General features: G+C 71.6%; 55 protein-coding genes (1 of these 55 running past the window's edge). 28 read left to right on the top strand and 27 right to left on the bottom strand.

Annotated features, from left to right (window positions below):
• Both ACTWLT_RS29310 and arc read right to left on the bottom strand, forming a co-directional pair.
• Nucleotides 1–1957 carry the 5' portion of a hypothetical protein gene (locus ACTWLT_RS29310; protein ID WP_445321153.1) on the bottom strand. 68 nt of this gene lie to the left of the window's left edge, so 1957 of the gene's 2025 nt are visible here — the first part of the coding sequence; it begins with the start codon at nt 1955–1957; its stop codon lies off the left edge, out of view.
• A 151-nt stretch (nt 1958–2108) separates the two neighbouring features.
• The gene (gene arc, locus ACTWLT_RS29305; protein WP_252414690.1) at nt 2109–3890 is read right to left on the bottom strand and encodes a proteasome ATPase; all 1782 of its coding nucleotides are present in this window, start codon (nt 3888–3890) and stop codon (nt 2109–2111) included.
• Nucleotides 3891–4068: 178 nt separating this feature from the next.
• On the opposite strand from arc, the gene ACTWLT_RS29300 reads away from it, so the two are divergent.
• Nucleotides 4069–4359: a ferredoxin gene (locus ACTWLT_RS29300; RefSeq protein ID WP_074309704.1), complete on the top strand. Its 291-nt coding sequence runs from the start codon at nt 4069–4071 to the stop codon at nt 4357–4359.
• A 48-nt stretch (nt 4360–4407) separates the two neighbouring features.
• Here ACTWLT_RS29300 and ACTWLT_RS29295 read toward each other — a convergent pair whose 3' ends face one another.
• Genes ACTWLT_RS29295 through ACTWLT_RS29285 form a run of 3 tightly spaced genes read right to left on the bottom strand, consistent with a single transcriptional unit; the run spans nt 4408 to nt 7182 of the window.
• Nucleotides 4408–4980, bottom strand: a complete 573-nt coding sequence (locus tag ACTWLT_RS29295) for a hypothetical protein (RefSeq protein WP_252414692.1) — start codon at nt 4978–4980, stop codon at nt 4408–4410.
• Between the two features lie 49 nt (nt 4981–5029).
• On the bottom strand, nt 5030–6031 hold the full coding sequence (locus ACTWLT_RS29290; protein WP_445321152.1) for a tRNA (adenine-N1)-methyltransferase: 1002 nt from the start codon (nt 6029–6031) through the stop codon (nt 5030–5032).
• On the bottom strand, nt 6028–7182 hold the full coding sequence (locus tag ACTWLT_RS29285) for a M50 family metallopeptidase (protein ID WP_445321151.1): 1155 nt from the start codon (nt 7180–7182) through the stop codon (nt 6028–6030). Before ACTWLT_RS29285 ends, ACTWLT_RS29290 begins: the two co-directional genes overlap by 4 nt.
• 66 nt (nt 7183–7248) lie before the next feature.
• On the opposite strand from ACTWLT_RS29285, the gene ACTWLT_RS29280 reads away from it, so the two are divergent.
• The 5 genes from ACTWLT_RS29280 to ACTWLT_RS29260 all read left to right on the top strand — a co-directional run bounded on the left by ACTWLT_RS29280 (nt 7249) and on the right by ACTWLT_RS29260 (nt 13233).
• Complete coding sequence (locus tag ACTWLT_RS29280; RefSeq protein ID WP_445321150.1) at nt 7249–8163, top strand: RecB family exonuclease; 915 nt, start codon at nt 7249–7251, stop codon at nt 8161–8163.
• A gap of 173 nt (nt 8164–8336) precedes the next feature.
• The gene (locus ACTWLT_RS29275) at nt 8337–9023 is read left to right on the top strand and encodes a response regulator (RefSeq protein WP_252414698.1); all 687 of its coding nucleotides are present in this window, start codon (nt 8337–8339) and stop codon (nt 9021–9023) included.
• Nucleotides 9024–9372: 349 nt separating this feature from the next.
• Entirely contained in the window at nt 9373–10140 is a 768-nt protein-coding gene (locus tag ACTWLT_RS29270; RefSeq protein WP_445321149.1) for an ABC transporter ATP-binding protein, read from the top strand.
• On the top strand, nt 10140–12695 hold the full coding sequence (locus ACTWLT_RS29265) for an ABC transporter permease (protein WP_445321148.1): 2556 nt from the start codon (nt 10140–10142) through the stop codon (nt 12693–12695). The genes ACTWLT_RS29270 and ACTWLT_RS29265 overlap by 1 nt, the downstream gene beginning before the upstream one ends.
• A 160-nt stretch (nt 12696–12855) precedes the next feature.
• The gene (locus ACTWLT_RS29260; RefSeq protein ID WP_445321147.1) at nt 12856–13233 is read left to right on the top strand and encodes a carboxymuconolactone decarboxylase family protein; all 378 of its coding nucleotides are present in this window, start codon (nt 12856–12858) and stop codon (nt 13231–13233) included.
• A gap of 16 nt (nt 13234–13249) precedes the next feature.
• Here ACTWLT_RS29260 and ACTWLT_RS29255 read toward each other — a convergent pair whose 3' ends face one another.
• Together ACTWLT_RS29255 and ACTWLT_RS29250 are read right to left on the bottom strand one after the other, a co-directional pair.
• Nucleotides 13250–13906, bottom strand: a complete 657-nt coding sequence (locus tag ACTWLT_RS29255) for an HAD family hydrolase (protein WP_445321160.1) — start codon at nt 13904–13906, stop codon at nt 13250–13252.
• Nucleotides 13907–14027: 121 nt separating this feature from the next.
• Complete coding sequence (locus ACTWLT_RS29250; protein ID WP_445321146.1) at nt 14028–14771, bottom strand: neutral zinc metallopeptidase; 744 nt, start codon at nt 14769–14771, stop codon at nt 14028–14030.
• A 159-nt stretch (nt 14772–14930) separates the two neighbouring features.
• Between ACTWLT_RS29250 and ACTWLT_RS29245 the strand changes: the two genes are divergently transcribed.
• Entirely contained in the window at nt 14931–15296 is a 366-nt protein-coding gene (locus ACTWLT_RS29245; RefSeq protein WP_445321145.1) for a hypothetical protein, read from the top strand.
• Nucleotides 15297–15300: 4 nt separating this feature from the next.
• Here ACTWLT_RS29245 and ACTWLT_RS29240 read toward each other — a convergent pair whose 3' ends face one another.
• Complete coding sequence (locus ACTWLT_RS29240) at nt 15301–15513, bottom strand: hypothetical protein (RefSeq protein WP_445321144.1); 213 nt, start codon at nt 15511–15513, stop codon at nt 15301–15303.
• Nucleotides 15514–15735: 222 nt separating this feature from the next.
• Here ACTWLT_RS29240 and ACTWLT_RS29235 point away from each other — a divergent pair, with 222 nt between their 5' ends.
• Both ACTWLT_RS29235 and ACTWLT_RS29230 read left to right on the top strand, forming a co-directional pair.
• Nucleotides 15736–16128, top strand: a complete 393-nt coding sequence (locus tag ACTWLT_RS29235; RefSeq protein WP_445321159.1) for a YciI family protein — start codon at nt 15736–15738, stop codon at nt 16126–16128.
• Complete coding sequence (locus ACTWLT_RS29230) at nt 16125–17366, top strand: RNA polymerase sigma factor (RefSeq protein WP_445321158.1); 1242 nt, start codon at nt 16125–16127, stop codon at nt 17364–17366. The genes ACTWLT_RS29235 and ACTWLT_RS29230 overlap by 4 nt, the downstream gene beginning before the upstream one ends.
• Nucleotides 17367–17393: 27 nt before the next feature.
• On the opposite strand, the gene ACTWLT_RS29225 is transcribed toward ACTWLT_RS29230, so the two are convergent.
• Nucleotides 17394–18494 (bottom strand): calcium:cation antiporter, encoded by a 1101-nt coding sequence (locus ACTWLT_RS29225; protein WP_252414711.1) that lies wholly within the window; start codon nt 18492–18494, stop codon nt 17394–17396.
• 88 nt (nt 18495–18582) lie between these two features.
• Here ACTWLT_RS29225 and ACTWLT_RS29220 point away from each other — a divergent pair, with 88 nt between their 5' ends.
• From ACTWLT_RS29220 to ACTWLT_RS29210, 3 genes are read left to right on the top strand one after another with little or no spacing between them, the layout of a single operon-like run.
• Nucleotides 18583–19212 carry a class I SAM-dependent methyltransferase gene (locus ACTWLT_RS29220; protein WP_445321143.1) on the top strand — a complete coding sequence of 210 codons (630 nt, stop codon included), beginning with the start codon at nt 18583–18585 and terminating at the stop codon, nt 19210–19212.
• A 21-nt stretch (nt 19213–19233) separates the two neighbouring features.
• Nucleotides 19234–19596, top strand: coding sequence for a metalloregulator ArsR/SmtB family transcription factor (locus ACTWLT_RS29215; protein WP_445321142.1), 363 nt, complete (start codon nt 19234–19236; stop codon nt 19594–19596).
• On the top strand, nt 19593–20117 hold the full coding sequence (locus ACTWLT_RS29210; RefSeq protein ID WP_445321141.1) for an SRPBCC family protein: 525 nt from the start codon (nt 19593–19595) through the stop codon (nt 20115–20117). Before ACTWLT_RS29215 ends, ACTWLT_RS29210 begins: the two co-directional genes overlap by 4 nt.
• Nucleotide 20118: 1 nt before the next feature.
• Here ACTWLT_RS29210 and ACTWLT_RS29205 read toward each other — a convergent pair whose 3' ends face one another.
• From ACTWLT_RS29205 to ACTWLT_RS29195, 3 genes are read right to left on the bottom strand one after another with little or no spacing between them, the layout of a single operon-like run.
• Nucleotides 20119–20760, bottom strand: a complete 642-nt coding sequence (locus ACTWLT_RS29205) for a hypothetical protein (RefSeq protein ID WP_445321140.1) — start codon at nt 20758–20760, stop codon at nt 20119–20121.
• A complete protein-coding gene (locus ACTWLT_RS29200) occupies nt 20757–21506 on the bottom strand; it encodes a hypothetical protein (RefSeq protein WP_445321139.1) in 750 nt (249 codons plus the stop codon). The genes ACTWLT_RS29205 and ACTWLT_RS29200 overlap by 4 nt, the downstream gene beginning before the upstream one ends.
• Nucleotides 21503–22216 (bottom strand): ABC transporter ATP-binding protein, encoded by a 714-nt coding sequence (locus ACTWLT_RS29195; protein WP_445321138.1) that lies wholly within the window; start codon nt 22214–22216, stop codon nt 21503–21505. The genes ACTWLT_RS29200 and ACTWLT_RS29195 overlap by 4 nt, the downstream gene beginning before the upstream one ends.
• 169 nt (nt 22217–22385) lie before the next feature.
• On the opposite strand from ACTWLT_RS29195, the gene ACTWLT_RS29190 reads away from it, so the two are divergent.
• Both ACTWLT_RS29190 and ACTWLT_RS29185 read left to right on the top strand, forming a co-directional pair.
• Nucleotides 22386–23174: a sensor histidine kinase gene (locus ACTWLT_RS29190; RefSeq protein ID WP_445321137.1), complete on the top strand. Its 789-nt coding sequence runs from the start codon at nt 22386–22388 to the stop codon at nt 23172–23174.
• Nucleotides 23171–23836, top strand: coding sequence for a response regulator (locus tag ACTWLT_RS29185; RefSeq protein WP_445321136.1), 666 nt, complete (start codon nt 23171–23173; stop codon nt 23834–23836). Before ACTWLT_RS29190 ends, ACTWLT_RS29185 begins: the two co-directional genes overlap by 4 nt.
• Nucleotides 23837–23938: 102 nt before the next feature.
• Here ACTWLT_RS29185 and mug read toward each other — a convergent pair whose 3' ends face one another.
• Entirely contained in the window at nt 23939–24508 is a 570-nt protein-coding gene (gene mug / locus ACTWLT_RS29180; protein ID WP_445321135.1) for a G/U mismatch-specific DNA glycosylase, read from the bottom strand.
• 101 nt (nt 24509–24609) lie between these two features.
• Between mug and ACTWLT_RS29175 the strand changes: the two genes are divergently transcribed.
• From ACTWLT_RS29175 to ACTWLT_RS29160, 4 genes are all read left to right on the top strand, one after another.
• On the top strand, nt 24610–25353 hold the full coding sequence (locus ACTWLT_RS29175; protein ID WP_445321134.1) for an SAM-dependent methyltransferase: 744 nt from the start codon (nt 24610–24612) through the stop codon (nt 25351–25353).
• Between the two features lie 36 nt (nt 25354–25389).
• Nucleotides 25390–26205, top strand: coding sequence for a CPBP family intramembrane glutamic endopeptidase (locus ACTWLT_RS29170; protein WP_445321133.1), 816 nt, complete (start codon nt 25390–25392; stop codon nt 26203–26205).
• Nucleotides 26206–26442: 237 nt separating this feature from the next.
• Complete coding sequence (locus ACTWLT_RS29165; RefSeq protein ID WP_252414722.1) at nt 26443–27612, top strand: ThuA domain-containing protein; 1170 nt, start codon at nt 26443–26445, stop codon at nt 27610–27612.
• Between the two features lie 88 nt (nt 27613–27700).
• Nucleotides 27701–30529: a PQQ-dependent sugar dehydrogenase gene (locus tag ACTWLT_RS29160; protein ID WP_445321132.1), complete on the top strand. Its 2829-nt coding sequence runs from the start codon at nt 27701–27703 to the stop codon at nt 30527–30529.
• A gap of 56 nt (nt 30530–30585) precedes the next feature.
• Here the strand turns inward: ACTWLT_RS29160 and ACTWLT_RS29155 are convergent, their stop codons facing one another.
• Both ACTWLT_RS29155 and ACTWLT_RS29150 read right to left on the bottom strand, forming a co-directional pair.
• Nucleotides 30586–31293, bottom strand: a complete 708-nt coding sequence (locus tag ACTWLT_RS29155; protein ID WP_445321131.1) for a hypothetical protein — start codon at nt 31291–31293, stop codon at nt 30586–30588.
• Nucleotides 31286–31786: a SigE family RNA polymerase sigma factor gene (locus ACTWLT_RS29150; protein WP_445321130.1), complete on the bottom strand. Its 501-nt coding sequence runs from the start codon at nt 31784–31786 to the stop codon at nt 31286–31288. Before ACTWLT_RS29150 ends, ACTWLT_RS29155 begins: the two co-directional genes overlap by 8 nt.
• A gap of 182 nt (nt 31787–31968) precedes the next feature.
• Between ACTWLT_RS29150 and ACTWLT_RS29145 the strand changes: the two genes are divergently transcribed.
• Nucleotides 31969–35199, top strand: a complete 3231-nt coding sequence (locus tag ACTWLT_RS29145; protein ID WP_445321129.1) for a S8 family peptidase — start codon at nt 31969–31971, stop codon at nt 35197–35199.
• Between the two features lie 57 nt (nt 35200–35256).
• Here the strand turns inward: ACTWLT_RS29145 and ACTWLT_RS29140 are convergent, their stop codons facing one another.
• The 4 genes from ACTWLT_RS29140 to ACTWLT_RS29125 form a co-directional block, all read right to left on the bottom strand.
• The gene (locus tag ACTWLT_RS29140; protein ID WP_445321128.1) at nt 35257–35841 is read right to left on the bottom strand and encodes a hypothetical protein; all 585 of its coding nucleotides are present in this window, start codon (nt 35839–35841) and stop codon (nt 35257–35259) included.
• A gap of 2 nt (nt 35842–35843) precedes the next feature.
• Entirely contained in the window at nt 35844–36704 is an 861-nt protein-coding gene (locus ACTWLT_RS29135) for a phosphatase PAP2 family protein (RefSeq protein WP_445321127.1), read from the bottom strand.
• A 105-nt stretch (nt 36705–36809) separates the two neighbouring features.
• Nucleotides 36810–38450: an MDR family MFS transporter gene (locus ACTWLT_RS29130; RefSeq protein WP_445321126.1), complete on the bottom strand. Its 1641-nt coding sequence runs from the start codon at nt 38448–38450 to the stop codon at nt 36810–36812.
• On the bottom strand, nt 38447–38914 hold the full coding sequence (locus ACTWLT_RS29125; RefSeq protein WP_445321125.1) for a MarR family winged helix-turn-helix transcriptional regulator: 468 nt from the start codon (nt 38912–38914) through the stop codon (nt 38447–38449). The genes ACTWLT_RS29130 and ACTWLT_RS29125 overlap by 4 nt, the downstream gene beginning before the upstream one ends.
• A 109-nt stretch (nt 38915–39023) precedes the next feature.
• On the opposite strand from ACTWLT_RS29125, the gene ACTWLT_RS29120 reads away from it, so the two are divergent.
• From ACTWLT_RS29120 to ACTWLT_RS29090, 7 genes are all read left to right on the top strand, one after another.
• Nucleotides 39024–39647: a TetR/AcrR family transcriptional regulator gene (locus ACTWLT_RS29120; RefSeq protein WP_445321124.1), complete on the top strand. Its 624-nt coding sequence runs from the start codon at nt 39024–39026 to the stop codon at nt 39645–39647.
• 360 nt (nt 39648–40007) lie between these two features.
• On the top strand, nt 40008–40412 hold the full coding sequence (locus tag ACTWLT_RS29115) for a hypothetical protein (protein ID WP_445321123.1): 405 nt from the start codon (nt 40008–40010) through the stop codon (nt 40410–40412).
• 84 nt (nt 40413–40496) lie between these two features.
• Nucleotides 40497–41417, top strand: a complete 921-nt coding sequence (locus tag ACTWLT_RS29110) for an NAD-dependent epimerase/dehydratase family protein (protein WP_445321122.1) — start codon at nt 40497–40499, stop codon at nt 41415–41417.
• Between the two features lie 38 nt (nt 41418–41455).
• Nucleotides 41456–42046 (top strand): DinB family protein, encoded by a 591-nt coding sequence (locus tag ACTWLT_RS29105; protein ID WP_445321121.1) that lies wholly within the window; start codon nt 41456–41458, stop codon nt 42044–42046.
• 235 nt (nt 42047–42281) lie between these two features.
• Nucleotides 42282–42839: a dihydrofolate reductase family protein gene (locus ACTWLT_RS29100; protein ID WP_445321120.1), complete on the top strand. Its 558-nt coding sequence runs from the start codon at nt 42282–42284 to the stop codon at nt 42837–42839.
• A 259-nt stretch (nt 42840–43098) separates the two neighbouring features.
• Nucleotides 43099–43305, top strand: coding sequence for a hypothetical protein (locus tag ACTWLT_RS29095; RefSeq protein WP_445321119.1), 207 nt, complete (start codon nt 43099–43101; stop codon nt 43303–43305).
• 250 nt (nt 43306–43555) lie between these two features.
• Entirely contained in the window at nt 43556–44737 is a 1182-nt protein-coding gene (locus ACTWLT_RS29090) for an SMI1/KNR4 family protein (protein ID WP_445321118.1), read from the top strand.
• 129 nt (nt 44738–44866) lie between these two features.
• On the opposite strand, the gene coaD is transcribed toward ACTWLT_RS29090, so the two are convergent.
• The 4 genes from coaD to metH all read right to left on the bottom strand — a co-directional run bounded on the left by coaD (nt 44867) and on the right by metH (nt 50688).
• Entirely contained in the window at nt 44867–45325 is a 459-nt protein-coding gene (gene coaD / locus ACTWLT_RS29085; protein ID WP_445321117.1) for a pantetheine-phosphate adenylyltransferase, read from the bottom strand.
• 283 nt (nt 45326–45608) lie between these two features.
• The gene (locus ACTWLT_RS29080; RefSeq protein ID WP_445321116.1) at nt 45609–46190 is read right to left on the bottom strand and encodes a GNAT family N-acetyltransferase; all 582 of its coding nucleotides are present in this window, start codon (nt 46188–46190) and stop codon (nt 45609–45611) included.
• 37 nt (nt 46191–46227) lie between these two features.
• Nucleotides 46228–47001, bottom strand: coding sequence for a phosphotransferase family protein (locus ACTWLT_RS29075; protein ID WP_445321115.1), 774 nt, complete (start codon nt 46999–47001; stop codon nt 46228–46230).
• A 186-nt stretch (nt 47002–47187) separates the two neighbouring features.
• Nucleotides 47188–50688: a methionine synthase gene (metH, locus tag ACTWLT_RS29070; protein ID WP_445321157.1), complete on the bottom strand. Its 3501-nt coding sequence runs from the start codon at nt 50686–50688 to the stop codon at nt 47188–47190.
• Nucleotides 50689–50966: 278 nt separating this feature from the next.
• On the opposite strand from metH, the gene ACTWLT_RS29065 reads away from it, so the two are divergent.
• Nucleotides 50967–51836, top strand: a complete 870-nt coding sequence (locus tag ACTWLT_RS29065; RefSeq protein ID WP_252414760.1) for a PAC2 family protein — start codon at nt 50967–50969, stop codon at nt 51834–51836.
• 148 nt (nt 51837–51984) lie between these two features.
• Nucleotides 51985–52776, top strand: a complete 792-nt coding sequence (locus ACTWLT_RS29060; RefSeq protein ID WP_252414762.1) for a GntR family transcriptional regulator — start codon at nt 51985–51987, stop codon at nt 52774–52776.
• 93 nt (nt 52777–52869) lie between these two features.
• Here the strand turns inward: ACTWLT_RS29060 and mshC are convergent, their stop codons facing one another.
• The 4 genes from mshC to ACTWLT_RS29040 form a co-directional block, all read right to left on the bottom strand.
• Nucleotides 52870–54108 (bottom strand): cysteine--1-D-myo-inosityl 2-amino-2-deoxy-alpha-D-glucopyranoside ligase, encoded by a 1239-nt coding sequence (mshC, locus tag ACTWLT_RS29055; protein ID WP_445321114.1) that lies wholly within the window; start codon nt 54106–54108, stop codon nt 52870–52872.
• 66 nt (nt 54109–54174) lie between these two features.
• The gene (locus ACTWLT_RS29050) at nt 54175–54993 is read right to left on the bottom strand and encodes an Rv2133c family protein (protein WP_445321113.1); all 819 of its coding nucleotides are present in this window, start codon (nt 54991–54993) and stop codon (nt 54175–54177) included.
• A complete protein-coding gene (locus ACTWLT_RS29045) occupies nt 54990–55574 on the bottom strand; it encodes an Rv2134c family protein (protein WP_252414768.1) in 585 nt (194 codons plus the stop codon). Before ACTWLT_RS29045 ends, ACTWLT_RS29050 begins: the two co-directional genes overlap by 4 nt.
• A 118-nt stretch (nt 55575–55692) precedes the next feature.
• Nucleotides 55693–56415: a histidine phosphatase family protein gene (locus tag ACTWLT_RS29040; RefSeq protein WP_445321112.1), complete on the bottom strand. Its 723-nt coding sequence runs from the start codon at nt 56413–56415 to the stop codon at nt 55693–55695.
• Nucleotides 56416–56573: the final 158 nt, after the last annotated feature.

Below are 56573 nucleotides of genomic sequence, written 5' to 3'. Positions count from 1 at the left end.
GCGCTCCATCGATGGCCTTCTGGGCGTCCGGGTGGGCCACGATGAGCCGCAGCGGGCGGGGAACGCGACGCAGGATCTCCGCGGTCCGGGCGGGCTCGTCGTAAATCCGGAAGTAGATGCCGGGCTCGGTCTGGCCGCTGGTGCCCTGCATGGCCGAAAGGAAGATCGACTCCCGGTAGCCCTGGAGGCCCTGCTTGTCCACCACCAGGGTGACGGTGCCGGGGATCGCCGGGTAGTTCCGGTAGGCGATGTTGGTGACCGACGCGGAGCGGGTGATGTCCCGCACCTCGCGGTCGGCCCAGTCCTTCGCCCAGGTGCCGTTGCTGCCGGTGCGGTGGAAGAAGCCGCCGGTCCAGCCGATCACACCGGTGCCGGCGAGCAGCGCGACCGTCACCAGCGCGGCGGTGGCGACGGACGGCAGGGCGCCGCTGATCGGGCGGCGGCTCGGCTCGGAATCGGTGCTCTCCGCGGGCACGGGCAGCAGTCGGGCGAGCGCGGCGGCGCCGATGATGAGCACAGCGATGACCAGGTGTGCGGTCTTGCCGAAGTAGTACGCGGGCTGGGTGCCGTTGACGAGGTTCACGGCCGCCATGCTGGCGGAGAAGAGCACGGCGACGGCCAGCGCGACGAGGTAGCGCCGCCAGGTGGACTCGCTCCGGTTGGTGGCCACGGAGACGGCGGCGAGGACGACCGCGCCGAGGCCGAGCATGGCGTTGTAGGTCTCCACCGGGGGCGTACCGCCGGGGGCGGCGAGCGCCTCGCTCTGGCCGGCGACGAACAGGCCGAGCAGCGCGGTCAGCGGGGCCAGGGCGGCCGTGACCACCGCGATGACGGCGACCGTGCCGAGGCGGGCACGCAGCCGACGCCGGTCGGCGATCAGCCAGCAGAGCACCATGGCGCCGGTCGGGAAGAGGAAGAGGTAGTAGCAGAAGCCGATGCCGATCAGCAGCGCCCCGACCAGGATGAGTTGCTCGCGGAGTCGGCTCAGGGGGCGGACGACGAGGGCGACCAGGAACACCGCGAGGCTCAACCCGAACGTCTCGCTGGGGTAGCCGGCGACCAGCAGTCGCGGCAGTTCGGTGCCGAGGACCAGCGCGGTGACGCCGATGATGAGGACCAGCCGGCGCAGCGGGTGCAGCGGGCCGGCGACGTGCTGGGCGGCCCAGACCAGCGCGAGCACCAGCACCCCGAAGGTGGCGAGACACCAGAGCACGTAGTGGTCCATGAGGGCCGGCCCGGCGGGCGCGGGGCCGGAGCTGCGCAGGAAGCCGTCGAGCAGCGCGGAGGTGAGGTGCCAGCCCTGCGGGTAGTGGACCAGGCCGGAGAAGATCTGCTCGCGGGCCGTGTCGGGGTCGACGAAGAGGTAGCCGCCGAGACGGCCGATCACGTCGAAGAGGGCCGGGTGGCGGCCGTTGTCCTCGCCGACCATGGCGAGGTTGAGCCGCTGACCGAAGCTGGTGGCGCGCAGGTAGGGGGTGGCGAGGTAGCCGGCGGCGACGGCGGCGGCGGCCACCGAGGCCAGGTCGGACCAGCCGGGGCGGGGCAGCCGGGGGGCGCGCCGGGAGAGCACGGCGGCCAGGGTGAGGACGGTGAGCGCCAGCCCGGAGACCGGCACCGGGTGCAGGCCCCAGGGCCAGACGCTGAAGAGCAGGCCGGCGGCGCAGGTGAGACCGGCCAGCAGGGCGAGGGCGAGCACCATCCGGTCGAGGAGGGTACGCCCGGAGCGCAGCAGGCTGGCCGTGCCGAACAGCACCAGTGGGGGCAGCAGCCAGGCGGCGTGTACGGCGTTCGCGGCGAGCGGCAGAAGCCAGCACGCGACCAGCACGGCCAGGAGCAGGCCGATGCCGGGGCGCCGGGCGGCCGGCGTGGTGGGCGTGGTGGGCGGGCTTGCTACGGGTTCCCGGTTGTCCGTGCCACCCGGCACTGCTGGCATTTCCTTGGTGGCGTCGGCGCGCACGGAGTCCTCGTTCGGTCGGTCGGTGGAGTCGCCGCAGTCTAGCCGGATCGGGCGGGAGCGTTGGCCCACCGGTGGCGCGCCGGAGTGTGTGGCCAGCCGACGCAGCCAGCGGCGGCACCGGACAGAGCCGGTGCCGCCGCTGGGTGGTCGATCAGAGGTACTGGCCGGTGTTGCTGGCGGTCTCGATGGACCGGCCGGCCTCGGCCCCCTTGCCTCCGGAGACGAGCGTGCGGATGTAGACGATCCGCTCGCCCTTCTTGCCGGAGATGCGGGCCCAGTCGTCGGGGTTGGTGGTGTTGGGCAGGTCCTCGTTCTCCCGGAACTCGTCGACGCAGGCGTCGAGCAGGTGCTGCAGGCGCAGCCCCTTGCGACCGGAGGTGAGGAACTCCTTGATGGCCATCTTCTTGCTGCGGTCGACGATGTTCTGGATCATCGCGCCGGAGTTGAAGTCCTTGAAGTAGAGGACTTCCTTGTCGCCGTTGGCGTAGGTCACCTCGAGGAAGCGGTTCTCCTCGGTCTCCGAGTACATCCGCAGCACGACGGCGTCGATCATCGCCGCGACGGTGGCCTGGGGGTCGGCTCCGTGCTCGGCGAGGTCGTCCGGGTGCAACGGCAGCCCGGAGAGGATGTACTTGGAGAAGATGTCCTTGGCCGCTTCGGCGTCGGGCCGCTCGATCTTGATCTTCACGTCGAGCCGACCGGGACGCAGGATCGCCGGGTCGATCATGTCTTCCCGGTTGGAGGCGCCGATGACGATGACGTTCTCCAGCCCCTCCACGCCGTCGATCTCGCTGAGCAGCTGGGGGACGATCGTGTTCTCCACGTCCGAGGAGACACCGGAGCCGCGGGTCCGGAAGATCGAGTCCATCTCGTCGAAGAACACGATCACCGGGGTGCCCTCGCCGGCCTTCTCCCGGGCTCGCTGGAAGATCAGCCGGATGTGCCGCTCGGTCTCACCGACGTACTTGTTGAGCAGCTCCGGGCCCTTGATGTTGAGGAAGAAGCTGGTGTGCTTCTCCTTACCCTGGCGCTCGGCGATCTTCTTGGCGAGCGAGTTGGCCACCGCCTTGGCGATCAGCGTCTTGCCGCAGCCGGGCGGGCCGTAGAGCAGGATGCCCTTCGGCGGGCGGAGCTGGTGCTCACGGAACAGGTCCGCGTGCAGGAACGGCAGCTCCACCGCGTCGCGGATCTGCTCGATCTGCGACTGGAGGCCACCGATGTCGGAGTAGTCGACGTCGGGCACCTCCTCCAGGACCAGCTCCTCGACCTCGCTCTTCGGGATCCGCTCGTACGCGTACGCCGAGCGGGGCTCGATCATGAGCGAGTCGCCGGCCCTGATCGCCGAGCCGATGAGCGTCTCGGCGAGGTGCACGATGCGCTCCTCGTCGGAGTGGGAGACCACCAGCGCCCGGTCACCCGGCCCGCCGTTCGGTCCCTCCAGGATCTCCTTGAGCATCACGACCTCGCCGACCCGCTCATAGCCGAACGCGTCGACGATGTTGAGCGCGTCGTTGAGCAGGACCTCCTGGCCGCGGCGCAGCTCGGCCACGTCCAGCGAGGGCGAGACCGCGACCCGCAACTTGCGGCCGCCGGTGAAGACGTCCACCGTGCCGTCGTCGTGCTTGGCCAGGAAGACGCCGTAACCACTCGGCGGTTGTGCGAGGCGGTCGATCTCCTCCTTGAGAGTGACGATCTGCGTGCGAGCCTCCTTGAGGGTGCTCACCAGCCGGTCGTTGTTCTCGGTCAGCCGCGCCAACTGTGCCTGGGTGGCCGCCAGCCGCTCTTCGAGCTGCCGGACGTGTCGGGGGCTTTCGGTCAACTTGCGCCGCACCAGGGCGAGTTCCTCTTGCAGGAACGCGACCTGCGTGGAGAGATCGTGGGCTTCCTTCTCCCACCGTGCGGCGCGCGAGTCCGCGTCGTCGCTGCGTGCCACGTCCCACCTCCCCGGGGGGCTTGAACGTTCTGCCCTAACACTAGCCGCTATGAGGCCGATTCGGTCCCACGCAACACCCTCGTCACCGAACCTTGATCGCCAAGGGTGGCCTGGCGGGCCGGTACCGGCGTTCGGGTACCGTCGAAGCGTAGGACGCGAGAACATGGGGGGTGCACCGGTGGCCGAGGTCGCGACCGACCAGCTGCAGGTCTGGGTGGACCAGGATCTCTGCACGGGCGATGGGCTCTGCGTGCAGTACGCGCCGGAGGTGTTCGAGTTCGACATCGACGGCCTGGCGTACGTCAAGGGCGCCGACGGTGAGCTGCGGATGGCGCCGGGCAGCCGGGTCGACGTGCCCGAGCACCTGCGACTCGAGGTGATCGACTCCGCGAAGGAGTGCCCGGGCGACTGCATCCACGTGGTGCGCGGCGACGGCGTCGAGGTCGCCGGCCCGGACGCCGAGGACTGAGCAACCCCGTCGGGCCGCCCCACCCGGGCCGGCCCGACGGGTCACGCCTCAGAGCATCGGGCGGCCGACCACCGAGGCGACCAGCCGGGCGAACTCCTCCAACCGGGCGATCTGCCCGGCGCCCCCGTCGTCGAGGGTCTTGCCGAAGCGCAGCGCGTCGTGTCGCGGCGCGCCGACCATCTCCTCGCTCGGCGGTGCCTCGTCCAGCGAGGTGAGCAGCAGGTACACGTCGATGCTGTCGACCCGGATCTCGCCGCTCTCGGTGCGGTTGAGCCGACGCCGGCAGCCGACCTCGGTGACGGTGGAGACCGGCACCACCCGCAGGGACGAGGTCATCGATCCCGGTGGCCCCTCCCCCGGCGGCACGTCCTCGCCGTGCCAGAGGATCAGCCGGCTGCCGTCGCAGACCACGACTTCCTGCCACACGCCGTTGACCTCGTTGACGAAGCGTTCCAGCGTGAAGCCGAGCACCGACGCGCCGCGCAGCACCCCACCGAGCGCCTCCAGGGCGACGTCCGGGTCGCGCAGGTAGGCGCGCGCCGCCGACTCCAGGTCCTGGTACGGCGACCAGTCCGGAAACACGGCGGGCAGGTCACCGCCGCCGTAGCCCGGTCGGCTCATCCCGCCGCCTCCCCCCGCTCGGCGACGACGCCGACGCCCAGCTCGATGGTCACGGCCTGCCCATCTCCCCCGTCGCGTCGGGCTGGACACCGGCCGCCTGGGCGGCCGCCGCCTGCCGGGCCGCCTCCGCCTCGCGCAGGTCCTGCCGGCGCTGCACGTACGCCTCGGTGCCCTTGCTGGGCTTGCGCCGCCGGGGCGGCGCGGTGACCCCGGGGGCCAGCTTGCGCGCGGAGACCAGGAACGCGGTGTGCGCGATCATGCGGTGGTCCGGTCGGACGGCGAGACCCTCGGCGTGCCAGTCCCGCACCAGCGACTCCCAGGCCCGCGGCTCGGTCCAGCCGCCGCGCTCGCGCAGCGCCTCCACCAGCTCGGAGAGCTGCGGCGTGGTGGCCACGTAGCCGATGAAGACGCCGCCGGGCACCAGCGCCCGCTCGACCATGTCGAGGGTCTCCCACGGGGTGAGCATGTCCAGGATGATCCGGTCGAAGCCGGTCTCCTCGCACGCGGCGACGTCGCCGACGTGCAGGTTCCACGCCGGGTGCGGCCCGTTGAAGAACGCCTCGACGTTGCGCTTGGCGATCTGCGCGAAGTCGTCGCGCAGCTCGAACGAGTGCAGCTCACCCTCGGTGCCGACGGCGCGCAGCAACGAGCAGCTGAGCGCACCGGAGCCGGCGCCGGCTTCGAGGACCTTCGCGCCGGGGAAGATGTCACCCATCGCGACGATCTGCGCCGAGTCCTTCGGGTAGATCACCTGCGCGCCGCGCGGCATGGACAGCACGTAGTCCGACAGCAGCGGCCGCAGCGCCAGGAACGCGGTGCCGCCGCCGGAGGTGGTCACCACACTGCCGTCGGGCAGCCCGATCAGCGCGTCGTGCGCCAGGATGCCGCGGTGGGTGTGGAACTCCTTGCCGGGCTCCAGCGTCACGGTGTGCATCCGCCCCTTGGGGTCGGTCAGCTGCACCCGGTCGCCGGGCCGGAACGGCCCGCGGTGCACGGGTGTCAGGGCCGGGGTGGCGGTGTCGGCCGGGACGGTGGAGGGAGTTGCGGTCACGATGTCATCTTCCGGTTGGGTTCGAGGAGCTGCGCCAGGTCCGCGATGTGCAGGATGCCGACGACATCTTCGCCTGCGGTCACCACGTACTGTGCGCCCGGGTGGCTCTGCACGGCGTCCATCACCCGCTCCCCGTCCAGCCCGACCGGCAGCGCGGGAAGCGTGCCCAGTGACCGGGCGACGGCGTCCACCGCCAGCCACGGGCGACGCTCGGCGGGCACCGCGTCGGCGGCGGCCGGGTCGACCAGCGCCACCGGCCGGCCGGTGGAGTCGGTGACCAGCAGCGCGGCACCGGGTTGCCCGCCCTCGGCGCGCCGCCGCTGGGCCTCGGACAGCGGCGTGCCGGTGGCCACCGGCCAGACCGGGCGGGCCAGCCGGGACAGGTCGATCAGCGGAAACCGGCGGCTGGCCCGGGCCGCCCGGATCGACTGCCCGGCGCCGCGCCAGAGGGTGATGGCGACCAGCAGCATCAGCGGCAGAGCCAGCGGTGCCAGGTAGTCGGCCAGCGTGAGCAGGAGGACCAGGGCGGCGGTGCCGGCGGCGACCACCCGGCCCGCCCAGCCGGCGACCTCGGTGCCGCGGTGCCGGTCGTGGGTGAGCCCCCACACCAGGGCGCGCAGCGCCCGGCCGCCGTCCAGCGGCAGCCCGGGCAGGATGTTGAACAGCGCGACGATGACGTTGCTCACGGCGAGCTGGAAGGCCAGCTGGTGGGCCACGGTCCGCTCGGGCAGGGCGAGCGTGGCGACCACCGCGCCGATGCCGAGCACCGCGGACACCGCCGGGCCGGCCAGCGAGACCAGCAGGTCGACCCGGGGCGACGGGGCGTCCCGGTCCATCTCGGTGTACCCGCCGAGCAGTTCCAGGGTGATCCCGCGCACACCGATGCCGTACCGCCGGGCGGTCAGCGCGTGGCCCAGCTCGTGCAGCAGCACCGAGCCGAGCAGCGACACCACGAACCCGAAGCCGATCAGGTAGCCGCTGACCTGCGGCAGGTCCAGCTGCCGGCGGGCGAACTCGGCGTACAGCACGGCGACGAGCAGGGCGAGCAGGACCATGGAGCCGTTGAGGTGCAACGGCACCCCGAACACCCGGCCCACGCTCAGGCCGGGGCGGCGATCGGGCCGGCGCGGCGGTCGGGATGTCTGCTCCATCGGGACGATGCTACGGACCGGCCGCGCGGCGGTCGGTGTCACACCGGTGCCCTAACCTTTGCGGACATGACGGCGGAACCGGTCACCACCTCCCAGTCCCCCTCCCCGGCGCAGGTGCCGCCCACGGTGCGGGCCTCGCTGTCGCCGTCGCGGGCGGCCGACTTCAAGACCTGCCCCCTGCTCTACCGGTTCCGCAGCATCGACCGGCTGCCCGAGCGGACCACCGTCGAGCAGGCCCGGGGCACCCTGGTGCACGCCGTGCTGGAGCGCCTGTTCGACCTGCCGGCGCCGGGCCGCACGCCGGCCGCGGCCGGTGACCTGGTGGCCCCGCAGTGGGACCGGATGGTCACCGAGCAGCCCGAGCTGGCCGGGCTCTTCGAGGATGCCGAGCCGGCCGGCCCGGTCGAGTTCCTCCGCTCCGCCGCCGCGCTGTTGGAGGGCTACTTCGCCGTCGAGGACCCGACCCGGCTGGAGCCGGCCGAGCGGGAGAGCCTGATCTCGGCGGTGGTCGACGAGGAGCTGCTGATCCGGGGCTACCTCGACCGGCTCGACGTGGCTCCGGACGGCGCGCTGCGGGTGGTCGACTACAAGACCGGTGGCGCTCCACGGGAGGCGTTCGAGGCGCGGGCGCTGTTCCAGCTGAAGTTCTACGCGCTGGTGCTGTGGCGCACCCGCGGCGTGGTGCCCCGGGTGCTGCGGCTGCTCTACCTGCGCGACGCCGAGGTGTTGGACTACACGCCCGACGCCGAGGAGCTGGTCCGCTTCGAGCGCACGGTGGTGGCGCTGTGGCGGGCGATCGAGCAGGCCACCGCAAGGCAGGATTTCCGGCCCCGGCCGAGCCGGCTCTGCGACTGGTGCAGCCACCAGGCGCTCTGCCCCACCTTCGGTGGCACCCCGCCGCCGTTCCCGGTCGCGGCGGCGGCCGCCGATCCGCTGCGCGACGCCCGCTCCGGTCCGGTGGCGCCGGGCGCCGACGAGTGACCTCCGGGCGCCGCCGCTGACCGTCGTCCCCGGGCAGAAACCCGACCGTGCCGGTCCGGCAACGGTCGGGACGCGGCGACGGGCCGGCCTCTACGGTGGTCCGCGACGCACGGGCCGGTGTGCGCGAGGATGGCCGGTGCGGCAGCGGCGTCGGCGCGGGACAGGGAGACGAGATGAGCGATCGGGTGGCCTCGGCGCGGCCGGTGCGGATCCTGCTCGCCGACGACCAGCCGCTGCTGCGTACGGGCTTCCGGATGGTGCTGGGCGCCGAGCAGGACCTGGACGTGGTGGCGGAGGCCGGCGACGGCCTGGAGGCGGTGGACCTGTCCCGCCGGCTACTGCCCGACGTGGTGCTGATGGACATCCGCATGCCCCGGATGGACGGGGTGGCCGCCACCCGGGCGATCGTCGACGCCCGGCTGCCGGTGCGGGTGCTGGTGCTGACCACCTTCGACCTCGACGAGTACGTGGTGGGCGCGCTGCGCGCCGGCGCCAGCGGGTTCCTGGCCAAGGACGTCCCGGCCGAGGAGTTGATCGCGGCGATCCGCACCGTGGCCGGCGGAGACGCGGTGGTGGCCCCCCGGATCCTGCGGCGGTTGCTGGACCGGTTCGCCGACCTGCTGCCCGACCCGGCGGCGACACCGTCGGCGGCGCTCAGCGCGCTCACCGACCGGGAACGCGAGGTGCTGGTGCAGGTGGCCCGAGGGTTGTCCAACGCCGAGATCGCGGTGGCGCTGTCGGTCAGCGAAACCACCATCAAGACACATGTCGGGCACGTGCTGACCAAGCTGCGGCTGCGCGACCGGGTGCAGGCCGTGGTGCTGGCGTACGAGTCGGGGCTGGTCCGTCCCCGGGCGTAGGCCTGACCCACCCGGCTACCTCACCCGGCGTACCCGAAGATCCCTCCGTGGGGTGACGGCTGGCTTGCCGTGCTCACCTACCGTGACCGGAGATGGCTTGGCGGGGTTGATCCTCTCGTGGGTTCACCTCGCAGCCTGCCGGCGGCGTTTCGCCGGTCGGGAAACGGATCGACCGGCCGTCGGGTCAGGGGCAACCCTGAGCCGGCATGGGGGTGCACCCGCAGCGCGAAATCCGCGCCGGGTCCCCCCGTGGGCGGACGGTACGGGCGTGAGCAGCGCCGATGATGGAACAGTCGCGCCGGACCAGCGGGGGCGGCGCGTATTGGCAGAGACGGAAGAGGTAGATGACGTGACCGCGACGGTAGGCCAGCAGGCGCAGGCCGCGGCCCGGGCGAACGACGTGTGGAAGGTGTACGGCAGCGGTGAGGCACAGGTCATCGCGCTACGAGGGGTCAGCGCGGAGTTCGAACGCGGTCGGTTCACCGCGATCATGGGTCCGTCGGGTTCCGGCAAGTCGACGCTGATGCACTGCCTGGCCGGCCTGGACTCGGTCACCCGCGGCACGGTGGCGATCGGCGAGACGACCGTCACGGGGCTGGGTGACTCGGGGTTGACGAAGCTGCGCCGCGACAAGGTCGGTTTCATCTTCCAGCAGTTCAACCTGCTGCCGACGCTGACGGCCAAGGAGAACATCCTGCTGCCGCTGTCGATCGCCGGGCGCAAGCCCGACCCGGCCTGGTACGACACGGTGATCGACACGGTCGGCCTGCGGGACCGGCTGGACCACCGGCCGGCGCAGCTGTCCGGCGGGCAGCAGCAGCGGGTGGCGTGCGCGCGGGCGTTGGTGTCCCGCCCCGAGGTGATCTTCGCCGACGAGCCGACCGGCAACCTGGACTCCCGCTCCGGCGCGGAGGTGCTCCGCTTCCTGCGCAACTCCGTCCGCGAGCACGGCCAGACCATCGTGATGGTCACCCACGACCCGACGGCCGCCGCGTACGCCGACCGGGTGGTCTTCCTGGCCGACGGGGAGATCGTCTCGGAGCTGATCGAGCCGACCGCCGAGACGGTGCTGGACACCATGAAGAAGCTGGACACTCCGGCTGAGGTGGGCAACTGATGTTCCGGGCGACACTGAAGAGTCTGCTGGCCCGCAAGGTCCGGCTGATCCTGTCCGGGCTGGCGGTGGTGCTCGGCGTGATGTTCGTGTCCGGCGCCTTCGTGCTCACCGACACGCTGGGCCGCTCCTTCGACTCGGTCTTCGCCGACGGCTTCTCCGAGATCGACGTGAACGTCACGGCGAAGCCGAAGGTGGAGGTCAGCGAGATCGAGGGTGAGCAGACCGCCACCCCGCTGCCCGCCGCCGTCGTGGACCGGGTCAAGCAGGTGCCGGGCGTGGCCTCGGCGACCGGCATCGTCAACGCCGACGGCGCCCGCGTGATCGGCAGCAACGGCAAGGTAATCACCTCGTTCGGTCCGCCGCAGTTGGGCGAGAACTGGACCGGGGAGAGCGAGCTGCTGCAACTGCGGGAGGGCCGCGGGCCGCAGGCCGACGACGAGATCGTCCTCAACAAGTCACTGGCGACGGCGGCGAAGGTGCAGGTCGGCCAGAAGGTCGGCGTGCTCACCGCCTTCGAGTCGAAGAAGCGGGACTTCACCCTGGTCGGCATCGTCGGTTACAGCGGTGACCGGGACTCGATCGGCGGGGTCAACGAGGTCTTCTTCACCACCCCGGTGGCGCAGCGGCTGATGATCGGCGAGCCCGACGCGTTCAGCAGCATCACCGTGCGCGCCGCCGGCGGGGTCTCCGACGAGACGCTGCGCGACGACGTCGCCCGCACCCTGGGCGCCGACTACGAGGTGAAGACCGGCGAGCAGGTGGCCGCGGACGCCTCGGCCAGCCTGAAGGAGGGCCTGTCCTTCTTCAACAAGATCCTGCTCGGCTTCGCCGCGGTGGCGCTGCTGGTGGGCACCTTCCTGATCCTCAACACCTTCTCGATCATCGTCGCCCAGCGCACCCGGGAGCTGGCGCTGATGCGCGCCATCGGGGCCAGCGGCCGGCAGATCATCGGGTCGGTGGTGCTGGAGGCCATCGCGGTGGGGCTGATCGCCTCGGTGCTCGGCCTGGCCGCCGGCATCGGCGTGGGCGCGCTGCTGGCGTTCCTGTTCGGCAAGCTGGCCGGTGGGCTCACCCTGGCCGGGATCGGCGTGCCGGCGGCCGCGGTGATCGGCTCGTTCGCTGTCGGTCTGGTCATCACCGTGGTGGCGGCGCTGCTGCCGGCGCTGCGGGCGTCCCGGATCCCGCCGATCGCCGCGATGCAGGACGTGGCCACCCCGGACCGGCCGTTGACAAAGGTCACGATCGCCGGGTCGGTGGTCACCGGTATCGGCGCGGTGCTGCTGTTCCTCGGGCTCAGTGGCAACGCCAGCGGTCAGACGCTGCCCACCATCCTCGGTGGGGTGCTGTTCGCCTTCATCGGCGTGGCACTGCTGACTCCGCTGATCAGCCGGCCGGTGGTGGCCCTGCTCGGTGCGATCTTCTCCTGGTCGGTCCCGGGCAAGCTGGGCCGGCTGAACTCGGGGCGCAACCCGCGCCGCACCGCGATCACCGCTGCCGCGCTGATGGTCGGCATCGCGCTGGTCACCGGCGTGACGGTGATCCTGGACTCGGCCAAGGGCAGCATCAGCGCTCTGGCCGAGGACACCATCAAGGCCGAGCTGGTGATCTCCGGTGCGCAGGGCGGTCCGCGACCGCCGAGTTTCGACCCGGCCGTCCTCGACCGGGCCAAGGCCCTGCCGGGCGTGCAGATGGTCGACGGCGAGTACGGCGACATGGCGAAGGTCAACGGCGAGAGCACCTGGGTCGCGGCGAGCAGTGACATCGCGTCGCTGCGGCAGATCTTCGGCGCGAAGCCCACCGCCGGTGACATCGACCGGCTCGGGCCGACCCAGATGCTGGTCAGTTCGGACACCGCAACCTCCCGCAACCTGTCGGTGGGCTCGACGGTCAACGTGCAGCTGACCCGCGGTGAGGCGCGGACGTACACGGTCAGCGGCATCTACGAGGCGTCCCAGCTGACCAACCCGGTGACGCTGCCGGCGACGGCCGCGAAGGACTTCGCCATCCCGCAGCCCATCCAGGGCTTCATCCAGCTGGCCCCGGGCACGCGGGTCGGCGACGTGCAGCCGCAGGTGGAGGCGCTGCTCGCGGACAGCCCCGAGGTGTCGGTGGCCGACCGGGCGGCGTTCATCAAGCAGCAGACCGGTCAGCTCGACGGGCTGCTCACGATGATCCAGATCCTGCTGGCGTTGGCCATCGTGATCGCCGTACTGGGCATCATCAACACCCTGGCGCTGTCGGTGCTGGAGCGGACCCGGGAGTTGGGTCTGCTGCGGGCGATCGGTCTGCGCCGGTCGCAGACCATGGGCATGATCACCGTGGAGGCGGTGGTGATCTCCGTGTTCGGCGCTCTGCTGGGCGTGGTGGTCGGCAGCGGCCTCGGCGCCGCGGTGGTCGAGGCGCTCAAGGACGAGGGGATCACCGACCTGATCCTGCCCTGGGGGCAGATGGGCGTCTTCCTCGGTCTGGCCGCGATCATCGGGGTGGTGGCCGCGGTGCTGCCGGCGGTGCGGGCGGCACGGATCAACGTGCTGGGCGCGATCGCCCACGACTGAGCAGACAGTCACCACGGACCCCCGGTGCCGTTCGCGGCGCCGGGGGTCCGTGCTGTCCGCCTCGGCCGAATTGCCCTCCGGGACCGGGCCCGAGCTGCCACGATGGCGGTGCCGGCCCGCCCGCGGTTCCGGGCGGCGGTGGCGAGCCGGGAAGGGTGACATGACCGATCAGGACGCGTACCAGCGAGCCCTGGACAACGCCGAGCGGCTGCTCGGTCAGCCGCTCACGCTGCCGCTCGGCGAGGGCGAGCCACCCGTCGGGCAGGACTTCCGCCGCCTGGCCACCGTGCAGACCTTCGGCGAGGCATGGCCCCGCCCGGGGTTGGACCTGCACAGCCGCTGCCTCGTCTCGGTGGCCATCGCCGCCGCTCTCGGCACCCACGAGCCGCTGCGCGGTCAGCTGCGCATCGCGCTGCAGTCGGGGGTGACCAAGGAGGAGATCGTCGAGCTGTTCATCCACCTGGCCGCCTACGCGGGAGCCGCGCGGGCGTTCGACGGTTATCAGGTGGTCGCCGCGGTTTTCGCCGAGCGCCCCTGATCCGCGCCGCCCCCGGTCAGCCGGTCGCGCCGGCCCGGTCGACCAGCAAGGCGGCGAGCAACTCCAGGTCCGCGCCGGTCAGGCTCTCCACCTGGTGTACGCCGGCCGTGACCGGCAGCGGTGCCTCCGCGGGTACGGCCAGCACAGCCGCGCCGGAGGCGAGCGCGCTGGCCACCCCGGTCGGCGAGTCCTCGATCGCCACGCAGCGGCTGATCGGAACGCCCAGCAGCCGGGCCGCGGTCAGGTACGGCTCCGGGTGGGGCTTGGCGGCGACCACCTCGTCGCCGCAGACCACCACGTCGAAGCTGTCCCGGCCTAGGGTGTCCAGGGCGATCTCGACCAGCGGCCGACCGCTGGAGGTGACCAGCGCGGTGGGGATGCCCGCCGTCCGCACCGCCCGCAGCAGGGCGAACGCGCCGGGGCGCCACCGCAGCCCGGTGCGGAACAGCTCCAGGATCCGGGCGTTGATCCACGCCGCGCTGGCCTCCGGGTCCCGTTCGGGCTGCCCCAGGTCGTCGTGCAGGATGCGCATCGACTCGGCCATGCTGGTGCCGATGATCGACCGGCGGGCGGCGAGGGAGAGCTCCCCGCCGTACTCCCGGGCGAGCTCCTGGAGCGCGATGTCCCACAGCTTCTCGCTGTCGACCAGCGTGCCGTCCATGTCGAAGAGCACGGCGGCGGGGTGTTGGCTGCTCAGCGGATCCTCCAGGGTCGTGGCCGACACCGGCGATCCTGCCAGGGCCGGCCGCGGCGGGTGCCGGCGGCGGGCGAAGGGGTGATCCGGGCAACCCCGGTCAGCTCAGGTCACACGCGTCCAGGGAGCGCTCGTACCCGCGGAAGAACGACTCGGTGCGCTGCTCGGCCGTGCCGTGCGACCCCTCGGCGAACCACGGCTGGTCGGGGTCGTCGCCGACCGCCGCCAACCCCTCCCGGAACTCGTCCAGGTCGCCCTCGGCGAGGGTCAGCGCGCCGGAGCGCACCGAGTCGCCGAGGTACGCCCCGGCCATGCAGTCGGCCTGCAACTCCTGCTGGATGGTGAAGGTGTAGCGGATGCCGAGGCGCACCTGGATGCCGTGGGCGTACTCGTGGCCGAGCAGGTAGAACACGAACGCGTCGCCGACCTGGCGGAACGCCGCCACCGACCAGGTGACGTCGTAGGCGATGAAGTCACCCTGCGAGCAGTAGACGGCGTTGTTGCGCGGCAGCGCCTGACCGCCGCAGGACACCTGACCCGCCCGCTGGTACGGGACGATCTGCCGGACCGGCCGGAAACGCTGCCCGGAGGCCTTGAACTGGGCCGCCCAGTACCGCTCGGCGATCGCCTGCGCGTCGGCGACGTCCTGCTGGAACTCGGCGACACTGGTGGTGCTGTCGGCCCGGGTGGTGCTCGGATCCGGGGCGGCCGTCTGACGGCCCGGCGCCGGGCGCTCACCCTCCGGCTCGGCCACCCCGCCGACGGCGCAGGCGACCGACACCAGCGCGGCGATCAGCAGGCCCACCAGCGGACCCCGCGCGTCGCGACCTGACCGTGCCCCCACTGCGCCTCCCCTGGCGTCGGCTCCGCACAGGCAGTACCCCCGACATCGGAGCGCCATTCCACCGACCTGATTCACGGGAACCGGCACCGGATGGTTCACGGCGCGGGTGCCGGGCGACCACAATGGTGCGGGGCGGGTGTCCGTCCGGTCAGGAGGGTCGTGGTGCACGTGCTGGGCAGCCGCCGCCGCAGCCAGCCGGCCCCGCCGCACGTCGTGTGGCGCTCGCTGCGGGACCCGTACGAGGCCGGCAGCCGGCCCTGGCTGGAGCTGCGCGACGACGAGGTGCCGCCCCGGGTGGTGGCGGGATACGCGCCGGTGCTGGTGGTCTGGTCGTCGCTGTGGCCGCACCGGCCGCTGGACCGGGTCCGCTTCGACGTGGCCGCCCAGCCGCCCGGTCAGGGCTGCGCGCTGCGCTGGACGCTCACCACCGACGGTGAGCTGCCGAGCGAGAGCACCCTCGGGTACCTGCGGCACCGCCTCAACTACCTGATCAACGATCGGCTCCGGCTCTCGTACGGGCAGTGACCCGTCAGCCGCCGCTGCCGTCGCGCCCCCGCTGCCAGGTGTCGCCCTGCTCGGCGTGCCGCTCGGCCTCGTACCTCTGCTGAGTGGCCCGCGCCGCCCGAGCGGCGGCATCGTCGTCGGCGGAACTCAACCGCCCCCGGTCCCGCCACGCCACCACCCCGAACGCCGCACCCCCCACGGCGACAAGAATCCCCAGTACCACCCACACGGTCGTCATCCCTCCACGCTAACGACCCCCCACCACCCTCCCGACCCCCTCCCACCCCGGTGATCATGAAGTTGTTGCTGGCCGGTGCGGCGTGTCGTGACAACAACGTCATGGTCACGGGGGTGGTCGAGTTCGCGGGAACTAGCGTGTCCGGGTGGGGTTGGTGGCTTCGACGTCTCTGGTGAGCGGCGCCGTCGTGGCGCCGGGACAGGAGGGACCACCGTGAAGTACATGATCCTGCTCTACGGCTCGCAGCAGGACTACGACGTGCTCTCCGGCCGGGCGACCGACCGGCCGGCCATGTCGGCCGAGCAGATCGCGGCCATGCACGAGCACATGGAGACGTTCCACCAGGCGCTCGCCGAGTCCGGGGAGCTGGTTGACGCCCGGGGTCTCAGCGAGCCGGTGCACGCCCGCCGGGTGCAGGTGCGCGAGGGCGCGCCCGTGGTCACCGACGGCCCGTACCCGGAGACGCAGGAGGTGCTGGCCGGCTACACCATCGTGGAGTGCGCCAGCTTCGACCGGGCCACCGAGATCGCCGCCGGCCTGGTCGACCCGGACGCGCCCGGCGGGTACGTGGACGTGCGGCCGGTGCTGGACGGCGTCGAGGACCTGGCCGGCTGACGGTGCCGAACCCCGTCGAGGACCTGCTGCGCGGCCTCGCGCCGCAGGTCCTCGGCGCGCTGGTACGCCGCTACGGGCACTTCGACACCGCCGAGGACGCCGTCCAGGAGGCGCTGATCGCCGCGGCGGGTGGCTGGCCGCGCGACGGCGTACCGGAGAACCCGCGTGGCTGGCTGATCACCGTCGCGTCCCGCCGGCTGACCGACCTGCTGCGCCGCGAGCAGGCCCGGGTGCGGCGGGAGGACACCGTGGCGCGGTGGGTGCTGCCCGAGCAGTGGCAGGCTCCCGCAGCGGACCGGCCACCGGCCGACGCCGACGACACGCTCATCCTGCTGTTCCTGTGCTGCCATCCGGCGCTCTCGCCGGCGTCGCAGATCGCGCTGACGCTGCGCGCGGTGGGCGGGTTGAGCACCGCCGAGGTGGCCCGCGCCTTCCTGGTGCCGGAGGCGACGATGACCCGGCGGATCAGCCGGGGCAAGCAGCGGATCCGCGACAGCGGGCTGCGGTTCGCCCCGCCCACCGGCCCGGAGCGGGCCGAGCGGCTCGCCGCCGTGCTGCACGTGCTCTACCTGGTCTTCACCGAGGGGTATGCGCGTACCGCCGGCCCCGGCCTGCTGCGCGCCGACCTGACCGCCGAGGCGATCCGGCTGACCCGCCTGGTGCACCGGCTGCTGCCCGACGATCCCGAGGTCACCGGGTTGCTCGCGCTGATGCTGCTCACCGACGCCCGCGCCCCGGCCCGGATCGGCCCGCACGGCGAGCTGGTGCCGATGGCCGAGCAGAACCGTGGCCGGTGGCGGGCCGACCAGATCGCCGAGGGCGTCGCGTTGATCACCGGGGCGCTGCCGCGCGGGGTCGTCGGGCCGTACCAGCTCCAGGCGGCCATCGCGGCCGTGCACGACGAGGCGCCCAGCGCGGCGGCCACCGACTGGGCGCAGATCACCGCCCTGTACGAGGTGCTGATGGGCATGTCCAACAACCCGGTCGTGGCACTCAACCACGCGGTGGCGGTGGCGATGAGCCGGGGCGCGCCGGCGGGGTTGGCGCTGCTCGCCGAGCTCGCCGACGACGGCCGGTTGGCCGACGATCCCCGACTGCCGGCCGCCCGCGCCCACCTGTGGGAGCTGGTCGGCGAGCGCGGCGCCGCCGGGGAGGCGTACCGGATGGCGGCGGCGAGGTCGACGAACCTGGCCCAGCAGCGCTACCTGAACGCCCGCGCGGACCGCCTCGCCGACTGAGTCGGCGCCGGTCGCGGCGCGGACGGGTCAGGGGCTCGCGGCCAGGAAGACGAAGGCGGCCAGCAGCACCAGGTGCACGCCGCCCTGCAACAGGGTGGCCCGGCCCGGCACCACGGTCAGCACCGCCGTCACGGCGGTGAGCGCCAGCAGCGCGAGCTGGGTGCCGCCGAGGCCGAGCAGCAGGGGGCCGTCCAGCCAGATCGAGGCGATGGCGATGGCCGGGATGGTCAGGCCGATGCTGGCCATCGCCGAGCCGAGCGCGAGGTTGAGGCTGATCTGCACCCGGTCGCGGCGGGCGGCGCGGGCCGCGGCCAGGGTCTCCGGCAGCAGCACCAGCAGGGCGATGATGACGCCGACGAACGCGTGCGGCAGGTTCGCCGCCGCCACCCCGGCCTCGATGGTCGGGGAGACGGTCTTGGCGTCGCCGACCACGGCGACCAGCGCCACCAGCAGCAGCCCCAGGCTGACCAGCGCGGCGCGGGTGGTCGGCGGCTTGGCGTGCTCCTCCGCGTCGATCACCCGGCCCTGGCTGTCGACGGGCAGGAAGTAGTCGCGGTGCCGGCCGGTCTGCACGAGCACGAACAGCCCGTACAGCGCCAGCGACGCCACGGCGGCGAAGGCGAGTTGGGCCGGGCTGAACTCCGGCCCGGGTCGGGCCGTGGTGAAGGTCGGGATGACCAGACTCAGGGTGGCCAGGGTGATCACGGTGGCCAGCGCTCCGCCGGTGCCCTCGGGGTTGAACACCGCGACCCGACGTCGGAGTGCCCCGAGCAGCAGGGACAGGCCGAGGATCCCGTTGCAGGTGATCATGACGGCGGCGAAGACGGTGTCCCGGGCGAGCGACTGGGTCTTCTCCGGCCCGCTGATCATGAGCGTGACGATCAGGGCGACCTCGATCACGGTGACCGCGACGGCGAGCACCAGGGAGCCGTACGGCTCCCCCACCCGGTGGGCGACCACCTCGGCGTGGTGCACCGCCGCGAGGACCGCCCCGCCCAGCAGTACCGCGACCACCACGATGACGGGCCCGGGCAGCTGCCGTCCCCAGGTGGCGATCAGCACCAGCACCGCGAGTACGGGTACGGCGACGGTCCAGTCGGTCACGCGGGATCGAAGCAGGGCGGCCATGCGTCAAGAGTGCCAGGCCAGGTGATCATGTGCCCACCATCGACGCAGCACCTCGCCACGTCGGAGGTGTCCACTACCGTGCAGGGCCATGATCTCCGACCGCCTCGACGCCACCCGCGCCTCCTACGACACCGTCGCCGTCGACTACGCCGAGCTGCTGCACGACGAGTTGGCCGTCCGCCCCTGGGACCGGGCCATGCTGGCCGCGTACGCCGAGGTGGTGACCGGCCCGGTGGCCGACGTGGGCTGCGGTCCCGGCCGGATCACCGCACACCTGGCGGGTTTCGGGGTGGACACCTTCGGCATCGACCTGTCCCCCGCGATGATCGAGGTGGCCCGCCGGACGTACCCGGGGTTGCGCTTCGAGGTCGGCACGATGACCGCCCTGGACCTGCCCGACGGGGAGCTGGGCGGGGTGGTGTCCTGGTACTCGCTGGTGCACACGCCGCCGGAGCTGCTGCCGGTCGCGTTCGCCGAGTTCCACCGGGTGCTGGCGAGCGGGGGTCACCTGCTGATCGCGTTCAAGGTCGGTGACGAGCGGCGGGAGCTGACCCACGCGTACGGGCACGACGTGTCGCTCGACGTCTACTGGGTGCCGATGGACGTGGTCGCGGAGCTGGTGACGCGGGCCGGGCTGGTGGAGGTGGCGAGGCTGGTCCGCGAGCCCGGCCTCAACGAGAAGTCCGCGCAGGGCTTCCTGCTCGCACGGAAACCGTAACTCATAGGTTACGCTTTGGTGGTGGACGAGGTGGCCACCGCGATCGCGGACCCGGTACGGCGACGCATCCTGACCATGCTGCGCGACGAGCCACTGGCCGCCGGCGACATCGCCCAGCGGTTCGCGATCAGCCGACCCGCGATCAGCCGCCACCTGCGGGTGCTGCGCGAGAGCGGGCTCGTCCGCGACGAACTGGTCGGCCGCAGACGGATCTACCGCCTCGATCCCGGCCCGCTCGCCGAACTGGTCGACTGGCTCGCCGAGCTCGTCACCGCCGACCGGTGGGAGCGGCACCTCGACGCGTTGGAGACCGAGGTCTATCGAACCCGCCGAGAACGCCGCAGCCGCGGCCCGGCGGAGCACCGAAGGGAGCACACGGCATGACCCGTACACCCGCCGGACGACTGTTCCGCACCGCCACCGGCCACGATCTCGTCCTCACCCGCACGTTCCGCGCCCCGACGGCGGACGTGTGGGCCAGCCTGACCGAACCGGAGCGCACGGCCCGCTGGTTCGGCCCCTGGGAGGGCGACGCCGCGCCCGGCCGGACCATCCGGGTCCAGATGGCGTACGAGGAGCAGCAGCCCTGGTGTGAGGTGCGCATCGACGCGTGCGAACCGCAGCGGCGCCTGGCCGTGTCGATGATCGACAGCTACGGGCACTGGCTGCTGGAGATGGAGCTGTCCGAGGCCGACGGCAGCACCGAGCTGCGGTTCGTGCAGCACCTGACCAGCGTGGAGGGCATCGCCGAGGTGGGGGCCGGCTGGGAGTACTACCTGGACATGCTTGTCGCCTCCCGCGACGGCTCACCCCGCCCCGAGTTCGACGAGTACCACCCCGCGATGCAGTCTTACTACCAGGCGCTGGCCGCCCAGGAGACGCCCGACGCCGCCCAGCACGCCTAGATCAAGCGTCGCGACAGCGGAAGGTGACAGCGGCGAGCGTCAGTGCGCAGAGTGTCCAAGTGATCGTGGCGGCGGCACCGTGGGACGGGTCGAGGGCGGCCGTGTCCGGTAGGTAGGCGGCGTTGGTGCCGGTCCGGGCCCGTAGCAGCGGGCCTGCGATGAAGTACAGACCGAGCAGCAGAATCACGGCGGGCACCACGCGGCGAACGACGCTGGCGACTGCCGCCCCCAGCAGCGTGGTGAGCATCAGGTAGGCCGTCGCGGCCGGCATCCACGTACCCGCACCGCCCGCAAGGGTGCTGGTGGCCGCTGCCACGGCGGCCACCGGAAGCGCCACCACAGCCAGCACGACGGCCTTCACCGCCTGCAGAGGCAGGCGCCGAGGCATCGCGAGCAGCGTGGTGCGGATCTGGCCGCACTCCTGGTGCTCGGAAGCGGCCGCGAGCACGCCGAGCACCAGGAAGCCGGCCTGGGTGTAGCCGAGTGGGGCCAAGGCTGCGGCCTCGCCGAGCGAATCACGGTGGAACTCGGCCGACGCGTACATGTACGTCAGCAGCAGGTTGGCGGTCCAGGTCAGTAGTGCGGTCAGGCGCAGCGACGGCAGGGTCAGCAGTTTGCGCAGTTCAGCGCGGGCGGTGTTCATACGTCCCGCCGCTGAAACAGGACCGCGCCGACCGCGAGTAACGCGACGACCCAGGCCGTCATCACCAGGCCGGCGGTCACCGGGGCGATCTCGACGGGGAAGCCCGCGCTGCCGATGAACATCTGCGCTCCGACGATGTCCGGCAGATAGGAGGCGAGGTCGGTGACCTTCGTCAGCAGGTACGACACTGATACGACGGAGCTGTTGATGATCAGTAGCGTCAGCGGCACGATGCCGTTGCGAGTAATCAGCGCGATCGCATACGCCAGTAGTGCGGTCAACGTCCAGTAGAGGATCGCGGCGGCGACTCGGGCCGGGGCGGGTGCCGGCGCGTGTTCGCCGTGCAGCACCTGGGTGAGGGTGAGTGTGGCGGCTGTGGTGACCGCCGCCTGGGCCGCGACGACCAGCACGAGCGCGGTGGCTTTCGCCACGAGCAGACGCAGCCGGTTGGGAACTGCGGCGAGCGTCGCGGTGAGCTGGCGGGCGCCGGGGGCGTCCTGACCGGTGGACGTGTATTCGCTGCTCACCACGATCACGCCGAGGACGATCGGACCGATCAGGCCGATACCTAGGTCGCGTAGGCCCAGGTCGGACGTGTCAGTGAGAGTGCCGGCGGCGATCGCACGGCGGGTGTAGGGCGCGTTCAGCAGGATGACCGCGGGTGCTGTCAACGTGCCCAGCACCAAGCCGATCCAGGCGGTGGGCAGGCCGAGCAGCTTACGGAGTTCGGCGCGGACCGGGCTCACCACGGGCCACCGGCCTCGGTAGCGGTCAGCTCGAAGAAGGCGTCCTCGAGCGTGCGGTGATCGCCGATGACGTCGGCGAGTCCGCCTTGGATCACGATCCGGCCCTTGTCGATCACGATGACGTCGTCGGCGATCTCGGCCAACTCGCCCATCAGGTGGCTGGAGAGCAGGACCGTGCGGCCCTGCGCGGCGCTGTCTCGGAGAAATTCCCGCATCCAGCGAATCCCGGCCGGGTCGAGGCCGTTGACCGGTTCGTCGAGGACCAGCACCGCAGGATCGCCGAGCAGCGCGGTGGCGAGCCCGAGCCGGCGGCTCATGCCGAGGGAGAAGCGGCCGGCGCGTTTCCGCGCGTCGCCGGTCAGGCCCACGACCTCGAGGACCTCATCGGCACGGGAGTCGGGCAGGCCGTTGCTGGCGGCCACCCAGCGCAGGTGGGCGCGGGCCGTGCGGGCCCGGTGCGCACCGCTGCCGTCGAGCAGCGCGCCGACAGTCATGAGCGGACGGTCCAGTTTCTGGTAGCGGCGCCCGCAGATCAGCGCGGTCCCGCTCTGGGGGCGGTCCAGGCCGAGCAGGACACGTAACGTCGACGTCTTCCCGGCTCCGTTCGGCCCGAGGAAGCCGGTGACCCGGCCGGGTCGGGCCTCGAAGGTGACGTCGTACAGGATCTGCGTCCTGCTCTTGGTCTTGCTGACGTGATCGATCGTGATCATAAGCCGAGTCAACGGGGGTTCCGGCCCTCGCGCATCGGACCGTTCTCGGATCCCGACGGCCGAGTCGGCCCACGGACCGTCAGACCCTGGTCTGAGAACTACAGTCGGGGTGGTGAACGCCCATCCGCGCCCCTCCCGGCGGTCCAGGGCCATGCCGGCGGTTGCCGTGGTGATCAGCGTCCTGGTGATGTCCATGTGCACGGTCGGCGCGCAGGGGCCGTTCGCGCTCGTACTGCCACCGCTGATAGTCGGCGGCGCTGTCGCGGCTGCGCTGTGGGCTGTGCGGCGGTCACGCGCCGACCGAACCGCCTACGAATCACGGCTGACCGCCTGGGCGGCATCCGAGGCGGTGCTCGCCGAGCGGTTGCGGATTGCCCGGGACCTGCACGACATCGTCTCGCATGGCTTGGGTCTGATCACGGTCCGCGCGGCGGCGACCCGACATCTACCCAAGCCTGCGGAGGTCGAGGCGGCGCTCACCGACATCGAGGAGGCGAGCCGGCACGCCACAGCCGAGCTACGCCGCATGCTCACGGTCCTGCGCGAGCCGTCGGTTGCGAGCCGCCGTGCGCCGGTGGACAACCTCGACGACCTGCCCGGCATCGTGCACGCGGCGTCGCGCGCCGGGCTTCGGGCACGGCTGACGGTCGAGCCGCTCGGCCCGGTATCGCAGGGTGCACAAGTCGCCGTCTGCAAGACCGTGCGGGAGGCGCTCAGCAACGCGGCGCGGTACGCGGGACCGACGGACGTAGGGGTGCGGGTGTATCGGGACGGAACATCCGTGGTGGTCACGGCGGCGGACAGCGGCCCAGTCGACGAATGGCGGGCATCGCCTGGCGCCGGACACGGGCTGGCCGGGTTACGGGAGCGGGTCGGCAGTCTCGGCGGAACGCTATCGACGGAGCGGGTCGACGCGGGCTTCCGCGTCACCGCGAGGATCCCGGACGAGGCGGTGTGAACGACATCCGCGTACTGCTGGTGGACGACCAGCCGCTGCTGCGACATAGCCTCGCCATGATCATCAACAACGAGCCGGGCCTGACTGTCGTCGGCGAGGCCGGCGACGGCGCACACGCCGTGTCGTGCGCGCGGACCACCCGCCCGGACGTCATCCTGATGGACGTACGGATGCCGCACCTCGACGGCCTGAAGGCTACCCGCCGCATCTGCACGGATCCGGCACTGTCCTCCGCCCGCGTCCTGGTCCTGAGCATGTTCGAGCTCGATGAGTACGTCTACGAGGCACTGAACGCGGGCGCGTCCGGTTTCCTGCTCAAGGACGCCCGTCCCGAGGAACTGATCGAGGCGATCCGCCGTACCCACCGCGGTGAATCGCTGTTCGCGCCGTCGATCCTCACCCGGCTCGTCGCGCATTACGTCGCAGCACCACGGCCGGATAGGCCGTCGCCGAGACTGCGGCGGCTGACCGGCCGCGAGGTGGAGGTGCTGACACTGATCGGCGGCGGCTTGTCGAACGACGAGATCGCCACTGCCCTGACGATATCGGTGAAGACGGTAAAAACGCACATCACGCACCTGATGGCGAAGCTGACCGTGCGTGATCGGGCGCAGCTGGTGATCGCGGCGTTCGACGCAGGGCTGGTGCGGCCACGCCCCTGACCTGAACGTGATGGTCTGCATCGATCGTCTGGCTCCGACACGAAGCAGAGCTACCCGCTCCGCACTGTTTCGGGGCCGGTGACCAGGTAGTAGCGCGCCTGACTAGGCGTCGGTCTCCCGGTACAGCGCGGCGAACTCGGCCGTCAGCGCCGGCAGCGGGAAGTGCGCGTTCAGGCCGCTGGGGTTGGGCAGCACCCAGACCCGTGCTGGGCCCAGCAGATCCGGCTGCGGGCCCAGCCCGGCCCGCGGCCGCACGAAGCCGATCCGGTACGCGGTCACCCCGAGGATCGCCACCCACCGCGGCCGGTACCGCTCGGCCTTCACCGCCAGCCCCGTCACCCCGGCCACCAACTCCGCCCGCGTCAGTTCGTCGGCGCGGGCCGTGGCCCGGTTGCTGAGGCTGGTGATGCCCACGCCCTGCCGCAGCAGCTCGTCGCGCTCCCACGGGTGCAGCTCCCGGTCGGTGAAACCGGAACGGTGCAGGGCGGGCCAGAAGCGGCTGCCCCGCCGCGCGAAGGGGTGCCCCACCGCGGCGGAGTAGAGACCCGGGTTGAAGCCGCAGAACAGCACCCGCAGATCCGGGCCGATCACGTCCGCCAGCCCTCGGCCGGCCGCCGCGGCCACCTCCTGTGGCGTCGGCCGCCGGAACGGCCCCGACCCGCCCGCCTCCATGGCACCGATCCTGCCGTACGGCACGCCGGCCGGTCACCGCTTCCGGACGCCGGGGCGGCCCTGGACGAGCGCCGTCGATCACGACTTGGGACCCTCGACGGATGCAGTCAACCGACGACCTCGCTCGCAGCCGCTACGCCCGGATGCGCTGGAACACGCCACTGTCGGAGGAGCACGCGGCCCTGCTGGTGCAACGGCTCGACGTACGCCCCGGCTCGCGCGTCCTCGACCTCGGCTGCGGCTGGGGTGAGCTGCTGCTCCGGGCCGTCGCCGCTGGCGGTGTCGCCGGCCCGGTCGCGACGAGGGGCGTCGGCGTCGACACCGACGACGCCGCACTGGCCCGGGGACGACGGCTGGCCGCGAGCCGGTCGCTGAACCGGCACGTCGCCTTCGTGATGGGGGAAGCGGCGACCTGGCAGGAGCCGGCCGACCGGGTTCTCTCCATCGGCGCCGCGCACGCATTCGGCGGCACCGACGCGGCCCTCGACGCGCTCACCACCGTGCTCCGGCCCGGGGGCCGGCTGCTGTTCGGCGCGGCGTTCTGGGAACGGTCCCCCACGGCGGAGGTCGAACAGATCTTCGGAGCGGAAACCACCGACCTTCCGGGCCTCGTCGAGGCGGCCCGCGAGCACGGCTGGCGGGTCCTGCACCTGAGCACCGCCGACCAACGCGAGTGGGACGACTTCGAGTCGACCTGGCTCGCGGGTCGGCAGGAGTGGCTGCTGAGGCATCCGACGGACCATCGCGCGGCGGAGGTCCGGGCGGAACTCGACGACCGGCTGCGCCAGTACGTCGGCGGCTATCGCGGGGTCCTCGGCCTCGCGTACCTCGTCCTCGGCCGTTGAGAACCGCCGTTGACGCCGGTGGCTACGCTGCGCGTGGTGAGCGGCGCCCCTCGCCTCGCCCTGCACTGGCGGATCCTCATCGTCTTCGCCGGCACCGTGCTGGTCTGGTTGTTCCTCTACCACGGTGCCCTGCCGGGTCGTGACCACGACCGCCCGACCCACGTGGCCAGGGCGATCCTCACGACGGTGCTCGTCGTCCCCCTGGTGGTGGCCGCCCGCCGGCTGCTCGACCGTCGTGGCTGGACCGGCCTCGGGCTGCCCTCCCTGCGTGCCGGCTGGCGACGCCTTCTGCTGGGCATGGCCTGCTGGCTCGTCCCCGCCGCCATCGGGTTCGCGCTCTGCCTCGGCCTCGGTTGGGTCGAGATCAGCCTGCGGACCTCCGCGTCGGATGCCGTGCGGGTCGCGGCGCTGCTCCTCGTCCTCGTCCTCCTGTACGAGGCGCTGCCGGAGGAGTTGGTCTTCCGCGGCTACCTGCAGCGCAACCTCGCCACCCGGCTTCCGGCCTGGCAGGCCGTCCTCGGGCAGGCTGTGCTGTTCACCCTGTTCGGGTTCGTCGTCGGCGCCGCCACCTCCCTCGACAGGCTCCTGCTCTTCTTCGTCTTCGCGCTCCTGCTGGGTGGCTTCCGCGCCGCCACCGGCGACGTCTGGGCGGGCATCGGCTTCCACCTGGCCTTCCAGACCGTCGCCCAGCTGTTCGGCGAGGTAGGGGCCGTCTTCGACGTGACCGGCGCTGGCGTGCTGGGTGTCGTCGCCATGGGCGCCGTACCGTTCGCGCTCGGCTGGGCAGCCATCGAGCGGCTCCACCGCGACCGCCTGAACTGGCGGGCCCTCGAACCCGACCCGACCGGTTGACGAGACGCGGGCTTGACGGGGCTTAGACATCGGAGGTTAACTGCCTCAGCGATCCAAGTCGATGTGTCTCCGGCCGTCCACACTGGCCGGTCGACGCGCCGACCGCACCGCAGCACCTGCACCGCCTCAGCCGAGCATCGGCGGCCCGGCTCCGTACCAACCGCCAACCCGGCCCTCGGCGAGCCCGCACGCCAGTGACGTGCACGCCCGGGCCGACGCTCAGCAGAGGAGCAGAGCATGCGTTCCCGTGCCTTAGCACTCATCACCGGCCTGGCCGTGTTGCTGGCCACCCTGGTGGCCCTGCCGGCCCCGGCCTCGGCGGCACCGCTGACCAAGGTCCTGGTGTTCAGCAAGACCGCCGGGTTCCGGCACTCGTCCATTCCCAACGGCATCGCCGCCATCCGGCAGCTCGGCACCGCCAACGGATTCACCGTGACCGCGACCGAGGACGCCGCCCAGTTCACCACCGCCAACCTGGCGCAGTACCAGGCGGTGGTCTTCCTGTCGACGACGGGCGACGTCCTCAACGCCACCCAGCAGACGGCGTTCGAGTCCTACATCGCCGCCGGCGGCGGGTACGTCGGCGTCCACGCCGCCGCCGACACCGAGTACGACTGGCCGTGGTACGGCGGGCTGGTCGGGGCGTGGTTCAGCTCGCACCCGGCGATCCAGTCCGCCACCATCCGCGTCGAGGACCGAACGAACCCCTCCACCGCGCACCTGTCCGACACCTGGGTCCGCAGCGACGAGTGGTACAACTACCGCACCAACCCCCGGCCGAACGTGCGGGTCCTGGCCAGCCTCGACGAGTCGTCCTACAGCGGCGGCAGCATGGGCGACCACCCGATCACGTGGTGCCGGGCCTACGGCGGCGGACGGGCCTGGTACACCGGTCTCGGCCACACCGAGGAGTCGTACGCCGACTCGAACTTCACCCGGATGCTGCTCGGCGGTCTCCGGGTCGCCTCCGGCGCCGTGACGGCCGACTGCTCGCCGCGCACGACCACCCCGCCGCCCAGCGGCTCCAGCCTGCGTGCCCGGGCCAACAACCAGTACGTCAGCGCGCCCAACGCCACCACCTCGCTGATCGCCAACCGGAGCGCCATCGGCACCACCGAGCGGTTCGACCTGGTCGACCTCGGCGGCGGCAACGTGGCGCTGCGCGCCAAGGCCAACGGCATGTACGTCGCGGCCGAGAACGCCGGCGCCGCACCGCTGATCGCCAACCGGGCCTCCGCCGGCGCCTGGGAGACGTTCCAGCTCGTCCGCAACTCCGACGGCACGGTTAGCCTCCGGGCCCTGGTGAACAACCGGTACGTCGTCGCGGAGAACGCGGGCGCCGCCGCGCTGATCGCCAACCGCACCGGCATCGGCCAGTGGGAGAAGTTCGACCTCGTCACCGGCTGACCCCGCCCGGTCCACCCCACGCCACCACCACCCCGGCCGTGGCGCGCCCCCGCGCGCCCCGACCCCCGGTCGTCGAGAAAGGACGATCATGCCCGCACACCCCCGGCGCTGGCCCCGGGCGCTCGTCGCCGCGCTCACCACCGCCGCGAGCGTCACCCTTGCCCTGGCCGCCCCGTCGCCCGCCCAGGCGGCCGTCATTCCCGCCGCCGACTACCAGCAGGTCACCCTGGCCACCGGCGGAGCGGAGCTTGGCGAGGCCATGTCCCTGGCCGTCATGCCGAACCGCTCGGTGATCCACACCGCCCGCAACGGCACCGTCCGTGTGACCGACGCGGCCGGCAACACCAAGGTCGCCGGCACCCTGGCCGTCTACACCCACGACGAGGAGGGCCTGCAGGGCGTCGCCGTCGACCCCAACTTCGCCACCAACCGGTTCGTCTACCTCTACTACTCACCCACGCTGAACACCCCTGCCGGCGACGCGCCGGCCAACGGGACGGCGGCGGACTTCGACCGGTGGAAGGGGCACCTGCGGCTGTCCCGGTTCACCCTCAACACCGATGACACGCTTAACCTGGGCAGTGAGCGGATCATGCTCCAGGTCGACAACGACCGGGGCCAGTGCTGCCACGTGGGCGGCGACATCGACTTCGACGCCGCCGGCAACCTGTACCTGACCACCGGCGACGACACCAACCCGTTCGAGTCCAACTCGTTCACGCCCATCGACGAGCGGACCGACCGCAACCCGCAGTTCGACGCCCAGCGCTCGTCGGGCAACACCAACGACCTGCGGGGCAAGGTGCTGCGGATCAAGCCGCAGCCGGACGGCTCGTACACGATCCCGGCGGGCAACATGTTCGCGCCCGGCACGGCCCGCACGCGTCCGGAGATCTACGCGATGGGCTTCCGCAACCCGTTCCGGATGAGCGTCGACAAGCCGACCGGCATCGTCTACCTCGGTGACTACGGCCCCGATGCCGGAGCCGGCGACCCGAACCGTGGTCCCGGCGGCCAGGTCGAGTTCGACCGCATCACCGGGCCCGGCAACTACGGCTGGCCGTACTGCACCGGCACCAACACGGCCGCCGAGACGTACAACGAGTACACCTTCCCGTCGGGGCCGTCGCAGGCCAAGTACAACTGCGCCGGCGGGCCGACCAACAACTCGTTCCGCAACACCGGGCTCACCACCCTGCCCGCGGCGAAGGCGAGCTGGATCAAGTACGGCGACGCCGGGTCGCCGCCGGAGTTCGGCGGCGGCTCCGAGTCACCCATGGGCGGGCCGGTGTACCGGTACAACGCCGGTCTCAACTCCAGCGTCAAGTTCCCGGCGTCGCTGGACGGCCAGTTCTTCGCCGGCGAGTACGGCCGCCGCTGGATCAAGGCGATCGCGGTCAACGCCGACGGCTCGCGCGGGGCGATCTCCGACTTCCCGTGGACCGGCACCCAGGTGATGGACATGGCCTTCGGGCCGGACGGGGCGCTCTACGTGCTGGACTACGGCACCGGCGCGAACAACCAGGCGTTGTACCGCGTCGAGCACATCGGCGGCGGCAACCGCAGCCCGGTCGCGGTCGCCTCGGCGAACCCCACCTCGGGGTCGAACCCGCTGACGGTGACCTTCTCCTCGGCCGGCAGCTCCGACCCGGAGGGCGGGGCGCTGAGCTACCTGTGGACCTTCGGTGACGGGACGACGTCGACGGCGGCCAACCCGACCAAGACGTACACCACGAACGGCACGTACACCCCGACGCTGAAGGTCACCGACCCCACCGGCCTGTCCGGCACGGCAAGCCTGGTGATCACCGTGGGCAACACCGCCCCGACGGTGTCGCTCACCCTGCCCACCAACGGGCAGCTCTTCAACTTCGGGGACACGGTGCCGTTCCAGGTCACGGTGAGCGACCCGCAGGACGGCACGATCAACTGCGGACGGGTGACCGTCAGCTACGCCCTGGGCCACGACAGCCACGCCCACCAGATCACCTCGAAGACCGGCTGCAGCGGCACCATCACCATCCCGGTCGACGGTGAGCACGACACGGCGGCCAACATCTACGGGGTCTTCGACGCCTCGTACACCGACAACGGCGGGCTCACCACGCACAGCATCAAGACGCTGCAACCGAAGCACCGGCAGGGCGAGCACTTCGGCGCCCAGTCCGGCGTCCAGATCGCCGACCACGCCAGCGCCGAGGGCGGCCGGACCGCCGGGTTCATCGAGAACAACGACTGGATCTCGTACCAGCCGTACCACCTGGCCAACGCCACCCGGTTCGCCGCGCGTGTCTCCTCGGCCGGCGCCGGCGGCACCATCGAGGTACGCGCCGGATCCGCCACCGGCACCCTGCTGGGCAGCGTCGCGGTGCCGGTGACCGGCGGCTGGGAGACCTTCACGACCGTCTCCGGCGCGATCACCAACGCACCCGCGGCGACGACCACGCTGTTCCTGGTGTTCAAAGGCGGGGCCGGCAACCTGTTCGACGTCGACTCGTTCACCTTCACCACCGGCTCCGGTGGCGGCGGGGCGGTCAGCCTGCGAGCGCAGATCAACAGCCAGTACGTCACGGCTGACAACGGCGGCGCCGCACCGCTCATCGCGAAGGCGGCCACCGTCGGGCTGTCCGAGCAGTTCGACCGGGTCGACGCCGGCAACGGCACCATCGCCCTGCGGTCGCGCGTCAACGGCCTGTACGTCTGCGCCGACAACGCCGGTGCGGCGCCGCTGATCGCGAACCGTGCGGCGATCGGCCCGTGGGAGACCTTCCAGCTCATCACCAACTCCGACGGGACGGTCAGCCTCCGAGCTCTGGCCAACAACCAGATCGTGGCCGCCGAGAACGCCGGTGCGGCGGCGCTGATCGCCAACCGCACGGCGATCGGGCCGTGGGAGAAGTTCACCCTGACCGGCTGACGCACGACGGGCCCGGCCTGGTCACGCACCAGGCCGGGCCCGCGGGCCGGCAACCGTCACGGGCCCGACGGACCGCGGTCCTCGAACTCGTAGGTGGTGGTCAGGGCCTCGGGCAGGTCGGGGACCAGGGCGTTCGTGCCGTCGACCACCTGGACGTAGCGCCTGCCCTGGAAGATCGAGTAGCTGCCGTCGGCGACCCGTTCGATCCGGAACAGCTGCGTCTGCGCGGTCGGGTCGCACGCCCGGCCGCGGACGCTGCCCGGCGCGGCGTCGTGCACGACGGTCATGCAGACCCGATCGGCGCCGGCCGGTGTGGCCGCGACGATCCGGAAGGTGTCCCCCTCGGGGCGCAGCACCCACAGCGACCGCTCGTCGGCACCCGTCTCGGCGCTGGCGCGCACCCGGTCGTCGGTCCGACCGGTCGCCAACGCGGCCCCGGCCAGGCCGGGCACCAGGATCCGGACCTGCCGGCGGCCGCCGAGGATCTCCTGCGGCCCCGCCGGGGCGGTCGCGGACGCGACGACCGACGGCGACGCCACGCCGGCCGTGCCGACACCCGGGTCCGGCGTCTCGACGCCGGCGCGTGCCTGCAGCAGGGTGGCGCCGGCGGTCACGGCCAGCACGGCCAACCCCGCGCCGGTGACGGCCGCCCGCCGGCGCCGACGCCGGTCGCTGCGGCGGCGCAACGTCTGTGCCCCGGGCAGCGTCGTGACTCGCCGGACCTCGTCGACGATCGCCGTGAGGTCGTCGTGCGGATCAACCATGGGAGGTCTCCTCCTGGTACGCCTCGGTCAGCATCCCGGCCATCGCTCGGCGACCACGGGCGAGGTACGACTTGACGGTTCCGACGGGCGCCCGCATCTCGGCTGCCACCTCGGCGACGCTGAGATCGTTCAGGTGGTGCAGCACCACGGCGCGACGCTCGTTGGCGCTGAGCCGTTGCAGCGCCTGGATGAGGGCGACGTGGTTCTCGCTGAGCCCGGGCACGCTCTGGTCGACGGCGGCCCGGTGGTGTGCGCGCAACCGGTTGAACGTCTTGCGCCAACTGCTCACCGCCGCGCGGGAGGCGACCGTGCGGATCCACGCCTCCGGGCTGTCGGCCTCCCGTACGGTGTGCCAGCGCTGCCAGGCCCGCATGAACGCCTCGGCGACGGCGTCCTCCGCCTCGCTGCGGTTGCCGGTCAGCGCGTAGACGTGACCCACGATCCGCCCGGCACAGGCGGCGTAGAGGGCGTCGAACTCCTCGGCATCACGCATCTGACCTGCGCCCTCCCCAGCCAATGTTCCGTGGTCACCGCGCATGCAACCCGCCGGTGCGATCCGCACGAACCGGCGCGGGCCTTGTTTGTGATCACGGTCACGCCTCGGAAGATCAACCCCGGAGTTCGTCCAGGCGTCATCGTGCCGTCCCGGGAGACACCCGTGGCGGAGAGGACGATGTGCGACGACGTCAACGACGCGCCCTGACGGCCGGAGTGCTCACCACAGCGCTGGTCGCGGCGGGCCTGACGGCCGGCTCGGCGGCGGCGCAGGAGAGGCCAGCGGCCCCCGTCTCCGGCACGCCCGGCACCTTCACGCTCATCACCGGCGACCGGGTGTCCCTCGACGCCAACGGCCGCCCGGAGATCACGCCGGGACCGGGACGGGCCGGCATGCGGTTCGTGACCAGTCGGGAGGGCGGCCACCAGCACGTCGTTCCCGTCGACGCCGTGCCGCTGCTGCACGACGGGCGGATCGACCGTCGGCTGTTCGACCTCACCGAGCTGGGCGGGTTCGGCTACGACGACCGGGCGGCCGACCTGCCGCTGCTGGTCGCGTACCCGGAGAACATGGCGGCGCGGGCGCGGACCGCGACCGTCGGGGGCGACGCCCGCGTGCGGGCCGACCTGCCCGCCGCCCGCGCGCTCGCCGTGCGGGCCGACCGCGACGACCGGGTGACGCTCTGGTCGTCGCTGACCCGCGCCACGCCGTCCGGGCGCACCCTCGCCCCGGGGGTCACCCACATCTGGCTCGACGGCAAACGTCGGCTCTCACTGGACCGCAGCGTGCCGCAGATCGGCGCTCCGGCGGCCTGGCAGGCCGGCTTCGACGGCACCGGCGTCACCGTCGGCGTGCTCGACACCGGCATCGACGCCAGCCACCCCGACTTCGCCGGGCACCTCACCGAGGTCCGCGACTTCACCGGCGGCAACGACCCCGCCGACGCCGTCGGCCACGGCACCCACGTGGCGTCGACCATCGTGGGCAGCGGCACCGCCTCCGAGGGCAGGTACCGCGGCGTGGCACCGGGCGCGAAACTGCTCGTCGGCAAGGTCTGCGCCACCACCGAGTGCCAGGACTCGGACATCATCGCCGGCATGCAGTGGCTCGCACCGCAGGCACGGGTCGTCAACGTGAGCCTCGGCGGCACCGACGCGCCCGGCCTCGACCCCCTCGAAACCGCCGTCCAGGACCTGAGCCGCCGGTACGGCACGCTCTTCGTGGTCGCCGCCGGCAACGAGGGCAAGCCGAAGTCCGTGTCCTCACCGGCCACCGCCGACGACGCGCTCGCCGTCGCCGCCGTCGACGCCGACGACCAGCGGGCCTACTTCTCCAGCAGAGGCCCCCGCCTCGGCGACAACCACATCAAGCCCGAGATCAGCGCGCCGGGCGTCGACATCGTGGCAGCCGCCCCCGGTGGCGGCTACGCCCCCATGTCCGGCACGTCGATGGCCACCCCGCACGTCGCGGGCTCGGCCGCGATCCTCGCCGGACAGCACCCCGACTGGACCGGCCCGCAGCTCAAGGCCGCCCTGATGGACTCGGCCAAGCCGGCCGGCGACGACAGCCTCTACGAGCAGGGCGCCGGCCGCGTGGACATCGCCCGCGCCGTCGCCCAGCCGATCGCCGCCGACGTCGCCGCCATCGACTTCCCGGTCCAGCGTTGGCCCCACGCCGACGACACCCCGATCACCCAGGTCGTCGGCTACCGCAACACGGGCACCGCGCCGGTCACCCTGTCGCTGGCCGTCGCCCCGGCCCCGGCCGGCATGCTCACCGTCAGCCCGGACACCCTGGTGGTGCCGGCCGGCGGCCGCGCCCAGGCGACGATCACCGTGGACACCCGGGTGGACGCCCCCGACGGCGTCTACCAGGGGGCGCTGACCGCCACCGGTGCCGGGGACCTGCGGGTACGCACGCCGTTCGCCCTCAACCGCGAGATCGAGAGCTACGACGTCCGGCTCGACCACACCGGGCGCGACGGCAGGCCGGCCACCCAGTACGCGACCGTGGCGGCGAGCCTGACCACCGGCGAGTTCAGCAGCCTCGCCGGGGAACCGGGCGGCGGCGTCCTGCGGCTGCCCAAGGGCCGCTACGCCCTCTACAGCACCATCCACGAGGGCGACGTGTCGACCCTGCTCGCGCAGCCCGTCCTGGACGTCCGCGGCCCGGTCACCGAGAAGCTCGACGCCCGCACCGCCAAGCCGGTCGCCCTGACGGTGCCCCAGCGCGACGCCGCACCCACCTCGATCAACGTGAGCGCGAACTGGGACGACGGCTTCCGCTACCCCGGCGTCCAGCTCAGCGGGACGTCGTTCGCGGAGGTCTTCTTCGGCCGGATCGGCCCCGCCGTCGCGGCCCCCGAGTTCACCGCGACTCTCGGCGTCGGGCTCGCCCGGCCCGGCAGGGACCAGACCTTCCGCAACAGCCCCTACACGTACGACCTCGCGTACGTCCGCCCGGGCGACATGTTCACGGGCCTGTCCACGACGCTGTCGCCGAAGAACCTCGCCACCGTCACGGCGACCTACCGGAGCCAGGCCAGCACCGGCACCGCCATCCGGTTCCACCGCGCGGCGGCTCCCGGCGGCTCGGGCCCGATCGGTTCGAACACGCCCATCGACCTGCCGTTCCACGGCACCGAGTACTACAACACCGACGGCGGCATCACCTGGACGTCCACGTTCCTCGAAGGCGACAACCTGGCCCTGCAGGAGTCCACCTTCCAGCCGGGTAGGACGTACACCCAGACCTGGAACGCGGCCCCGTTCGGCCCCACGGTCGCCCAGGCGCCGGCCCTGACGCCGCTCGGGTACGCGGGCCGCGACGGCGACACCATCTCGATCGCGTCGCTGCCGCTGTTCGGTGACGCGACCGGCCGGCCCGCCAACCGGGACGACCTGCCGGTCCGCGTCCGGTTGTCCCGCAACGGCACGGAGATCGGCACCTCCGACAGCCCGTGGGCGGAGTTCGCGGTGCCCGCCGCCCAGGCCGACTACCGCCTGGAGGCGACCGTCACCCGCGGCGCACCGGACACCCTGTCGACGTCGGTCTCGGTGGCCTGGACCTTCACCTCGGCGCACACCGCGTCACCGCAACGGCTGCCGCTGACGACGGCCCGGCCGACACCCAGGCTCGACGACACCAACACCGCCCGGGCGGGCAGGACCATGAGCATCCCCGTGACCCTGGACCGGCAGAGCGGCTCGACGGCGGCGCCCAACCGGGCGCTCGGCGTCTCTGCGTCGTTCGACGACGGCAGGACGTGGGTGGCGCTGCCGGTGCTGCGCGGTGTCGCCCTCATCAGTCACCCGCGACGGGCCGGCTTCGTCTCGTTGCGCGTGACGGCCACCGACACCGCCGGCAACACGGTGACGCAGACGATCCAGCGGGCCTACCGGATCGCCTGATCCGTCAGTGGAGTCCGGGGCGGCCGCCGTCGCCCCGGGCTCCCCGGCGCCCCATTGTCAGGAGCCTGCCGGCACCCCGGCTTCGAGCTGACCGACCATCGGGGCGAGGAGGTCGTTGAGCTCCCGAGCCAGCACCGTGACGGCCCTGCGCGCGGCGGGGGCGACGGAATCGTCCGGGCCGTCGGGGGGCGGTGGCAGGTCGTCGAGCGGGACCGGCGCCTCCACCTGAAGCATCGCGCGCAGATGCGGACTGCGCGTCAGATCCTGCTCCGTCGGTGTCGTGTACTGGCCGAACAACTGGGGCCAGTCCCGCCAACCACGGTCGCGCTGCCACTGCTTCGTCCAGGTGAGTTCGGCCGGCCATCCGGAGATCACCGTCGCCGCGCAGACCATGCTCCCGTCCCACGGGCTTCGCGTGCAGGTCGCCGAGACGATCCGCCGGTGCCAGCGGACGAAGCCGGGCGACAACTCGCTGGCCAGCCGCCAGGCCGTCGCCGCGAACGCGACCGGCGCGATGTCGCCCCAGGCGTCGGCGAACTCGTCGACCCGCCTGAGCACCTCGGCCTCGAAGCGACCCCGGCCGTCGGTGCCGTGCTCGCGGTCGAACTGCTCGTCGAGCCAGAAGGCTCGCGGTTCAGGCATCCTCATCCCCGTTCAGAGCCGTGGCACTCGAAGCTCCCGTCTCCACGGGACCCACGACGATCCGGTGACCGTTTCGAGCCATCCCCACGGTAGCGTCGGCCGGTGATCGGCGCCGGCTCCTCGCCCGTCACGGTGATCGGCGTGGGCAGCACCAGGCAGACGGCGGTGAGGAGCACCGCCGCGACGATGCCGTCGAGCCAGTAGTGGTTGCCCGTGCTCACGACAACCAGCATCGTGACGAGCGGGTGCGCCAGCCACAGCCACCGCAGGCGCCCACCGGTCACCGCGATGAGCGCGACGGCGACCGCGAGTGCCCACCCGACGTGCAGGGACGGCATGGCGGCGTACTGGTTGCTCAACGCGTCCGTGTCGGGTGGACCGTAGACGGCGGGCCCGTAGCGGCTGCCGGTGTCCACCATGCCGGTGAGGGCCGTCAGTCGCGGCGGCGCCAGCGGAACCAGGAGGTGCAGCGCCAGTGCCGCCGCGGTGAGCCCGGCGAGCATCCGACGCGTCCAGAGGTAGCGCACCGGGTGTCGCACGTACAGCCAGATCAGGCAGAGGGCCGTGGCGGGGAAGTGCACGTACGCGTAGTAGCCGTTGGCCAGGTGCACCAACAGGTCGTGCGACAGCACGGGACGCTGGACGGCGGCCTCGTCGGGCAGATGGAACAGGCGCTCCACCCGCCAGATCCACTCCCCGTTTCCCATCGCGGTCGACACCCGGCCGGCCACCGCCACCCGCGCCACCTTGTAGGCGAGGAACAGCGCGGCGACGAGCCCCAACTCGCGCAGCGCCCGGCGTAGTGGAGCGGCCCGCTGGCCGGATGCCGCCGGCCGTGCCGCTGCCAGCTCCGCGATATCCACAAGCTCCTCGATTCGGTCACGTTCAACTGGTGCCGGCCCTCGCCGGACAGACCGGGGCCGCCGTCGTCCTCGGACGGCGGCGGCCCCGGGTCGTACAGCCCCGTGTCAGCGCCGGCGGGTCGCTTCCTCCTGCGCGGCGTCGATGCGCACCTGGTCGAAGGCGGGAGCACCGTCGACCGCGTCGGCGGCGACGGCCGTCGACGTGGCGGGGTCCGGCAGGTCGAGGCTGGTCCGCAGGGTGATCGGCTTGAGCAGAAGCGCGGCGATGACGCCGACAACACCGATGGCCGCGGAGATGAGGAAGATGTGCCCGGTGGCGTCGCCGTACGCGGCCCGGACGATGTGCTGGATTCCCTCGGGCAACGCGGTGATGTTGAGGTTGCTGCCACCCCCGCTGGCGGAGGCGGGGATACCGGCGGCGGCCAGGTCGTGGGTGATCTGGTCGCCGACCCGGCGGGCGAGCACGGCGCCGAGCACGGACACGCCGATGGTGCCCCCGAGCGACCGGAAGAACGCGACGCTGGAACTGGCCGCGCCGATGTCCTTGAGCGCGACGGTGTTCTGAACGGCGAGAACGAGGTTCTGCATGGTCATGCCGACGCCCACGCCGACGATGAACATGGCGGCGCCGACCAGGACGAGCGACGTCTGGTGGTCGATGGTGCCGAGGAGTGCGAATCCGCCGACCAGGAGGATCGAACCGGCGACGATGTAGGGCTTGATCTTCCCGGTCCTGCTGATCAGCCGGCCCGCGACGATGGAGGAGCCGAGGACACCGGCCATCATCGGGATGGTGAGCAGGCCCGCCTCCGTCGGGCTGTAGCCGCGGCCGATCTGGAAGTACTGGCCGAGGAAGACGGCACCGCCGAACATGGCCATGCCGACCGCGAGGCTGCCGAGGATGGCCAGTGCGGTGGTGTGCTGGCGCACGATGCCGAGTGGGACGACCGGCTCGGCCGCACGCGACTCGACCCAGACCGCCAGGGCGAGCAGGACGAGCGAGCCGCCCACCATGGCGGCGGTCTGCCAGGAGGCCCAGGCGAACGAGCCGTCGACGAAGGAGATCCAGATGAGCAGCACGCTGACGCCGGCGGCGATCAGGCTCGCGCCCAGGTAGTCGATCTTGACGTTCTCGCGCCGTACCGTCGGCAGGTGCAGGGTGGCCTGGAGCAGGATCAGCGCGATGGCGGCGACCGGCACGCCGACGAAGAAGCACCAGCGCCAGCCGAGCCAGGACGTGTCGACGATGAGGCCGCCGAGCAGCGGGCCGCCGACCGTCGCGACGGCCATGACGCCGCCGAGGTAGCCGTTGTAGCGGCCCCGCTCACGCGGAGGGATCATGGCCGCGATAGCGACCTGGACGAGCGCCTGCAGACCGCCGACGCCGATGCCCTGGAACGCGCGGGCGGCGATGAGCTGGCCGGCGCTCTGCGAGAAGCCGGCGATGACCGAGCCCAGCAGGAAGACCACGATGGCGACCTGGATGAGGATCTTCTTGTTGAACAGGTCGGCCAGTTTGCCCCAGATCGGGGTGGTCGCGGTCGCGGTCAGCAGGGTCGCGGTGACCACCCAGGTGTACTGGTTCTGCGAGCCGTTCAGCGATCCGATGATCTTCGGCAGGGCGGTCGAGACGACCGTGCTGCTCAGCATCGCGACGAACAGCACCAGCAGCAGGCCACTGAGTGCCTCCAGCGTCCGCCGATGGGTCATCGGCTCAGCGCCGGTCGTGATGGTGGGTGCGCTCATCGCGCGGCCTCCAGGTTGTCGTGGTTTCCGAGGGCGACCTCGATGTCGCCGGCGAACCGGCCGAGGGCGGCGCTCAGCGCCCTCACCTCGCCGGGAGTCCAGTCGGCGAGCGCTCGATCGAGCACCTCGCCGTACCAGCCGTGGCTGTCGGCCAGGGCGGCCCGCCCGGCCGGGGTGACCGCCAGGAAGGTCGCCCGCTTGTCGGTGGGATCGGGCCGCCGCTCGACCAGGCCCTGCGCGACGAGCGCCGCGACGGAGCGGCTGACGGTCGACGGGTCGAGCCGAGTCTGCTGGGCCAGCTCACGGGCGTGGCAGCCGCTGGCGCGCTGATCGATCTGCACGAGCATGCCGAGCAGGCCCGCCGGGATCGCCGGCCGCTCGTCGGCCCGGCGTTGCTTCAGCAGCCGAACGGTTCTGACGAGGTCGTACAGGCGAAGGCCGAGTTCACGAACGCCGCTGTCCACGCCTGCTCCCCCATCCGAGTTGGTTGCCTCAAGCAAGCATCTAGCGATCTTGCGCAGTACGCAAGTTTGCGCATTGAGAAGTTCATCACCCCCACGTATCCTCGTGGCGATGGACGAGACCACCGGGCTGCGCGAGCGCAAGAAGGCAGCCACTCGCCTCGCCCTGCACGAGGCGGCCCTGCGCCTCGCCGCCGACCAGGGGATCGACGCCGTGACCGTCGAGGCGATCGCCGACGCCGCCAACGTCTCCCGGCGGACCTTCTCCAACTACTTCTCGAACAAGGAACAGGCGCTCTTCCACGGCGACACCATGCGCCTGCACCGGCTGTTGCAGCTGATCCGCGAACAGCCCGCCACCGAGCCGCCGTGGACCGTGCTGAGCCGGGCGGCCGAACGCCTCACCGAGGAGATGTTCGGCGCCGGTCCCGAGATCTCCTGGCTGACCCAACGCCGGAAGCTACGCGGGCACCCCGGCCTGGCCCCACACCAGGTAGCGGCGTACGCCGCGATCGAGCGCGAACTGGCCGGAGAACTCGCCCACCGGCTCACCGGCACCGACGTGGCGCTGCGCTCCCGCCTCCTGGCCGCGACCTTCCTGGCCATCCTGCGGGTCGCCGTCCAGCAGTGGATCGAGCACCCGGGCGACCCGCTGCTGGAGACCGTCCGCACCGCCCTCGCCGAAGCCGCTCCCGCGACGACCCTCGGGGGCCACCGAGCCGTCGCCGACAGTTAGCCCGATCGCCTCGGCCAGCTACGGAAGGGGCGCACCTGCGCTCAGACCCAGGCCACGCCACTGCTTGAGCTGATATTGGAAGGCGAGAGCCGCCCTGACGTCCCTACAGTGGCACCGATGTCGAGCCGGCGAGAACGCATACGCCGAGAGCTGGGGTCCTTCCTTCAGGAATATGGCCGCAGCTCTCGGGCTCGCAACGGCATGGATCCCAATGATCGGCAGTACAGCCGCAAGCTGGAGACACAGATCAAGCGGATGCGCCCGGAAGACCTCGACGTCCTGATGCGAGACGACGAGGACGAGGAGCCGCACTGACCGTGCGGACGAAGCCCGCCGGAACGGTTCCAGCAAGGGAGACCCGTGGACGAGGACGAGAGCCTTCGCCGCTACGGCCTACAGCCGTCGTGTGCGGACCTGCCCCGCATCCGCGAAATACTCCGTGCCCAGACGGACCTGGGGCAGGATGACCAGGACACCGAACTCATGAAGCTGTGCTGCGTGCAGCTGTTCAACGCCGGCCAGTTGAGCGACGTGCTCGTCATCTGGCGAGCCAAGGAATCGAGCTGGGATGCTCACTGCTCGATCGACGTCCAGCTGCTGTGCGGAGCAGGACTGGATGCCACCAGGGCGCACTTGGAGGCCGACGGCTCCGACGACGCCGCAGAAGCACTCCGCTATCTGCTGGAATGCGAGGCCGCTGGCGACTTCGACACCTTCTCCGTAGCCGAGGAAACCCGCTGGAGGGCGAGTTACTACTTGGGCTGACCAAGAAGCCCAAACCGGTGGACATCCTCGGCTGACGCCACTCGGACCTTGACAAGCAGCAGGCTCCAGGGTGGACGATTCGGCGTGAGAATTCTTGTGGTGGGTGGAAGCGGTCTGATCGGCGCCCATGTCGTGGACGTGCTGCGCGAGCGAGGCCATACCCCGACCACGGTGGCGCGTACCGCCCGTCCGGGTGTTGATCATCTGCTCGATGTCGGGTCCGCCTCGACCGAGGAACTGCGTCCGCTGCTCGCCGGTCATGACGGCGTGGTGTACGCCACCCGCACCGACGAGCAGCGACCGCTGCGCAAGCCGATCTATCCGGAGTTCCGCCGGGACAACGTCGAGCCTGTCGTGCGCCTGTTCACCGCCGCCCGCCAGGAGGGCCTCACCCGGGCAGTGATCATGGGCTCGTACTACACCTACTACGATCGGCTGCACCCGCAGTTGCACCTCCCGGCCCGCCACACGTACATCCGATGCCGCGTCGAGCAGGCCCGGGAGGGACGAGCGGCGGCCGGCCCGGAGCTACCTGTTGCGGTGCTCGAACTGCCTTTCGTCTTCGGCCGGGCCGGCGACCGGCTGCCGAACTGGGCCGGTCCGCTGGACCGGTGGGCACGGTCCCGTACACCCCTGGTCGCCCCCACCGGCGGGACGGCCGCAGCCTCCGCGCGCAGCGTCGCCGAGGTCGCGGTGGATGCTCTGGAGCAGGCCCGCGGTGACGACATCCCGGTCGCCGACGAGAACCTGACCTGGGACGACATGATCGGGCGCATCGCCGAGGCAGTCGGCCGACGCCGTCGGGTCACCCGCCTGCCGGCCGGCGCGGTGAAGGCGTCCCTGCGACTTGGCGGCGCGTTGCAGGCCCTCGGCCGCAAAGAGTCGGGCATCAACCCGAGCCACCTCGCCGACCTCCTGCTCGCCGAACTGTTCATCGAGCCGATGACCGGCCGATCGCTGGACCCGGCGATCCGGGAGACCTTCGCCGGCTCTCAACGGACATGAGGATCACCCCATCCTGCGCTTGAGGGAGACTGGCGGGCATGGCTGACCTCGGCGATGCGAAAACCGCGCTGCACCACTACCTCCAGGAGACCCGCGAGGACCTGATCTGGAAGCTCGACGGGCTGAGCGAACGGGAAGCCAGACTTCCCCGCACCGCGACCGGCAACAACCTGCTGGGCGTCATCAAGCATTGCCTCAACGTGGAGGCCAGCTACTTCGGGCCCACCTTCGGGCGCGACTTCCCGACGCCCGAGGAACTGGTCCCCATGCAGGCGTTCGAGGAGGACCCCCAGGCGGACTGGTACGCGCGGGAGGACGAGACGAAAGATGGGCTGATCGACCTGTACCGCCGTGTCGGAGCGTTCGCGGACCAGACGATCGAACAGCTACCGCTCGACGCGCCGGGGCGGGTGTCGTGGTGGCGGCCGGGCGGCCAGGCCGTGACACTGCAACGAATCATCGTCCACGTGACCTGCGACCTCGCTCGTCACGCCGGTCACGCCGACATCATGCGCGAGCAGCACGACACGGCGATCGGCCTGCGGCGGGAGACCACCAACATCCCCAACGACTACGACTGGCCGGCGTACGTCACCAAGCTGACGAAGCTCGCTGACCGGTTCGAATAGCCATGGTAATTGGCCATTCTGGACCACTAGGCGCGCAGCCCTTGGTTGATGGCGGCGATGGTGAGGGTGGCTTCGTAGCGAACGGGGAGTTCGTCGTACCTGGTGGCCATGGCGCGGTGCTGTTTGAGCTGGTTGATACCGCACTCGACGGCATGCCGCTGCCGGTAGACAACGGGATCAAATGCGGGTGTGGCTTCACTCTACCGACCTCAAAGTGGCGTTAGAGTCGCCGGCCATGGGACTCCTCACCTTCAGCCTCAACCTCACCCTGGACGGTTGCGTCGACCACCAGGAGGGGATCGCCGACGACGAGACGCACGCCTTCTTCACCCGTCTCATGGACGAGAGCGGGGCGATGCTGTGGGGTCGCGTCACCTACGAGATGATGGAGAGCTACTGGCCGGCCGTCGCCCGCGGCGACGAGAAGGCGCCGCCGGCCATGCGCGAGTGGGCGGTCAAGCTGGGAGCCAAACCCAAATACGTGGTGTCGTCGACGCGCAAGGACTTCCCGTGGACCAACAGCCACCACATCGCCGGCGATCTGCGCGAGGGCGTGCAGAAGCTCAAGGACGCGACCCCGGCCGGGGTCCTCCTCGGAAGCGGCAAGCTCGCGACCGAGCTCGACCGGCTGGACCTGATCGACGAGTACAAGCTGCTCGTCCATCCCAGGATCGCCGGCCACGGCCCGACGCTGTACCAGGGCGGGCTGCCCGCCACGCGCCAGCTCGAGCTGCTCTCGGCGAAACCGCTCCACAACGGCGCGGTGGCCATGCACTACCGCCGCGCGCGCTGAATCACGGGAGTCCATCGCCGCCAGCTCACCGGCAGCGCGGCGTCCTCCTCGCGCTCGCCGCGCAGCGCCGAGTGTGCAACCATGATCGGCATGTCGACTCCACGAAAGGGCAATGCCGCGTAGGCGCCCCGCACAACTGCGTGCCGACTCCATCTATCGCCGACCGCTTGACGGGTCAACCTCCGTCATCCCCGGGCTTTCGGCTCGCGGCCTGAAGGCCATCGCCTACCTCGAACGAACCCGCCTCTGGAACCAGGCCGTGTCCGAGGCACTGCAGACCTGGTCGTGGTTCGTGCGCCACCCCGGGCATCGCTTGTGGGACCCGACTGCCGGCTGCGGAGTGATGGCGTGCTGTCCGAATCCGCCCGAGCTGCGCTGGATCCTGGACGTCGTCGTTACCGTCCTGCCTCCGCAGGACGCCCGAACCCTCCACAAGCAGATCGCAGCCCTCGACGAGCTGTGGTGACCCGCTGTCCCCCAAACCCTTCGTCGAAGGGTTGCCCACCCTTGCCACGCATCCGCGAAGCCGCGGTCCGCCGTCCACGCAGTGGCCGGCGATCCGAGCAGCGTCTAGGTGTGCTGTCCAGGGACCTTGGTTGAGGTCGTGTGACGACACGACGTAGATAGACGTGATGACGAAGGCGTCCGGTTGTGGAGTGACCATACGTGGGTGGGCGGCGGTGGAGTGCGGGTGCCACCGGTGCAACAATCCGCTCGTGGATACGCCGTCCTTCACCGCGATTTTTGGGCCACCGCCGGCCAACGCTGTCCCCGTCGAATGGGATGTGGTGGAGGCCTGGCTCGGTCTCCCGCTGCCGGGCGACTACAAGTCGTTGGTTTCAACCTATGGGCCGCTCGACATCGGTGAGTTCATCTGGCTGCACTCACCCTGTGTCCAGAAGGATCGTTTCGACTACGGCAACTGGCTGCAGGAAATCCACCGGCACTGTCGTGTCGCCTCGCGGCAGGTCCCGCCGTACGAGCCTCCGGCTTTCCATCCCGCGGATGCTGGCCTGCTTGCCTGGGGGGAAACGCGCTCGGCCAGCCGTCTGTTCTGGGACACCGCAGCATCCGACGATCCGGATCAGTGGCCGGTTGTCATCTTTCATCAGGATGCCGTCCACCATGGCGTCAACCCATGGCACAGCTACGAGATGCCGTTGCTGGACACGCTGGCCGCGGCCGTTCACACCGGGCTTCTGCTCCCCGGCGGTGGGCGGATCGGGCCGCTGCCAGCGACCGCACGGCGGACGGCGTTCCTCACCGACGCGGGCTCGTGGTCACCGCCCACGCCCCGCCCAGAGGTGGTGCCTGAGGCGCTCCGGCGGGCCGCGCTCACCCAGGGCACCGGGCTGGCGGCGTTGAGCCTTCTCGTGCCTCCACCCGAGGCGCCGTACCTCGGCGGCGGCACCTGGACCGACCTGTTCGAGGAGCTGGGCACTCGACTGCCCGACGAATATGTGTCCCTGATAGACCGCTATGGCGCCGGAAACTGGTGCAAGTGGCTGAATTTCGTCACGCCGTTGCGCACCAACGGCCGGGGCTTCGCGTACCACGCGGCGCAGGTGCTGGACGGGTACCGCGAGCTTCGGGCGGCGTTCCCGGAGTATCACCCGCTGCCCGTCTGGCCCGAGCCCGGGGGCTTCCTGCCGTTCGCAAGCTCGATCGACGGCGACCAACTCGGCTGGCTGACCGAGGGGGATCCCGACCAGTGGCCGCTGATCGTCTCTCCCCGGCACGCGGACCAGGGGCCGCCGCTGCCCAACAACCTGACGGACACTCTGCTGGAGTGGGTGCGGGGGCGCTTCGCCACGGAGGGGCTGCCGGGCCTGGACGCACTTGATGATCCGTTGGCATTCATCGACTTCGAATCATGGGACGACGAAGCTTATTGGTAGACAGAGCCGGACGCCCAGGCCCCGGGGTCCTTCGTGCCTCGCGGGCTGAAGGATGTCCACATCGGGCGGCCCACCGTGGCCGCGCTTCGCGCTCAGCTCAGACCGTCCGGATTTGCCGCCGACCCGGCGTCACTCCTCAGCGTTATGCGACGGACGGGCCGACTGTGCCGAGCGGTAGGCGCGTGCGACCGTTGACGACGTGGCGGCCAACTGCGGACGGGACGGCAACCAGACGGTCTGAATCCCGAGTTGCTCGTTCATCGCAGCGAGCTGGTACTCGTAGCGAAGGTCCGCGGCCGTGCGCACGCCACGGACGATGACCGTGGCACCGAGGCGCAGACAGTAGGCAGTGGTCAGGCCGGTCCAGGTGTCCACCTCGACATTGCCCCAGGCTGCCGGCATGGCGTCACGCACGCGTACGGCCCTGGCCATGGCATCGGCGGTTGGTTGCTTGGCGGCGTTCACCGCCAGCAACACGATGACCCGGTCGAACATCACCCGAGCACGGGCCACCAGGTCGCGGTGCCCCGGCGTGAACGGATCGAACGTGCCGGGATAGACCGCCAACGAACCGCGTACCGGTGCCACTCCACGATCCGACGTAGCCGTCACCGCGACTCACACCACATGCCCGCGATCATCCCAGCCGCGCATGTGCCGACCCGACTCGGGCTTGTCGTCACCGCCGACCACCTCCGACATCCTGATCTGCCGCCCACCGGGCGTCATGAGCGACCCGCGACACTCGTCCCGCCAACTGATCCGCGACACCTTCGCGCCCGGATTGCGGCATGAGAGTGCCCGCCGGTCTCTCGACGCGGCGAAGCGAAGCACCCGGATGCCGGGCCACGTCGCGCGAGGAAGCAAGGACTCAGCGGACGGGCACCGGCTCAGACGACGGCCGCCACTCTCGCCTGATCAGCCCGTAGACCCACGAGTCAGAGACCTCGCCGTTCACGACGCAGTCTTCCCGCAACGTCCCTTCACGCACGAACCCGAGCTTCTCCAGCACGCGGGCAGATGCCACGTTGCGTGTGTCGGTCTCGGCCTGGACGCGATTGAGGTCCAGTGTGTCGAATGCCCACCGCAGCACAGCGCGCGCGGCCTCCGTCGCGTAGCCGTGGCCCCACGCGGCATCGTCGAAGCAGTAGCCCAGCGATGCGCTGCGGTAGTCCGGATTCCACCGGTTCAGGCTGCACCAGCCGATGAACTCCCCGCCGGAGACACGATCCACGGCCAGTCGCGCCCCGGTGCCCTCCTCTGCCATCTGACGGCAAGCCGTGATGAACCGCTCGGCGCGCACGCGGTCGCTCCACGGCGGCGAGTCCCAGTAGCGCAGCACGTGGGCGCTGCTGTGCAGCGCGAAGAGGTCGTTCGCATCGGCGTCGTCGAAGGGACGCAACCGAAGGCGAGTGGTGTGCAGCGTGGGCGTGGGCAGCGACATGCGCGTCATGTTCTCTCCCGGGACTGGTGGCCGATCAACCAGAGCCTCACATCCGGGATTTCAGCACGTCGACCTCGCAGCCTGGCGCGGCCGGGTCGAAGCCGTGTTCCACCAGCCAGCGGATCGCCAGCAGGCTTCGCAATGACCACCACGCGCGGATGACATCCAGGTCGACGTCGGTGCCATAGCCGGCGACGACGTCGCCAAGGTGCTCCTCGTGTCCGAGCGTCAAGCTGGCGAGGTCGTACAGGGCATCGCCCTGTCCCGCCTCGGACCAGTCGACCACGCCGGTGATCTCGTCGTCGTCGACGAACACATGGGCGATCTGCAGGTCGCCGTGCATGAACACCGGAGTCCACGGCCGAAGCGCGGCCTCGGCAACTCGGCGGTTGCGCGTGACCAGGTCAGCGGGAAGGACGCCGTTCCCGACGAGCCACTCGCATTCACCGTCGAGGCGCGACGCCAGGTCGTCGAGGCGGCGACCGGGCCATGGCGGCAACGGCGCGTCGTGCAGCATCCGTGCGGCGGCACCGGCCGCGGCCCACGCCGCCGACGACGCGGTCGACGGCTCGCCGAGGCGGCCGAGTGCCGTCCCGGGGAGGGCGGCGAGAGCGAGTACGGGCGGCTTCCGCCACAGGATCTCCGGGGTGGGGATCGGCGCCATGGCCATCGCCTCGACCTCGACATCGGTGCGAGTCTGGTCCGCGTCGATCTTCAGGAACACGTCGCCGACGCGCACGGTCGCGCGCTCCTGATGGGCGACGACGACCTCGACCTCTTCCACGTCGGCCAGTGTCGCGGAGATGACCACCGACGTCACCGGCTTATTGCGTGCGCCCCCGGCTTCACGCAGCGGGTCTGCACCCACTTGTCACCGAGCAGCGAGGACCGTACCCGCCGTGCGATCGACGCAGCCCTCGGCCGCGGCCTGGACGCCTCTCACGGCCTGGCCACGGCCCAACTGCTTGCCGGAGGGTGTTTGCGCAGTTCGGTCGCGGTGGCGGCGTCACTTGGCGTTGAAGTAGCTGGCCTCCGGGTGGTGGACCACGATGGCGTCGGTGGCCTGCTCCGGCATGAGCTGGAACTCCTCGGACAGCTCCACGCCGATCCGCTCCGACCCGAGCAGCTCCACGATCTTCGCCCGGTCCTCCAGGTCGGGGCAGGCCGGGTAGCCGAACGCGTACCGGCAGCCCCGGTAGTCGTTGCGCAGCAGGCCGGCCAGGTCCGCTGGGTCGTCGTCGGCGATGGTGCGGCCGTCGGGCAGGGTCAGCTCGGCGCGGATGCGCCGGTGCCAGTACTCGGCGAGGGCCTCGGTGAGCTGCACCGACAGCCCGTGCACCTCCAGGTAGTCGCGGTACTCGTTGCGGGCGAACAGCTTGGCCGCGTACTCGCTGACCGGCTGGCCGACGGTGACCAGCTGCAACGCGACCACATCGAGCTGGTCGCCCTTGGGTCGGAAGAAGTCCGCCAGGCAGAGCCGCCGCTCCTGCCGCTGCCGGGGGAAGGAGAACCGGGCGCGCTCCGCGTGCCCGTTCTCGTCGAGCACCACCAGGTCGTTGCCTTCGGAGTACGCGGGGAAGTAGCCGTACACGACCGCTGCCTCCAGCACCTGGTCGGCGATCAGCCGGTCCAACCAGTACCGCAGACGCGGCCGACCTTCGGTCTCGACCAACTCCTCGTAGGACGGACCGTTGCCGCCGCGGGCGCCGTTCAGCCCCCACTGCCCGCGGAACGTGGCCCGCTCGTCGAGCAACGCCGCGTAGTCGGCCATCGGCACGCCCTTGACCACCCGCGTGCCGAAGAACGGCGGCGTGGGCACGGCCACGTCGGCAGCCACGTTGGAGCGGATCGAGGAGTCGTCCAGCTCCGGCAGGGACTCGGTCACCATCGACCGCTGCCGTTCCCGGCGCGCCCGCCGCGCCGCCAGAGCCGCTTCCCGCTCCGGGTCGATCACCGGCGCGCCGCCCCGCTTGGCGGTCATCACCTTGTCCATCAGGGACAGACCCTCGAACGCGTCCCGCGCGTAGTGCACCTGCCCGGGGAACATCGACCGCAGGTCGTCCTCGACGTACGCGCGGGTGAGCGCCGCCCCGCCCAGGAGCACCGGCCAGCGCTCCGCGACACCGCGGGTGGCCATCTCGGCGAGGTTCTCCTTCATGATCACGGTGCTCTTCACCAGCAGCCCGGACATCCCGATCGCGTCGGCCCGGTGCTGCTCGGCGGCGTCCAGGATGGCGCTGATCGGCTGCTTGATGCCGATGTTCACCACCTCGTAGCCGTTGTTGCTCAAGATGATGTCGACCAGGTTCTTGCCGATGTCGTGCACGTCGCCGCGCACGGTGGCCAGCACGATGCGGCCCTTGCCGCCGTCCTCCGCGGTCTCCATGTGCGGCTCCAGGTACGCCACCGCGGTCTTCATCACCTCGGCGGACTGGAGCACGAACGGCAGCTGCATCTGCCCGGAGCCGAACAGCTCCCCGACGACCTTCATGCCGTCCAGCAGGATGTCGTTGATGATCGACAGTGGCGACCGGCCGCCGGCCATCGCCGAGTCCAGGTCGGCCTCCAGGCCGTTGCGCTCGCCGTCGATGATCCGCCGCTTGAGCCGCTCGTCCAGCGGCAGCGCGGCCAGTTCCTGCGCCCGGCTGGCCCGGGCGCTGGTCACGTCCACGCCCTCGAAGAGTTCGAGGAAACGCTGCACCGGGTCGTACCCCTCGCGGCGCCGGTCGTAGACCAGGTCCAGCGCGACCTCGCGCTGCTCGTCGGGGATCTTCGACATCGGCAGGATCTTGCTGGCGTGCACGATCGCCGAGGTCAGCCCGGCCTGGACGCACTCGTGCAGGAACACCGAGTTGAGCACCTGCCGGGCGGCCGGGTTGAGCCCGAAGGAGATGTTCGAGATGCCGAGGGTGAAGTTGACCCCCGGGTAGCGGCGGGCGATCTCCCGGATCGCCTCGATCGTCTCTAGGCCGTCGCGGCGGGTCTCCTCCTGCCCGGTGGCGATCGGGAAGGTCAACGCGTCGATCAGGATGTCCGCCCGGTCCATCCCCCAGCGGCCGGTCAGGTCGTCGATCAGCCGTGCCGCGACCCGGACCTTCCACTCCTGCGTACGCGCCTGCCCCTCCTCGTCGATGAGCAGCGCCACCACGGCCGCGCCGTGCTCACGGACGATGGGCATCACCCGCGCGTACCGGGAGTCGGGGCCGTCGCCGTCCTCGAAGTTCACCGAGTTGACCACGCACCGGCCGCCGAGCATCTCCAGACCGGCCTCGACGACGGCCGGCTCGGTGGAGTCCAACATGATCGGCAGCGTCGACGCGGTGGCGAACCGGCCCGCCAGCTCCCGCATGTCCTGGGTGCCGTCGCGGCCGACGTAGTCGACGCACAGGTCCAGCAGGTGCGAGCCGTCCCGCGCCTGGCTGCGGGCGATCTCCACGCAGGCCCGCCAGTCCGCGGCGAGCATCGCCTCCCGGAACGCCCTGGAACCGTTGGCGTTGGTCCGCTCCCCCACCATCAACACCGACGCGTCCTGGGCGAACGGCACCGGGTGGTACACCGAGGAGACGCCCGCCTCGTGCCGCGGCTCCCGTGCCGTGGCGGTGACGCCGTGCAGCCGCTCGGACAGCACCCGGATGTGCTCCGGGGTGGTGCCGCAACAGCCCCCGACCAGGGACACGCCGTACTCGGTGATGAACCGCTCCAGCGCGTCGGCCAGCTCGACCGGGGTGAGCGGGAAGTACGCCCCGTCGGCGGTCAGCACCGGCAGGCCGGCGTTCGGCATCACCGACAGCGGGATCCGGGAGTGCTGCGACAGGTACCGCAGGTGCTCGCTCATCTCCGCCGGGCCGGTGGAGCAGTTGAGCCCGATCAAATCCACCCCGAGCGGCTCGATCGCGGCGAGGGCCGCCCCGATCTCGCTGCCCACGAGCATCGTGCCGGTGGTCTCCACGGCGACGTGACAGATGATCGGAACCGACTGGCCCAGCTCGGCCATCGCCCGCTTCGACCCGACCACCGCGGCCTTGACCTGGAGCAGGTCCTGGCAGGTCTCGATGATCAGCGCGTCCGCGCCGCCGGCGATCAGCCCGGCGGCGTTCTCCTGGTACGCGTCGCGCAGCGTCGCGTAGGCGGCGTGCCCGAGGGTGGGCAGCTTGGTGCCCGGCCCGATCGAGCCGAGCACGAACCGGGGCCGCTGCGGCGTGCTGGCCGCGTCGGCGGCCTCGCGGGCGATCCGGGCTCCCGCCTCGGACAGCTCCCGGATACGGTGCGGGATGTCGTACTCGGCGAGGTTGGCGAGGTTGGCGCCGAACGTGTTGGTCTCCACGCAGTCCGCGCCGGCGGCCAGGTAGGCGTCGTGTACGCCGCGCACCACGTCGGGGCGGGTGACGTTGAGGATCTCGTTGCACCCCTCAAGCCCGTCGAAGTCGTCGAGCGTGAGGTCAGCGGCCTGCAGCATCGTGCCCATCGCCCCGTCGGCGATGAGGATCCGGTCGGCCAGCACATCCATCAACGAAGTCCGCACCCGTTCAGGGTAGTGCGGGCCGTGCCGCGCTCAACCGCCCTCCGTGCTCGATCCCATATTGTGTCAGCGGGATCACGCTCGTCCGGTTCGCCATCGTATGACCGGTCGTCGGTCGGGGCGGCCGGCGCGGCCGACGGGCCAGGCCCCCGCCCGGCACGTAGGCTGGCGGACGTGAAGCACAACAGGGACACCGCCGTGCCCTACGGCCCGACGACCGGGTGCGGTCCCGGTGCCGGCCGCGACGAGCAGGGTGAGGTGACGGCGTGACCGAGTTCGACGGACTGCCGGTGCTGCGGTCCCCGGTGGCCATCGCCGCGTTCGAGGGCTGGAACGACGCCGCCGACGCGTCCACGGCCGCCATCGAGCACCTGGAGCAGGTCTGGAACGCCCGGCAGATCGCCGAGCTGGATCCGGAGGACTTCTACGACTTTCAGGTCAGCCGCCCCACCATCACGATGGCCGACGGGGAGACCCGTCGGGTGGAGTGGCCGACGACCCGGTTCATGGTCGCCAGCCCGGAGGGCACCGAGCGGGACGTGGTGCTGATCCGGGGCATCGAGCCGAGCATGCGCTGGCGGACGTTCTGCGAGCAGGTGCTGGAGATCTGCCACAGCCTCGAGGTCGAGCGGGTGGTCCTGCTCGGCGCGTTGCTCGCCGACGTGCCGTACACCCGGCCGCTGCCGATCAGCGGCAGCGCCTCCGACGCCCAGGCCGCGGAGCGCTACCAGCTCACCCCCACCCGCTACGACGGGCCGACCGGCATCGTCGGCGTGCTGCACGACGCCTGCACCCGCGCCGAGGTGGACGCCGTCTCGTTCTGGGTGCACGTGCCGCACTACGCCAACAACCCGCCCTGCCCGAAGGCCACCCTCGCCCTGCTGCACCGGGTCGAGGAGGTCGTCGACCTGCCGGTGCCGATGGCCGACCTCGCCGAGGAGGCCGCCGAGTGGGAGCAGCGGGTGCGCAGCGCCGCCGAGCAGGACGCGGAGCTCGGCGAGTACGTCCGCGAGCTGGAGGAGCGCGTCGGCGACGAGGGGATCACCCCGCTGACCGGTGACGAGATCGCGCAGGAGTTCGAGAAGTACCTACGGCGCCGGGGTGGCTCGGCAGGCCCCACAGCGGGTTCCTGGTAGCGCCTCTCCCCCGTTTCGAAACGGGCCTCGGACCTTCGGTGTCCGGGGCCCGTTTTCGTGTTCGCCATCCTTTTTTGGTGTGTCCGGGGTGGCGGCGTCACACCCGCTAGGGCATCCTAGGAACCTAGCTGTGATCAAGGAGGCGGGTATGCAGATCAACCCGGGGGCCGCCGAGTTCCCGCACCGGCAGATCGCCGCGCAGCTCAAGGCCCAGGTGCGCCGTGGCGACTGGGGGCCGGGCGAGCGGCTGCCGTCCATCCCGGCCATCGCCGAGATGTTCGGCGTCGCCAAGCAGACCGTCCAACGCGCCGTCGACCAGCTACGGGTCGAGGGCATCCTGATCACCAAGCCCGGATCCGGTACGTACGTCCGGGGCACCCGGCGCCGGCTCAACCGGCTCTCCCGCGGCCGGTACGGCGGCTTCCGGGGCTACCACACGGATCTCGCCGCCCGGTACCGCCAACAACTCGTCTCGGTCGGCCGCGCCCCGGCCCCCGCCGAGGTGGCCGACGCGTTCGGCGTACCCGACGGCACCGACCTGCTCTGCCGCCGACACCTGGTACGCACCGACGACTCCCCCGTCGAGGTCGGCGCCTCCTGGTTCCTGCCCGGCGACACCGCCGGCACCTCCCTGGAGCGCGCCGAGGCGTTCGGCCGGCCGCTCTACCAGGAGGCCGAGGAGGCCACCGGACGGCGCTACGTCTCGGCCACCGACACGATCAGCGCCCGCCAGCCCAGCCGGGAGGAGGCCGAGACCCTCCAGATCCGGCCGGACACCCCGGTGCTGCACCTGCTGCACGTCGCGTACGACAGCCACCGCAAGCCGATCGAGGTCGCCCAGGCCACCTGGCCCGGCCCGATGACCACCCTCACCGAGGAGTACCAGGTCCCCGGCCCGACCCCCGACCCGGAACCCGACCCCGGCCTGGTCCTGGGCTGACCGCGCCTCGTTGATCATGGGGTCGACGGGTCGAACAGTGACCGAATCCCCCTGCCAACCTCATGATCGACGCCCCTGAGAGGGCGGGATTGGTCAGAGGCGGATGCCGAGAAGGGCGTCCACGGTCTTGGTGAAGAGGGCGGGGGCTTCGGGGTCGTCGGTGGTGCCGGCGAGGGTCGCGTCGGCCCACCGGTCGGCCACCGCCAGGGCGCCGGGGGTGTCGAGGTCGTCGGCGAGGCGTTCGCGTACCCCGGCCAGCAGCTCGGCCCCCGACGGCCCGGCGGGCGCGGCGGCGGCCTGCCGCCAGCGGGCCAGGCGCTCCTGCGCGGCGGTCAGCAACTCGTCGGTCCAGGTGCGGTCGCTGCGGTAGTGCCCGGACATCAGCGCCAGCCGGATCGCCATCGGGTCGACCTTGTCGGCGCGCAGCCGGGAGACGAAGACCAGGTTGCCGCGGGACTTGGACATCTTCTCGCCGTCCAGGCCGATCATCCCGGCGTGCACGTAGTGCTCGGCGAACGGCGCCTGGCCGGTCAGCCGCTCGGCGTGCGCGGCGGACGCCTCGTGGTGCGGGAACAGCAGGTCGTTGCCGCCGCCCTGCACGTCGATCCGGTCGCCGAGCAGGTTCAGCGCGATCACCGCGCACTCGATGTGCCAGCCCGGGCGGCCCGGGCCCAGCTCCCCGCCCGGCCAGGACGGCTCGCCCTCGCGGGTGCCGCGCCACAGCAGCGGGTCCAGCGGGTCGCGCTTGCCGGCCCGGTCCGGGTCGCCACCGCGCTCCGGGAAGATCTCCAACATCTGCTCGCGGGTCAGGTTGGACTCGTAGCCGAACCGGGGCGTCGAGGAGATGTCGAAGTAGACATCGCCGGTGCCGTCGTCGAGCCGGTACGCGGCCCCGTCCTTGAGCAGAACCTCGACCTTGTCGGCGATGTCGGGGATCGACTCGACGGCGCCCACGTAGTGCTCCGGCGGGATGATCCGCAGCGCCTCCATGTCCTCCCGGAACAGGGCCGTCTCGCGCATCGCCAGGACCACCCAGTCCTCGCCGTCACGGGCGGCCCGCTCCAGCAGCGGGTCGTCGATGTCGGTCACGTTCTGCACGTAGCGCACCGGGCGGCCGGCGTCGCGCCACATCCGCTGCACCAGATCAAAGGTGATCATGGTGGCGGCGTGGCCGAGGTGGGTGGCGTCGTACGGGGTGATGCCGCAGACGTACATGCTTCCCGCCTCGGCGGGCTCACTCGGGTGGACGCCCTGCCGCGCCGAGTCGTACAACGCCAACGGCTCGCCCCTGCCCGGCAGCCGTGGCACCTCGTGTCCCGCCCAAGACTCCATGGCCTCAGCCTAGCCAGCCCCGCGACCGCCCCGGGCGACCCCACGGGTGATCAAGATGACAGTGGATCACATGGGCGGCCAGGGCACCGCCGGCCAGTCCTCCGGCGGCTGCGGGAAGCGGCCGGTCTGCCGCAGCCGGTCGACGCGGGCGGCCAGCTCGGCGATCTCGCTGATCGTCAGGTGGTCGGCCAGCTCCGCGCCGAGCGCCCCGGCGACCTGCCCGGCGAGCCCGTCGAGCATGTCCACGGCATCCGGCGGCAGTTGCTTGCCGGCCCAGCCCCAGAGCACCGTGCGCAGCTTGTCCTCGACGTGGAAACTCACCCCGTGGTCCACGCCGTAGATCCGGTCGTCGGTGCCGACCAGGACGTGGCCGCCCTTGCGATCCGCGTTGTTGATCACGGCATCGAGCACCGCCAGCCGGGCCAGCCTCGGGTCGTCGGAGTGGGCCAGCACGTACGCGGCGCCGTCGTCGTCACGCGCGGCGGCGATCGGGAACCAGCGCGGTGGCAGCTCCTCGGCCGGCACGAAGCCGACCAGGGGCTCGGCGTCCTCCGGCTCGTCGATCCAGAGCTGACAGGACCCCGGCCCGAACGGGCCGTCCCGCAGCAGGGTGGGCGGCACCAGATCCCAGCCGGTGGCCCGGGACACCAGGTACGCCGACACCTCCCGGCCCGCGAGCGTGCCGTCCGGGAAGTCCCAGAGTGGGCGCTCGCCACGGACCGGCTTGTAGACGCAGCGGGCGGTGAGCCCGTCGAGCGTCAGGATGCCGCGCAGCGTCGTGTTCGACGCGTCGACCAGCCGCCCTTCCAGGTCGAGCGCGCCGTCACGCAACAACCGCAGCGCGGCGTCGCCGTCCTGGCGGGGCTGGAGGCCGGACGAGGTCACCGGTGGTAACCGTTGTGCCGCGGGCAGAGGTGCCCGGCGGGGTCCAACGGCTGGCCGCAGAGCGGACACGGCGGGCGGCCCGCGTTCACCACTCGCCGGGCCCGCTCGATGAACTGGCGGGTGGCCTGCGGGGTGAGCCGGACCCGGAGCCGATCCAGGTCCTCGTCGGGCTCGTCGTCCTCGTCCTCGTCGTCCTCGTCGTCGTCCTCGTCGCCCAGCTCGACCTCGGCCTCCACCTCGCCGGCGGCGATCGCCTCGATCACCACGGTCGCGGTGTCCACGTCGAAGGCCAACCCGAGGGTCCCGACCCGGAACTCCTCGTCGACCGGAGTGTCCAGTGGCTCGTTGTCGCCGATCACCGGCGCCAGCTCGGGCAGGTCCACCCCGAAGCGCCGCTGCGCCTCGGTGAGCAGCTCCTCCAGCTTCTCGGCGAGCAGGGAGACCTGGACCTTCTCCAGCGCGACGCTGACCAGCCGGCCGCCACCGCGGGCCTGCAGGAAGAACGTGCGCTCCCCCGGCGGCCCGACGGTCCCGGCGACGAACCGCTCCGGCGGTTCGAAGGCGTGCACCTGGTGGGTCATACCCACGACCCTATCCGGCCCGCCACGGCATCGCGCACCCCACCGACGCGAATCACCGCGCGCCCCGGCGCGCCCGGCGTATCGGGCGCCACACCCGGGCGTGGCGGATGGCGGCCCGTCACCGCCCCGCCCCCGCGCCGCCGCCGACCGGCGCGTCGGAGTCGGCCGCTGCGGCCGCCCGCGCCGCCCGTCGGCGACGCTTGGGCGGCGGCGGCACCAACCCCGTCAGGTCGCCACCGGTGTCGTTGAGCCGCAGCAGGAACGGCCGCAACGAGGTGTACCGGATCGCCGTCACCGACGCCGGGTCGGCCACGATCCGCTGGAACAGATCCAGGTGTACGCCGAGCGCGTCGGCCACGATGGCCTTGATCACATCGCCGTGGCTGCACGCCAACCAGACCGCCTCCGGGCCGTGCTCGGCCGTGATCCGGGCGTCCCACGTCCGTACGGCCGCGACCGCCCGTGCCGCCATCGCCGCCATGGCCTCCCCCTCGGGGAAGACGGCCGCGCTGGGGTGCTGCTGGACCACCGGCCAGAGCGGCTCCTTGGCCAGCTTCTTCAGCGGCTGCCCCTCCCACGCTCCGTAGTCACACTCGATCAGGCCCTCCTCCACCAGCGGGGCGGCCTCGGGCAGAGCCAGCTCCAGGGTCTGCCGGCACCGGATGAGCGGACTGGTCACCACCGCCGCGAGGGGAACGGGCCGCAGCCGCTCGCCGACGGCGGACGCCTGGGCCCGGCCCGTCTCGTCCAACTCGACCGGCTGGCGGCCGGCCAGGCCGCCGTCCGCGTTCGCGGTCGTCCGGCCGTGTCGCAGAAGCAGAAGGGTCGCCACGGTGACCACCCTAGGGCCTGCTCCCCGACCCCCTGGCCTTGGCAGGTCGCAGGCCGTCGCGGGTTCCTTCATGGCGGCCTGCGGCTGGAGTCGGGGCATGGGGTCGCTGTCATCCGTGGCCGTTTGTGCCGGGTGGGGGTTGGCGTGGCCGTCATGTGCCGGGTGCG

The organism is Micromonospora yongxingensis (genome assembly GCF_052601155.1).
The sequence above is the reverse complement of the archived record's forward strand: the minus strand, read 5'-3'. Positions and strand labels throughout refer to the sequence as shown.

Bases quoted from the DNA above. Each gene is read 5' to 3' on its own strand.
- ACTWLT_RS29265 (WP_445321148.1), top strand. From the start codon at position 10,140: ATGTTCCGGGCGACACTGAAGAGTCTGCTGGCCCGCAAGGTCCGGCTG.
- ACTWLT_RS29140 (WP_445321128.1), bottom strand. From the start codon at position 35,841: ATGCCTGAACCGCGAGCCTTCTGGCTCGACGAGCAGTTCGACCGCGAG.
- ACTWLT_RS29155 (WP_445321131.1), bottom strand. From the start codon at position 31,293: ATGGTTGATCCGCACGACGACCTCACGGCGATCGTCGACGAGGTCCGG.
- ACTWLT_RS29240 (WP_445321144.1), bottom strand. From the start codon at position 15,513: ATGACGACCGTGTGGGTGGTACTGGGGATTCTTGTCGCCGTGGGGGGT.
- ACTWLT_RS29275 (WP_252414698.1), top strand. From the start codon at position 8,337: ATGAGCGATCGGGTGGCCTCGGCGCGGCCGGTGCGGATCCTGCTCGCC.
- ACTWLT_RS29160 (WP_445321132.1), top strand. From the start codon at position 27,701: ATGCCCGCACACCCCCGGCGCTGGCCCCGGGCGCTCGTCGCCGCGCTC.
- ACTWLT_RS29175 (WP_445321134.1), top strand. From the start codon at position 24,610: ATGCAGTCAACCGACGACCTCGCTCGCAGCCGCTACGCCCGGATGCGC.
- ACTWLT_RS29045 (WP_252414768.1), bottom strand. From the start codon at position 55,574: ATGACCCACCAGGTGCACGCCTTCGAACCGCCGGAGCGGTTCGTCGCC.
- metH (WP_445321157.1), bottom strand. From the start codon at position 50,688: ATGGATGTGCTGGCCGACCGGATCCTCATCGCCGACGGGGCGATGGGC.
- ACTWLT_RS29225 (WP_252414711.1), bottom strand. From the start codon at position 18,494: ATGGCCGCCCTGCTTCGATCCCGCGTGACCGACTGGACCGTCGCCGTA.
- ACTWLT_RS29285 (WP_445321151.1), bottom strand. From the start codon at position 7,182: ATGGAGCAGACATCCCGACCGCCGCGCCGGCCCGATCGCCGCCCCGGC.
- ACTWLT_RS29260 (WP_445321147.1), top strand. From the start codon at position 12,856: ATGACCGATCAGGACGCGTACCAGCGAGCCCTGGACAACGCCGAGCGG.
- ACTWLT_RS29195 (WP_445321138.1), bottom strand. From the start codon at position 22,216: ATGATCACGATCGATCACGTCAGCAAGACCAAGAGCAGGACGCAGATC.
- ACTWLT_RS29120 (WP_445321124.1), top strand. From the start codon at position 39,024: ATGGACGAGACCACCGGGCTGCGCGAGCGCAAGAAGGCAGCCACTCGC.
- mug (WP_445321135.1), bottom strand. From the start codon at position 24,508: ATGGAGGCGGGCGGGTCGGGGCCGTTCCGGCGGCCGACGCCACAGGAG.
- ACTWLT_RS29130 (WP_445321126.1), bottom strand. From the start codon at position 38,450: ATGAGCGCACCCACCATCACGACCGGCGCTGAGCCGATGACCCATCGG.
- ACTWLT_RS29060 (WP_252414762.1), top strand. From the start codon at position 51,985: ATGCAGATCAACCCGGGGGCCGCCGAGTTCCCGCACCGGCAGATCGCC.
- ACTWLT_RS29295 (WP_252414692.1), bottom strand. From the start codon at position 4,980: ATGAGCCGACCGGGCTACGGCGGCGGTGACCTGCCCGCCGTGTTTCCG.
- ACTWLT_RS29220 (WP_445321143.1), top strand. From the start codon at position 18,583: ATGATCTCCGACCGCCTCGACGCCACCCGCGCCTCCTACGACACCGTC.
- ACTWLT_RS29235 (WP_445321159.1), top strand. From the start codon at position 15,736: ATGATCCTGCTCTACGGCTCGCAGCAGGACTACGACGTGCTCTCCGGC.
- mshC (WP_445321114.1), bottom strand. From the start codon at position 54,108: ATGGAGTCTTGGGCGGGACACGAGGTGCCACGGCTGCCGGGCAGGGGC.
- ACTWLT_RS29105 (WP_445321121.1), top strand. From the start codon at position 41,456: ATGGCTGACCTCGGCGATGCGAAAACCGCGCTGCACCACTACCTCCAG.
- ACTWLT_RS29100 (WP_445321120.1), top strand. From the start codon at position 42,282: ATGGGACTCCTCACCTTCAGCCTCAACCTCACCCTGGACGGTTGCGTC.
- ACTWLT_RS29280 (WP_445321150.1), top strand. From the start codon at position 7,249: ATGACGGCGGAACCGGTCACCACCTCCCAGTCCCCCTCCCCGGCGCAG.
- ACTWLT_RS29165 (WP_252414722.1), top strand. From the start codon at position 26,443: ATGCGTTCCCGTGCCTTAGCACTCATCACCGGCCTGGCCGTGTTGCTG.
- ACTWLT_RS29205 (WP_445321140.1), bottom strand. From the start codon at position 20,760: ATGAACACCGCCCGCGCTGAACTGCGCAAACTGCTGACCCTGCCGTCG.
- ACTWLT_RS29080 (WP_445321116.1), bottom strand. From the start codon at position 46,190: ATGACGCGCATGTCGCTGCCCACGCCCACGCTGCACACCACTCGCCTT.
- ACTWLT_RS29150 (WP_445321130.1), bottom strand. From the start codon at position 31,786: ATGCGTGATGCCGAGGAGTTCGACGCCCTCTACGCCGCCTGTGCCGGG.
- ACTWLT_RS29210 (WP_445321141.1), top strand. From the start codon at position 19,593: ATGACCCGTACACCCGCCGGACGACTGTTCCGCACCGCCACCGGCCAC.